Origin of the sequence: Bacteroides sp. AM10-21B, assembly GCF_003472565.1 — a bacterium.
Classification (GTDB): domain Bacteria; phylum Bacteroidota; class Bacteroidia; order Bacteroidales; family Bacteroidaceae; genus Bacteroides; species Bacteroides propionicigenes.
Genome location: NZ_QRME01000010.1, coordinates 7542 through 65212 on the forward strand (window position 1 = coordinate 7542; position 57671 = coordinate 65212).

Annotated in this window: 47 protein-coding genes, 1 tRNA gene, 2 pseudogenes and 1 riboswitch (1 of these 51 only partly in view); of the genes and pseudogenes, 31 read left to right on the top strand and 19 right to left on the bottom strand. The window is 40.1% G+C overall.

What is annotated here, in order from left to right; translation table 11 throughout:
- Positions 1 to 11: 11 nt before the first annotated feature.
- The 3 genes from DW121_RS13295 to DW121_RS13305 are packed head-to-tail and all read left to right on the top strand — an operon-like array spanning position 12 to position 5568.
- Positions 12 to 2978: a SusC/RagA family TonB-linked outer membrane protein gene (locus DW121_RS13295; RefSeq protein WP_255419900.1), complete on the top strand. Its 2967-nt coding sequence runs from the start codon at positions 12 to 14 to the stop codon at positions 2976 to 2978.
- Positions 2979 to 2989: 11 nt separating this feature from the next.
- A complete protein-coding gene (locus DW121_RS13300) occupies positions 2990 to 4666 on the top strand; it encodes a SusD/RagB family nutrient-binding outer membrane lipoprotein (protein ID WP_118324047.1) in 1677 nt (558 codons plus the stop codon).
- An 11-nt stretch (positions 4667 to 4677) separates the two neighbouring features.
- A complete protein-coding gene (locus DW121_RS13305; RefSeq protein ID WP_233514923.1) occupies positions 4678 to 5568 on the top strand; it encodes a hypothetical protein in 891 nt (296 codons plus the stop codon).
- A 93-nt stretch (positions 5569 to 5661) separates the two neighbouring features.
- On the opposite strand, the gene DW121_RS13310 is transcribed toward DW121_RS13305, so the two are convergent.
- On the bottom strand, positions 5662 to 6789 hold the full coding sequence (locus DW121_RS13310; protein WP_117712994.1) for an AAA family ATPase: 1128 nt from the start codon (positions 6787 to 6789) through the stop codon (positions 5662 to 5664).
- Between the two features lie 421 nt (positions 6790 to 7210).
- On the opposite strand from DW121_RS13310, the gene DW121_RS13315 reads away from it, so the two are divergent.
- The 3 genes from DW121_RS13315 to DW121_RS13325 are packed head-to-tail and all read left to right on the top strand — an operon-like array spanning position 7211 to position 12908.
- Positions 7211 to 10267, top strand: a complete 3057-nt coding sequence (locus DW121_RS13315; RefSeq protein WP_255420031.1) for a SusC/RagA family TonB-linked outer membrane protein — start codon at positions 7211 to 7213, stop codon at positions 10265 to 10267.
- A 25-nt stretch (positions 10268 to 10292) separates the two neighbouring features.
- Positions 10293 to 11891, top strand: a complete 1599-nt coding sequence (locus DW121_RS13320; RefSeq protein WP_118324049.1) for a RagB/SusD family nutrient uptake outer membrane protein — start codon at positions 10293 to 10295, stop codon at positions 11889 to 11891.
- Between the two features lie 27 nt (positions 11892 to 11918).
- On the top strand, positions 11919 to 12908 hold the full coding sequence (locus DW121_RS13325; protein WP_118324050.1) for a hypothetical protein: 990 nt from the start codon (positions 11919 to 11921) through the stop codon (positions 12906 to 12908).
- 92 nt (positions 12909 to 13000) lie between these two features.
- Here DW121_RS13325 and DW121_RS13330 read toward each other — a convergent pair whose 3' ends face one another.
- The 5 genes from DW121_RS13330 to DW121_RS13350 form a co-directional block, all read right to left on the bottom strand.
- Positions 13001 to 13657: a MarC family protein gene (locus DW121_RS13330; protein WP_117712990.1), complete on the bottom strand. Its 657-nt coding sequence runs from the start codon at positions 13655 to 13657 to the stop codon at positions 13001 to 13003.
- Positions 13658 to 13713: 56 nt separating this feature from the next.
- Positions 13714 to 14406, bottom strand: a complete 693-nt coding sequence (locus DW121_RS13335; RefSeq protein ID WP_118324051.1) for a YjjG family noncanonical pyrimidine nucleotidase — start codon at positions 14404 to 14406, stop codon at positions 13714 to 13716.
- An 83-nt stretch (positions 14407 to 14489) separates the two neighbouring features.
- The gene (locus DW121_RS13340; protein ID WP_117712988.1) at positions 14490 to 15368 is read right to left on the bottom strand and encodes a hypothetical protein; all 879 of its coding nucleotides are present in this window, start codon (positions 15366 to 15368) and stop codon (positions 14490 to 14492) included.
- A gap of 35 nt (positions 15369 to 15403) precedes the next feature.
- Positions 15404 to 16078: a 16S rRNA (cytidine(1402)-2'-O)-methyltransferase gene (gene rsmI, locus DW121_RS13345; RefSeq protein WP_117712987.1), complete on the bottom strand. Its 675-nt coding sequence runs from the start codon at positions 16076 to 16078 to the stop codon at positions 15404 to 15406.
- Between the two features lie 13 nt (positions 16079 to 16091).
- Positions 16092 to 16583, bottom strand: a complete 492-nt coding sequence (locus DW121_RS13350) for a hypothetical protein (RefSeq protein ID WP_117712986.1) — start codon at positions 16581 to 16583, stop codon at positions 16092 to 16094.
- Positions 16584 to 16691: 108 nt separating this feature from the next.
- Here DW121_RS13350 and DW121_RS13355 point away from each other — a divergent pair, with 108 nt between their 5' ends.
- The 4 genes from DW121_RS13355 to DW121_RS13370 all read left to right on the top strand — a co-directional run bounded on the left by DW121_RS13355 (position 16692) and on the right by DW121_RS13370 (position 20065).
- The gene (locus DW121_RS13355; protein WP_117712985.1) at positions 16692 to 17294 is read left to right on the top strand and encodes a thymidine kinase; all 603 of its coding nucleotides are present in this window, start codon (positions 16692 to 16694) and stop codon (positions 17292 to 17294) included.
- A 24-nt stretch (positions 17295 to 17318) separates the two neighbouring features.
- Positions 17319 to 18449, top strand: a complete 1131-nt coding sequence (locus DW121_RS13360) for an AI-2E family transporter (protein ID WP_117712984.1) — start codon at positions 17319 to 17321, stop codon at positions 18447 to 18449.
- Positions 18450 to 18529: 80 nt separating this feature from the next.
- Positions 18530 to 18602 (top strand) — tRNA-Lys (locus DW121_RS13365).
- A gap of 242 nt (positions 18603 to 18844) precedes the next feature.
- Complete coding sequence (locus DW121_RS13370; RefSeq protein WP_118324052.1) at positions 18845 to 20065, top strand: site-specific integrase; 1221 nt, start codon at positions 18845 to 18847, stop codon at positions 20063 to 20065.
- A gap of 94 nt (positions 20066 to 20159) precedes the next feature.
- Here the strand turns inward: DW121_RS13370 and DW121_RS13375 are convergent, their stop codons facing one another.
- Genes DW121_RS13375 through DW121_RS13385 form a run of 3 tightly spaced genes read right to left on the bottom strand, consistent with a single transcriptional unit; the run spans position 20160 to position 21101 of the window.
- Complete coding sequence (locus DW121_RS13375) at positions 20160 to 20453, bottom strand: helix-turn-helix domain-containing protein (protein ID WP_118324053.1); 294 nt, start codon at positions 20451 to 20453, stop codon at positions 20160 to 20162.
- Between the two features lie 53 nt (positions 20454 to 20506).
- Positions 20507 to 20800, bottom strand: a complete 294-nt coding sequence (locus DW121_RS13380; protein ID WP_118324054.1) for a DUF3876 domain-containing protein — start codon at positions 20798 to 20800, stop codon at positions 20507 to 20509.
- Positions 20787 to 21101, bottom strand: coding sequence for a helix-turn-helix domain-containing protein (locus tag DW121_RS13385; protein WP_118324055.1), 315 nt, complete (start codon positions 21099 to 21101; stop codon positions 20787 to 20789). The genes DW121_RS13380 and DW121_RS13385 overlap by 14 nt, the downstream gene beginning before the upstream one ends.
- Positions 21102 to 21324: 223 nt before the next feature.
- Between DW121_RS13385 and DW121_RS13390 the strand changes: the two genes are divergently transcribed.
- From DW121_RS13390 to DW121_RS13435, 9 genes and pseudogenes are all read left to right on the top strand, one after another.
- On the top strand, positions 21325 to 21891 hold the full coding sequence (locus tag DW121_RS13390; RefSeq protein ID WP_118324056.1) for a Crp/Fnr family transcriptional regulator: 567 nt from the start codon (positions 21325 to 21327) through the stop codon (positions 21889 to 21891).
- A gap of 75 nt (positions 21892 to 21966) precedes the next feature.
- Positions 21967 to 22848 (top strand): hypothetical protein, encoded by an 882-nt coding sequence (locus DW121_RS13395; protein ID WP_118324109.1) that lies wholly within the window; start codon positions 21967 to 21969, stop codon positions 22846 to 22848.
- Between the two features lie 11 nt (positions 22849 to 22859).
- Positions 22860 to 23099, top strand: coding sequence for a hypothetical protein (locus DW121_RS13400; protein ID WP_118324057.1), 240 nt, complete (start codon positions 22860 to 22862; stop codon positions 23097 to 23099).
- On the top strand, positions 23062 to 23472 hold the full coding sequence (locus DW121_RS13405) for an RteC domain-containing protein (RefSeq protein ID WP_233555816.1): 411 nt from the start codon (positions 23062 to 23064) through the stop codon (positions 23470 to 23472). The genes DW121_RS13400 and DW121_RS13405 overlap by 38 nt, the downstream gene beginning before the upstream one ends.
- Positions 23473 to 23602: 130 nt before the next feature.
- Positions 23603 to 23953, top strand: a complete 351-nt coding sequence (locus tag DW121_RS13410; RefSeq protein ID WP_118324059.1) for a helix-turn-helix domain-containing protein — start codon at positions 23603 to 23605, stop codon at positions 23951 to 23953.
- Between the two features lie 256 nt (positions 23954 to 24209).
- The gene (locus DW121_RS13420; protein ID WP_118324060.1) at positions 24210 to 24794 is read left to right on the top strand and encodes a BfmA/BtgA family mobilization protein; all 585 of its coding nucleotides are present in this window, start codon (positions 24210 to 24212) and stop codon (positions 24792 to 24794) included.
- 4 nt (positions 24795 to 24798) lie between these two features.
- Positions 24799 to 25713 (top strand): DUF5712 family protein, encoded by a 915-nt coding sequence (locus DW121_RS13425; RefSeq protein WP_118324061.1) that lies wholly within the window; start codon positions 24799 to 24801, stop codon positions 25711 to 25713.
- A 333-nt stretch (positions 25714 to 26046) separates the two neighbouring features.
- Positions 26047 to 29778 carry an ATP-binding protein gene (locus DW121_RS13430; RefSeq protein ID WP_118324062.1) on the top strand — a complete coding sequence of 1244 codons (3732 nt, stop codon included), beginning with the start codon at positions 26047 to 26049 and terminating at the stop codon, positions 29776 to 29778.
- Between the two features lie 461 nt (positions 29779 to 30239).
- Positions 30240 to 31447 (top strand): annotated as a pseudogene (locus DW121_RS13435) (site-specific integrase).
- Between the two features lie 57 nt (positions 31448 to 31504).
- Here the strand turns inward: DW121_RS13435 and DW121_RS13440 are convergent.
- From DW121_RS13440 to DW121_RS13455, 3 genes are all read right to left on the bottom strand, one after another.
- The gene (locus tag DW121_RS13440) at positions 31505 to 32602 is read right to left on the bottom strand and encodes a CfrBI family restriction endonuclease (protein WP_118324063.1); all 1098 of its coding nucleotides are present in this window, start codon (positions 32600 to 32602) and stop codon (positions 31505 to 31507) included.
- Positions 32603 to 32605: 3 nt separating this feature from the next.
- Positions 32606 to 33799, bottom strand: coding sequence for a DNA-methyltransferase (locus tag DW121_RS13445; protein WP_118324064.1), 1194 nt, complete (start codon positions 33797 to 33799; stop codon positions 32606 to 32608).
- 591 nt (positions 33800 to 34390) lie between these two features.
- Positions 34391 to 35242 (bottom strand): RteC domain-containing protein, encoded by an 852-nt coding sequence (locus DW121_RS13455; RefSeq protein WP_118324066.1) that lies wholly within the window; start codon positions 35240 to 35242, stop codon positions 34391 to 34393.
- A gap of 167 nt (positions 35243 to 35409) precedes the next feature.
- Between DW121_RS13455 and DW121_RS13460 the strand changes: the two are divergent.
- Positions 35410 to 36827 (top strand): annotated as a pseudogene (locus DW121_RS13460) (PLP-dependent aminotransferase family protein).
- Here DW121_RS13460 and DW121_RS13465 read toward each other — a convergent pair.
- Positions 36819 to 38015 carry a PLP-dependent aminotransferase family protein gene (locus tag DW121_RS13465; protein ID WP_118324111.1) on the bottom strand — a complete coding sequence of 399 codons (1197 nt, stop codon included), beginning with the start codon at positions 38013 to 38015 and terminating at the stop codon, positions 36819 to 36821. The pseudogene DW121_RS13460 and the gene DW121_RS13465 overlap by 9 nt on opposite strands.
- Positions 38016 to 38266: 251 nt before the next feature.
- Between DW121_RS13465 and DW121_RS13470 the strand changes: the two genes are divergently transcribed.
- Entirely contained in the window at positions 38267 to 39358 is a 1092-nt protein-coding gene (locus DW121_RS13470) for a YhcG family protein (protein ID WP_118324067.1), read from the top strand.
- Positions 39359 to 39497: 139 nt separating this feature from the next.
- Here the strand turns inward: DW121_RS13470 and DW121_RS13475 are convergent, their stop codons facing one another.
- From DW121_RS13475 to DW121_RS13485, 3 genes are all read right to left on the bottom strand, one after another.
- Entirely contained in the window at positions 39498 to 40346 is an 849-nt protein-coding gene (locus tag DW121_RS13475) for a hypothetical protein (RefSeq protein ID WP_147399677.1), read from the bottom strand.
- A 565-nt stretch (positions 40347 to 40911) separates the two neighbouring features.
- Positions 40912 to 41067, bottom strand: a complete 156-nt coding sequence (locus DW121_RS13480) for a hypothetical protein (RefSeq protein ID WP_187120041.1) — start codon at positions 41065 to 41067, stop codon at positions 40912 to 40914.
- A 142-nt stretch (positions 41068 to 41209) separates the two neighbouring features.
- The gene (locus DW121_RS13485; RefSeq protein WP_118324069.1) at positions 41210 to 42061 is read right to left on the bottom strand and encodes a mechanosensitive ion channel family protein; all 852 of its coding nucleotides are present in this window, start codon (positions 42059 to 42061) and stop codon (positions 41210 to 41212) included.
- A 137-nt stretch (positions 42062 to 42198) separates the two neighbouring features.
- Positions 42199 to 42295, top strand: a riboswitch (TPP riboswitch).
- 35 nt (positions 42296 to 42330) lie between these two features.
- Between DW121_RS13485 and DW121_RS13490 the strand changes: the two genes are divergently transcribed.
- The 5 genes from DW121_RS13490 (at position 42331) to DW121_RS13505 (ending at position 46392) form a co-directional block, all read left to right on the top strand.
- A complete protein-coding gene (locus DW121_RS13490) occupies positions 42331 to 44565 on the top strand; it encodes a TonB-dependent receptor (RefSeq protein ID WP_118324070.1) in 2235 nt (744 codons plus the stop codon).
- Positions 44566 to 44573: 8 nt separating this feature from the next.
- Complete coding sequence (gene pnuC, locus DW121_RS13495) at positions 44574 to 45191, top strand: nicotinamide riboside transporter PnuC (protein ID WP_118324071.1); 618 nt, start codon at positions 44574 to 44576, stop codon at positions 45189 to 45191.
- 31 nt (positions 45192 to 45222) lie between these two features.
- Positions 45223 to 45846 (top strand): thiamine diphosphokinase, encoded by a 624-nt coding sequence (locus DW121_RS13500; protein ID WP_118324072.1) that lies wholly within the window; start codon positions 45223 to 45225, stop codon positions 45844 to 45846.
- A 94-nt stretch (positions 45847 to 45940) separates the two neighbouring features.
- On the top strand, positions 45941 to 46108 hold the full coding sequence (locus tag DW121_RS15740) for a hypothetical protein (RefSeq protein ID WP_187120042.1): 168 nt from the start codon (positions 45941 to 45943) through the stop codon (positions 46106 to 46108).
- Positions 46093 to 46392 (top strand): type II toxin-antitoxin system RelE/ParE family toxin, encoded by a 300-nt coding sequence (locus tag DW121_RS13505; protein ID WP_118324073.1) that lies wholly within the window; start codon positions 46093 to 46095, stop codon positions 46390 to 46392. Before DW121_RS15740 ends, DW121_RS13505 begins: the two co-directional genes overlap by 16 nt.
- Here DW121_RS13505 and thrC read toward each other — a convergent pair whose 3' ends face one another.
- Genes thrC through thrA form a run of 3 tightly spaced genes read right to left on the bottom strand, consistent with a single transcriptional unit; the run spans position 46393 to position 51400 of the window.
- Positions 46393 to 47694, bottom strand: coding sequence for a threonine synthase (gene thrC, locus DW121_RS13510; protein ID WP_118324074.1), 1302 nt, complete (start codon positions 47692 to 47694; stop codon positions 46393 to 46395).
- Positions 47691 to 48944 (bottom strand): cofactor-independent phosphoglycerate mutase, encoded by a 1254-nt coding sequence (locus DW121_RS13515; RefSeq protein ID WP_118324075.1) that lies wholly within the window; start codon positions 48942 to 48944, stop codon positions 47691 to 47693. Before DW121_RS13515 ends, thrC begins: the two co-directional genes overlap by 4 nt.
- Before the next feature lie 23 nt (positions 48945 to 48967).
- Positions 48968 to 51400, bottom strand: a complete 2433-nt coding sequence (gene thrA / locus DW121_RS13520) for a bifunctional aspartate kinase/homoserine dehydrogenase I (protein WP_118324076.1) — start codon at positions 51398 to 51400, stop codon at positions 48968 to 48970.
- A 448-nt stretch (positions 51401 to 51848) separates the two neighbouring features.
- Between thrA and DW121_RS13530 the strand changes: the two genes are divergently transcribed.
- From DW121_RS13530 to DW121_RS13550, 5 genes are all read left to right on the top strand, one after another.
- Positions 51849 to 52886 (top strand): asparaginase, encoded by a 1038-nt coding sequence (locus DW121_RS13530; RefSeq protein WP_117712974.1) that lies wholly within the window; start codon positions 51849 to 51851, stop codon positions 52884 to 52886.
- A gap of 152 nt (positions 52887 to 53038) precedes the next feature.
- Positions 53039 to 54406, top strand: a complete 1368-nt coding sequence (gene radA, locus DW121_RS13535; RefSeq protein ID WP_118324077.1) for a DNA repair protein RadA — start codon at positions 53039 to 53041, stop codon at positions 54404 to 54406.
- Between the two features lie 245 nt (positions 54407 to 54651).
- Entirely contained in the window at positions 54652 to 56328 is a 1677-nt protein-coding gene (locus DW121_RS13540) for an NAD(P)/FAD-dependent oxidoreductase (RefSeq protein ID WP_118324078.1), read from the top strand.
- A gap of 174 nt (positions 56329 to 56502) precedes the next feature.
- The gene (locus DW121_RS13545) at positions 56503 to 57123 is read left to right on the top strand and encodes a response regulator transcription factor (RefSeq protein WP_118324079.1); all 621 of its coding nucleotides are present in this window, start codon (positions 56503 to 56505) and stop codon (positions 57121 to 57123) included.
- A gap of 97 nt (positions 57124 to 57220) precedes the next feature.
- A protein-coding gene (locus tag DW121_RS13550; RefSeq protein WP_118324080.1) for a TonB-dependent receptor crosses the window boundary here: on the top strand, positions 57221 to 57671 show its 5' portion. 2024 nt of this gene lie beyond the right edge of the window; the window shows 451 of its 2475 coding nt (coding positions 1–451); its start codon is at positions 57221 to 57223; its stop codon lies beyond the right edge, outside the window.

The following is a 57671-nucleotide window of genomic DNA, read 5'->3' on the forward strand; positions in this document are numbered from 1 at the left end:
CTGCGAAAACTTTGCAGGTTTCGTATATTGGTATGCAAACCCAAGAAGTTGCTATCAGGCCCAATATTAGAGTGATAATGAAGTCTGATTCTAAATTATTGGATGAAGTAGTGGTGACAGCTGTCGGTATTCAACGTGCAGAGCGTTCTTTAGGTTACTCTGTTTCAAAAGTTGATGCAGATGAGACCATTCAAAAAGCTGAACCAGATTTAATTCGTTCTTTAGATGGAAAGATTCCAGGAGTGACGATAAATTCGCCCTCAGGTGCAGCTGGATCTGCGACGCGTATGACAATTCGTGGTAATTCGTCATTTCTTGGAAATAATCAACCACTTTATGTTGTAGACGGTGTGCCTTACAGCAATCCGGAAGTGGCTTCGTCTAACCAGGCTACCGAAGCTGGGGGGGCCTATGGTAGTGGTATTTCAACTCTTGACCCGAATGACATTGAATCAATGAATGTATTAAAAGGAGCAGCTGCTGCAGCATTGTATGGTTCACGAGCTGCAAATGGTGTGGTTCTGATTACTACAAAAAGTGGTTCAAAAAATAGTAAAAAGGCCGGTAAGGGTACCGAAATAACACTTAATGCTTCATATACTATTGAGCAGATTGCAGGTTTGCCTGATTATCAAAACAAGTTTGGTACAGGTGATAATTTCATCGCCCAAGGTGTGAACGGTTCATGGGGGGCATCTTTTGATGACTTAACAGAGGTTCCCTTAAGTATGTTTTCTGCTAATATTTATGGGAATGCCTATCCTGATTTGCCAGAGATGATTCCTTATAAAGCTTATAAAAATAACGTAAAAGATCTCTTTGAACTTGGCGGAATTTATGATTTATCTTTGAATATCAACCGCTATACAGAAAGTGGGAATTTTACGGCAACGCTCTCACGTATGAACCAAGACAGTTATATACCTTACGCTGATTTTGGACGTTATTCGATGAGTGTTGGTGGAAATCAGACTTTAGCCAATGGTGTGCGTGTCGGTGGAAATGTTTCTTACTCAAGAACACAGCAAAATGGTCCAATGTTTGGTAATAATCAGTCTAGCAATATTGGTGCTTCTTCATTTGCTCGTGCTTTAATCTTAGGCCGTAACTGGGATATGTCACTTCCTTATGAAACACCGGATCACAAATCTCTATTCTTTGTTGGAGATCAAGCTGACAACCCTCTATGGTCTTGGAAATACAATAAAATTAAAACTACCATGGATAGAACTGTAGCCAATTTTAATGTTGGGTATGATTTCACTAAATGGTTCTCTGTAGATTATAGAGTAGGTATTAATGACTTCAAAATGGATCGTAAAGAAGTCTTAAATATCGGTTCTAGAGCTGTAGGAGGTAAAGGTCGTATTCGTGTGGAATCATACGATACACAAGAAATAGAATCAACTTTATTACTTCGTTTTGATGTTCCTATTCACAATGACTGGGGACTGAAAGCAACTGTAGGTCATAATGTGAATCAGTTTACATCTAACAACACACAAACTACCGGCCTTAACATCATGTCACCGGGTGTTTATAATATTGATAATACAGAATCACAGACCTCTGCAGAATATTATACGAGAACTCGTTTATGGGCGCTATTTGGAGATGTAACTCTTGATTATAAGAACTTTGCTTTCTTGAATATAACAGGACGTAACGACTTCTCTTCTACTTTGCCTAAAAACAACCGTAGTTTCTTCTATCCTTCTGTTGCAGGATCATTTGTGTTTACTGATGCTTTCCACATTGACGAAGATATTATTAAATTCGGTAAAATACGTTTGAGCTGGGCCAAAGTTGGTAATGATGCCAGTGCTTATTACAAAAACGGAACATTCTTATTAGGTCAACCATATAACGGTCAACCTATCCTATCGTTGCCTAGCTCTATGTTTGACCCTGAGTTGAAACCGGAATTTACTTCAGAGGTTGAATTCGGAGCAGAGTTACAGTTCCTTAAAAGTAGAGTTAATTTAGATTTTACTTGGTATAATCGTAATTCTACCAATCAAATTGCACCATTGAGTCTCCCTTACTCCACCGGATATGGTAGTTACTATACAAACTTTGGAAAGATGAACAATCGTGGTATTGAGATAGGCTTAAACTTGGTGCCTGTATTGAACAACAATTTCAAATGGGATATGTATTTTACATATACACAAAATGACAGTGAAGTAAAAGAATTGGCAGAGGGAGTTGAACGAGTATCTTTGAATACCGGTTTTACTACTCCGGGAGCTGTTTTAGAAGTAGGGAAACCGTATGGTACATTAGTTGGAACTGTGTTTGCACGTGATGAAGAGGGAAATTTACTGGTAGATCCAAATTCAGGTTTCTATTTAGTGGCAGATGAAGAAGGATACTTGGGTAATCCAGCTCCTGATTGCAAACTTAGTTTAAATAATACCTTTACTTATAAAGGATTTTCACTTTCTTTCTTATTGGACGCTCAAATTGGCGGATGTGTTTGGACATCATATATTACGGATTTGCTTGGACGTGGTGTAACAAAAGACACAGAAAACCGCTATGGTTCTCGTATTATGCCAGGTTACTTAGCAGATCCTTCGACAAAACAGCCGTTATTGGATAGCAATGGCAATAAAATTCCTAATAATGTTCAATTACGCGAGAATGACCTATGGTTTACTGGTAGTTCAAGCGTGTCTTCTTTCGCTATCAACGGGGTGAGTGAAGCTGCGGTATATGATGCAACAACTTTCCGTCTGCGTGAGTTGACCCTTGGTTATCAATTACCAAAATCTTGGTTGGCAAAAACATTCATTGGTTCAGCCAGTGTCTCTTTTGTAGCTCGTAACTTATGGTTCTGGGCGCCAAATGTACCTAAACATACTAATTATGATCCAACAGCAAGTAGTTATGGCGGAGGTAATGTTCAAGGTATTGACTACACCTCAGCACCAAACACCAGACGTTATGGATTCAATCTTAAACTTACATTCTAAAAACCAAACGTATGAAAATTAAAAGTTTTATAATTATATTGGTATCAGCGCTATTTGTCAACACTGGTTGTTCTGATTATCTTGATATCAATGATGATCCTAATAAACCAACTACCGCTGAACTCAGTAAAGTATTGACCGGAGCGGAATATGATATAGCAATGTCTTTTGCTTCGGGTAACTATATTGGCTCTTCGTTACCTTCATATGTATTTCATTTAACTTCTCGCGAGGTTGACAACTTTGGTATTACAGCCTCTACCGCATCTCTTGGGAATTCTTGGCTTCAAAGTTATACATATGGATTGAAAAATACAGATGCTGTAATAACCGCAGCAGAAGAAGGAGATAATTTAATATATGCAGGTATTGGCAAATTATTGAAGGCTTATGCTTTTGCCAGTATAGTAGACCTTTGGGGAGATGTTCCGTTTAGCGAATTTAATATTGAAGGTAATTATGCCCCTATTGCGGATAAGAGCCAGGATATTTATAACTCACTATTTGCTCTAATTGATGAAGCCATTGGAAACTTAAATAATGAAGAAGCAGCTAACCTGTTAAGACCGGCAGCTGATGACCTTATTTATAATGGCGATAAAGCTAAATGGATTAGAATGGGAAATACGTTAAAATTGAAATTACTGGTACAGTCTCGCAAAGCTAAAGGAGAAATTACCGGTTGGAATGAGAAATTAGCAGCATTACTTACAGAAAATAATTTCATGAAAGTTGGTGAAGATTTTGAGTTTAAGCATACAAAGAAGGATAACCCGGATGAAAGACATCCTGCATATGTGGATGAATATCTTGGAGGACAAAGTACATATTACATTAGTCCATGGATTTACGAAACTATGTCAGGACTTGACCTTAACGTAAAAAACAATCCTTTTGTAGGAATTACCGACCCTCGTATTCCTTATTATTGGGTAAATCAAATAAAAGCGGATGAAGATGCACAAAATACTACAGACTATCGTCATGGTGCATTTGTTTCTATATTCTTTGCATCCAATTCATCCTCAGCTGGAAATGACCAGCGCTCAACATCTTCTTTTATTGGTATTTATCCATGCGGTGGAAAATATGATAACGGACAAGGTGGAAAATGTGACAAAAATGTAGGTACTGGTGTTGCACCAGAAAAAATGCTACAAGCTTATTCAGTTCCTTTCTTATTGGCTGAACTTTATTTGACAGGTGAGGTCGCCGGAGATGCAAAAGCTGCTTTGGAAAATGGAATTAAGCGTTCTATAACACACGTAAATACTGTTTCTCAGAATGCAAAAGCTGAAGGTGTTACAGTTCCTACGATTACAGAAGATGCAACTACTGCATTCATTGGAAGAATTCTTGCAAAATATGATGCTGCAGCAAATAACGAAGAGAAACTTCGTATTGTGATGACTCAGAAATGGATTGCGAACTTCTTCAATCCTGTAGAAGCTTATAATGATATCCGTCGTACCGGGTATCCTACTTTATTAGATTCGAGCACTGATTATGCACAATCACCTTATAAGAATAGTAAGACGCCGGAGCTTGGTCCGATAGATATCCCATTAAAGGGTATCAATGCATATCCAAGAGCTATGTGGTATCCGACAAGTGAAGTTACTCGCAATCCTAATATCACTAATAGCGGAAGAAACTTAAGTACTCCTATTATTTTTTGGGATAAATAAATTGTTGAATTATGAAACTTAGCAGAAATATGAAATATATACAATTATTCATGGCAACTGTCCTTATGGCATTGCTGACCGTTAGCTGTGATCAGGATCTTCCTTATCCATTGGATGATGTAAAGAATGGTGTCGTTATCGATGTCGCACGAGTAGAAGGGACAGACGGGGTTCTTTCAGCAGGAATGGTAGAAGGGAATTATAAAATCAAATTGACAATTCCAAAACAACAAGGTGATTATTCTATGTTGGATTACGCACAATTGCTGTGCGTATTTACTGACGCTTCCGGCAAAACAACATCTAAAGTTGTAGTTGATAATATCAAGGAATTCCCCAAAGAAATCACAGTTGATTTTGCAGAAGTATATAAGCAATTTAATTTATCTGCACCTTCTTTAGGAGAAACTGTATATTTTACAGCTAATGCAGTACTAAAAGATGGCTATGTTGTATATGGCTGGAATGAATATTCCGGATTTAACAACAAAGTGTTTACAGGTTGGGAAGTTGATGGCAGAGCATATTCTTATAACGTAAGATATGCCGTTGTATGCCCATTGGCATTGGACGACTTTACGGGTAACTTAATGGTAACTGACAACACTGTATTTTATGAAGGCGCAAGTTATCAGGTACAAGGAACTAAAATATCTGATACGGAAATAGAACTTGATGGCTTCTTTGAAGATTCTAAATTACGGCTGACCATTGATCCTACTCTCCATACTGTAACTGTAGAAAAACAAATCTTATATCCGACGTTTGGAAGCTATACTAACTTCTATGTGGTTGGCTCAGGTACAGTGGATGCATGTAATGGAATAATTACATTTTCCGGAACTGTAGGGGTTGATCAAGGTACATACGATAGCAATGCTAATTGGGTAATTAAGAACTAAATAACTCGTAGAACCCTTTTTTCATAAAATAAAGCCAAATGATTTAAATTCATCGTTTGGCTTTATTTTTTATTTATAGGAATTATAAACATCTTAACTTACTTGTTTCTTTAACCAAATATCAAAGAATTTATCATATACGCTATATACCCCTAATTCATTAGTCACAAAATCTTTATCCAATAGACCTTTTATCGCTCCTTGTACAGAACTGGCGGTCAGCTTATAAGTTTTCAGAAACCTGGAAGAAGTGATTTCCCGAGCCTTTCCTTCTTTGCAAATCGCAATGAGAACCTCTTTTTGCTTGGGTGGGAGCTGAAATAGAAGGGAAGAATAGGTAAAATTCAATTGCGATAAAATATTCTCAATCGCGATATGCACTTTATCAATCGTACATTCTTCACCCTCAGTAGTCATTGCATAAAGTGAGTTTGCCATAAATTGAATATACCAAGTTATTCCTTCAAAACACTTATAAACCTCTTGGACTGTTTCTTCTGTAATTTCTTTTTTATTTTCCGTAAAATGCCTTTTAATAAATTTCGTATAAATATCTATGGCAATAGAAGACAACTCCATAATAGCCGTACTCTGATAAAACGGGCGTGACGGGCTCGTAAATATTTCCCCCATCATATGACGCTGCGAACCAGCATAAATGAATCTTGCATTAGAGCAGTGTTGGATATGTGTCCGTAGCGTAGCCTCAACATCACTCTCTGGATATTTTGCAATAACTTGGAATTCATCAATGGAGATTAAACAAGGTTTATCAGCTTGTTCCAAGTAATAAAATATTTCATCAAGAGTTATAGTAGGGCTCTTTATATCCCCCATTTCCAAGTTCCAGCTGGGATTACCGCTAAAGTCAAAAGAAATACTGGTACGAAGAGAAGACAGACATTTGAGAAATAACTCCCATGCCTTTCTTCCACGAGGTTTTAGTCCGTTCAGAATACCTTTCCCAAATTCGAACACAAATTCCTGCAAGTTCTTTGTTGCATATATATCGATTAGGAACGTGTGATATTCTTCCTTTATTTGTTTCTGATGAAAACAATGTTCTATCAGACCTGTTTTGCCTAAACGGCGAGGGGATATCAGAGCTACATTATTCCCATTGGTTATGTAGCGTGTCAAGGTAGCTGTTTCGGCTATACGATCACAAAAGTACTCTGCTGAAACATACCCACTCGTTATAAACGGATTACTTTTTGTCATAAATCATATCTTTTACACAAAGATAATTATAATTTTATCATAATTATCTTTGTGCATTGTTTTTTTATTGAGAACATTCATTAAAAAAGGCACTTCTTGTGAATATAAGTTTATATTGTTTCGGCATACATCATTGGAGTATATATTGGGGAGACAGCGTATTTATTCTTACATATAATATTAATTTCCCGATTTTCCTCATAGTATGCTTCTCTTTTCATTAGCAGCGACTATTCATATTACTTTTTATTTACAAAAGTAGTTCAATGGAAACTCAAGGTATATTTATCAGTTATATAGCGAGTTATGGATTTATGCGTAGCACATTGATAATTAGAATATTACTTGTGGCATAGGTAGCATATGGGTAACTTTACAAGATTGTTGATATGCGGTAAAGTACATTCTATCAAAATAATAGTTGGATACTAAAAAAACATCATTATTTGCAAGCGGCTTATTTAAAAGCACTTATACATCTTATAGTTCTGCGAAAACTTTGCAGGTTTCGTTCGTGGGTATGCAGACCCAAGAAGTAGCAATTAAGCCGGTTATAAAAGTAATAATGAAGCCTGATACTGAAGTACTTGAAGAGGTCGTTGTTACAGCTTATGGTACTTCTACCAAAGGTTCTTTTACAGGTTCTGCAGCCGTAATGAAAGCAGATAAAATAGAAAAAAGACAAGTAGCTAATGTATCTAATGCTTTAGCAGGTGCAGTAGCCGGTGTACAGATTTTGAGCGATAATGGCCAACCAGGTGTGTCAGCAAAAGTACGTATTCGTGGTGTCGGTTCTATCAATGCAGGTACAGACCCGTTGTATGTTGTAGATGGTGTACCATTTGACGGTGATTTATCTACTATCAACACATCAGATATCGAGTCTATGACTGTCTTAAAAGACGCTGCTTCAACAGCCCTGTATGGTGCCCGTGGTGCCAATGGTATCATTATGATTACAACGAAGAAAGGAACCGGCGGTAAGGCTCGTATAAACTTTGATGCAAAATGGGGTGTTAACTCTCGTGCTATTAAGAACTACGATGTGATGACCAGTCCTAAGAACTATATTGAAACAGCTTACCAAGCTATTTACAATTCTCAGATTTCTCAAGGACTTTCTCCCGAAGCAGCCAATATCAAAGCTAATTCTATTTTGCCAACCAAAGCTTCCGGCGGTTTAGGATACAATATTTATACTACACCGGCCGGTGAACTGTTAATCGGCTCAAATGGAAGGCTGAATCCAAACGCAACTTTAGGCTACAGTGACGGAAGTTATTACTATACTCCGGATAATTGGGCAGATGAAACATTCCAGAATAACTTACGCCAAGAATATAACATCAACGCTTCCGGCGGTAATGAAAAAGCAACGTATTATTTGGCTTTCGGCTATTTGGATGACCAAGGAGTAATCTCCGGTTCCGGTCTTACACGCTATAACGGACGTTTTAAAGGGGATTACAAACTGACACAATGGTTGAAGGTGGGCGCTAACTTCAGCTATATCAATTCACAGAGCCGCTACCCGGCAGAACAGGACGCGAATGCAACAGCTTCCTCTGGTAATGCGTTCTTCGTTGCAAATAACATTGCTCCGGTATACCCGATGTATGTTCGTGACACAGACAAGAATATAATGTTGAATAACGGTCGTAAAGTATACGATTATGGAGACGGACAGAGCACTAAAAACTCACGTTCTTTCATGTCAATTGCTAACCCGGCCGGTGACTTGACCTATAATAAAACAGAATATTTAATGGATGTAATCAATGTAAACTGGTTTGCAGAGATTAATCCGATAAAAGGTCTTAATGTATCAGCTCGTTTCGGTCTGAATGTAGACAATACCCGTTACAATGATTTGGGTAATGCCTATATGGGGCAGAGTGCCTCTTATGGCGGTACAGCTTATCAGGCTGCAATGCGTACATACGGTTTCGACCAACAGTATGTAGCTAACTACCAATTCGCACTTAAAGATATCCACCATTTTGATATTACTGCAGGTTACGACGGATATACTTATGAATATACCGAATTATACGGTAACGCACAAAATCTGTATAATCCGGAAAGTTTCTATCTGAGCAATGCAATTGATAATTTCTCTGCAGGCGGTAAAAAAGATACTTATTCTACCAAAGGCTTCTTCGGACGTGTAAACTATTCATATAATGATACCTACTTCGGTAATATTTCTTATCGTCGTGATGCTTCATCACGTTTCTCTCCCGACAACCGTTGGGGTAACTTCTGGGCTGCAAGTGCTGCATGGATGATTAGCCGGGAAGATTTTATGCAAGATATTGCATGGATTAATATGTTGAAGCTGAAAGCATCTTTCGGACAACAAGGTAATGATGACATATTATACCCCGGAGTTGATCTTGACAAGAACTATTATCCATGGATGGACCAATACAAAATGACGGGTGCCAATGGTATCTTTGCCGACGGAACTTTGTCTTATAAAGGTAATCCGGATCTGACTTGGGAGACTTCTACATCTTACAACATCGGCGTTGATTTTGCCCTGTTCGACAACACATTGAATGGTACTATTGAGTATTTCGGACGCAAATCGGATGATATGCTTTACAACAGACCGACAGCAGGTAGTTTAGGTTATACAGCAATTCCGATGAATGTAGGTTCTATGACGAACTCCGGTGTTGAAATCGATTTGAACTACCAGATTCTAAACAATTCCAAATTTAACTGGAATGTGAATATGAATGCAACTTTCGTTCAAAACAAAATCAACAAGTTGCATCCTGACTTGAATGGTAAGATGATTGACGATACTCGTATCTATGAAGAAGGAGAATCAATGTACCGCATGTATCTGGTTGATTATGCCGGTGTTGATCCTGAGACCGGTGAAGCACTATATTGGGCGGAGGATGGTGACGGCAACCGCATCAAGACTCCCAACTATACTACTGCCGAAGGTTATAAAGTAGCAACAGGCGATATGATGCCTACTGTATATGGTGGTTTGGGTACTACATTCGAGGCTTATGGATTCGATGCCTCCATCCAGTTATCTTATCAGTTAGGTGGTAAAATTTATGATTCCGGCTACAGACGTATGATGCATGGCGGTTCATCCAGCTTTGCCGGACAAAATTGGCATAAAGATATCTACAACGCATGGACACCGGAAAACACCAATACCAATATTCCGCGTTTAAATGCAAGCGATCAATATACAAACTCCACTTCTACACGCTGGTTGACAAACTCAAATTATCTCAGCATCAATAATATTACGGTAGGTTATACACTGCCTAAGACTTTAGTTCAAAAGATAATGCTCGAGAAAGTACGCGTATACTTTACAGCCGACAATGTGGGTTTGATTTCTGCACGTAAAGGCCTTGACCCTCGTCAGAGTTATATTTCTGCCACTACAGCACTTTATACTCCGATACGTACAATTTCCGGTGGTATCAGTCTTACATTTTAATTGATTAATAAATAGGAATTTGAATATGAAAACAAAATATATTTTCGCTTCCCTCTTGGTCGCATCTCTTACCTTTACCGGTTGCGAGGACATGGATACACTTCCGGAAGGCAGCACTGTAACCTCTTCGCAAAAAGAAGAAATTGGCCAACAGGACCCTACTAAGATTGCGGCTCGTGTAAATGCTATTTTTGCACAATTCAATCAATATATGCCCAATGCAGGCGCATTGAATGCAGAACGCCATAACGACATAGGTTATCCAAGTGTCATGTTGTTTACTGATACAAACGGTAATGACGTGGTGAGCGATAATAACGGTTATAACTGGACCGGAAATGATTTGGATTATATGGATCGTTCGCAAACTTCATTAGAGTGTCAGATGGTATGGAACGATATGTACTCTATCGTTTATGCCTCTAATAATGTTATCAGCGGTATCGACCCTAAAGTAGAAGATCCGACAGAACAATACTATCTTGCTCAAGGATTAGGAGCACGCGCTTTTGCATATTGGGTTATGGCCCAACTTTATCAGTTCAATTATAAAGGCAATGAAACAAAACCGTGCGTACCGCTAATTACAGAAAAGAACATGGAAGAAGCTGCCACAAAGGGATGCCCCCGTGCTACAGTTCAAGACATTTATACACAAATCACTACCGATTTGACCTCTGCCATTGACTTATTGGCCAAGTCTAAAGTAAAACGTACAGACAAACGTTATATCAGTTTAGCTGTTGCATATGGTTTAAGTGCCCGCGTTAATTTGACTATGCATGAATATGGAGCTGCAGCAACAGCTGCAGGCAATGCCATCAAGGCAGCTACAGCTGAAGGACTGATTCCCAGTAGTTATGCTGAAGCCAGCAAACCTAACTTTTGGAGTTCTGATGAACAAAACTGGATGTGGGGAATCATTGTTAGCGAAACAGACCGTGTTGTAACTTCAGGTATCGTAAACTGGCCTTCACATATGGGTTCCATGAATTATGGGTATGCCAATTATTCCGGTGGACGACAAATTAACAAAGAACTTTATGATGCAATTCCTAACAGCGATGCCAGAAAAGGCTGGTGGTTAGGTGCCGACTTGAAATCCAACAACCTTACAGAAGACCAACAGGCCATGATGACTAATTATGGATACGGAGCTTACACACAGGTTAAGTTTGCACCTTATAAGAATGAGCTGGAAACATCTGTAAACGCCAATGACATACCTTTGATGCGTATCGAAGAAATGTATCTGATAAAAGCAGAAGGGGAAGCGATGTCCGGACAAGACGGTAGAACGACATTAATCAACTTTGTTAAAAAGTATCGTGATCCGAGCTATAGCCCTGCTGGTACAGATATACAGGAAGAAGTATTCAAACAACGTCGTATCGAACTTTGGGGTGAAGGTTTAAACTGGTTTGACTTGATGCGTCTGAACAAAGGCGTTGACCGTCGTGGAGCCGGATATCCCAACAGTGAAATGATATTTAAAATCGAACCTACCGACAATGTACTGTTATGGCCTATCCCTGAAGTAGAGCTTCAATCCAACCAAGCTCTGAGTGAAGCAGACCAAAACACTCCGGGAAATACCCCCAAACCCGTTGCAGATAACAAATAATAGTATTATATCTAACAATCGAATCATATGAAACTAAATAAATACATATTAGGCTTATTGATAGCTCCCGCCTTTGCCCTTGCAGGTTGCAGCGATTATGAAGATACCGAAATCGCAAGCCCGCAAGCTGATGAAAATGCAATAGGCGCCAACTTTTCAGCGGCTTCAACTCCCGTTGTAATGCACCCGGATAAAACGTCTTTCACGCTTACTTTAAATCGTGTGAACACCAAAGGAGCAGTTTCCGTTCCGGTCACTGTTGCCTCATGCGACGAAGTATCCACCGGAACGAAATTCTGTGACCAACCAACTGCATTTTTATTTGCCGACGGTGAAGCGACAGCCAAAATAACACTTAATGTCAACGCAGCTTGTTTATTCCAGAAAACTTATAAGATGGCATTGACCATTGGTGAAAAGAAAGACCATCTCTATGCCCAAGGTACAACCTCTACCATCGTTTCATTTACCAAAGATTACACATGGAAAACACTTGGACAACCGGTGATTTTGGAAGATGAAAAAGGCTGGGTAGGCAAGGGTGCCGGTATTCTCGCTCCGGTGGAATGGGCTTCCGACTACAAGAATGACAACGGGAATATGTTATTCAGAATTAAAGCTCTGTATGCCTATGCCGGCAAAGGAAGTAATACTACTACCGGTCACCTGCAATTCTTCCTTGATGAAAATTATGCTCCGGTAACAGAACGGTTCTCAACAAATGGTTACGATCCTGCAAATATTGACACCGGCATCCAACAGAATAAACCAGCAGACCCTAAAGAAGAACAAGAAGAAGCAGATAAAATCTACTATAAGCTTGACTTCACAGGTGTAACCGGCGGAACATATACCGAGAAGACAGAAGACGGTGAAACAATTAAAGTTCTTACTACTCCTTATGAATTCTCTTACAGAGTATTCTACACCCCCGGAGAAGAGGTTACCTCTGTAAAGGCAACACTTGACTTTGATATTTTGAACACTACGGAAGCCATCAAAGCAAAGCTGAAGTAATAAGCCTCAAAGACCGGCTGTAAAAAAGGTTGCAAGAAAGAAGATAGTCTTCTACTTGCAACCTTTTTCAATATCCTAAATTCCCAAGTTTCTTATTTCATCATCCCCAAGTACCCTTCTTTAATTATATCCACCAATATCGGCTTCATTCCGCTGACAAAGCATTCCACAGCAATCACCATCAAGATAAGTCCCATCAGACGCATCATCACATTATTGCCTGTTTCCCCCAGCAGATTAACCAGACGGGTGGAAGCTCTCAATATCAAGAAAGTCAGAAAATAAATAAGGGCAATAGTACCTATAAGCACCCCTTTCATTTCAAAGGAATGTGCATCTTGCATCAGTACGATTGCATTAGCGATAGCACCCGGTCCACACAACATCGGAATACCCAAAGGGGTAATAGAAATATCATCAGCATAGGTCTTGATTTCTTCATCTTTTAACTTCATAGGCGTATAACGTGCCTGCAACATATCGAAACCTATCTTAAAAATAATAACACCACCGGCTATTCGGAAACCATTTGTTGATATACCAAAAAACTTGAAAAGAAACTGTCCTGCAAAAACAAAGACCATTAAAGTTATAAAGGATACTAACGTTGCGCGGCTAACGATAGAACGACGTTCCTTATCCGTCATTCCCTGCGTCATTGTCAAAAAGACAGGCATCGTACCCAAAGGATTAGTCAACGTAAAGAAAGAAGTGAAACACAACAATGCAAAAGGAATGAGAGTTTCCATAACGGTAGTTTTATACGTTTATCATTAAATACAAAAGTACAACTAATCTATCAATGTCACAATAAATCTAACAACTCTTTCAAATCAGAAATTTGGTAAGTAGGTGTAAAAGGCAAATCCACACGCCCGGACAGGTTATAAAACACCTGATGCATTCCTACTCCGGCAGCTCCGACTATATCATTTTCCCAGCTATCTCCAATCATCAACGATTCATTCAGTTGGGACTGGGTTGCAGAAAGAGCAAAATGAAAAATCTCCGGCCAAGGTTTTAATATTCCAATATCATCGGAAAGAACCACTTTCTTGAAATAATTATCAATGCCCGACGAACGCATTTTATGAACCTGAAGTTCTTTAAACCCATTTGAAAGGATATACAAATTATATTTTGGTGAAAGATATTCCAGCACTTCATGTACATGAGGCATTAATCTGCTCTTAGTAGGAATGACGGAGAGGGAATCTTTCTCATAGGCTTTTGCCAGAACGGAATCACCTGCTCCTACGGCTTCCAAAGGATAAAGATATCGCTGACGATTTAATTCATCTTTGGTCACTTTGCCATCGGCATACTCTGCCCACAGTTCCAAATTATGGTTTTGATAAAGCGAGTAATAATGTTCAAAAGAATCGAAAAAGCGGTCATACCTATACTTTTGGTACATCTCCTCATATGTATCACGGGCATTGAGAGAGAATGCCCAAAGCGTATCATCTAAATCAAAAAAAAGATTCTTATAAAGCATAAAGAGAATACTAAAAAGGCTGTTTCAAAAGCAAACTAACAAATACACTTTTGAAACAGCCCTATCAATTATCAATCAAGTAACTATTTCACTTGAATCACCAAGTATTTGGAAACACTCCAAAACTCTTTCGGGCTGGTAATCTTCAAAGTCAGCAGACCTTTATCATCTTTCTCCAAGGCATAAGACCCCGTAGGATGAGTAGTCAAGATATCAGCATCCTTGGAGTACAATTTGATTTCTTTGGTAGTACGAATATCAACTTGCGTAAAATAATCCTTGTTGATATCACTATCTTTCAATACAGAACCTTTTTTAAATAAACCGGAACCGCTCAATATTTTCTGATCTTTCAGTTCTTTCTTAGTTCCAAATACAAACCATGCAGTATTAAGCGCTTTGTCCTGCTCTGCCACAGTTTTAGCTTTTGCCTCATTTTCAGCGGTCAGTTCACTCTTGGCAGCATTCAAATCCGTTACTGCAGCGTCCAATTCCTGAATACGAATATTCTTAGAGGCCAGTTCTGCCTGCAATTCTTCGATACGCTGGGTCTTTGCATTCAACTCCTGCGTCAAAGATTCAACGGCTCTTTTCAATTGAGTAGAATTGTTTTTACTGCTTTTCAGCATAGACTGCAACTTAGCAATCTGTTCTTTGTTTTCTTCCATCTGCTTACGGATAAACTCAATATCAGAAGCTATCTGCTGTTTCGCATTTAGAGACCCCTCTGCCACTGCACCACGTTGCAGATCCACACGGCTCTCTGCCGCATTAATTTGGCGAAATCCCTCCGAAATATCATTGAAAGTACCCATCATCTCATCCAGTTCAGCATTACGCTGCGTCAGTTCCATCAAAAGAGAATCATTTTCAGCCTTCAGCTGGTCTTTACTACCACCGGAGAAGCTGTCACATGAAGCCATAACGGCTGCACATACAATTAAAACTGCTAACTTTTTCATACGCTTTTGTTTTACGTTTTTGTTAATGAAGTTATTTAGTCGTCTATTCCTGCTACTACAATTACTATTTCACCACGTGGCTCATTGGCAGTGAAATGCTCTATTAATTCTGTAAGAGTGCCCCGTACCGTTTCTTCATGTATCTTGGATATTTCACGAGAGACAGACGCCTGCCTTTCTACACCAAAATATTCTGCAAATTGAGTCAACGCTTTTACCAAACGGTGGGGAGATTCATAGAAAACCATTGTCCGGCTTTCTTCGGCCAACCCTTTCAGACGCGTCATTCTACCTTTCTTTTGAGGTAAAAAGCCCTCAAAGCAAAACTTCTCATTAGGCAATCCGGAAGCCACCAATGCCGGAACGAAAGCCGTAGCTCCCGGCAGGCATTGCACCTCTATACCGTTACGGACACATTCACGAACCACCAGAAAGCCCGGATCTGAAATACCCGGAGTACCGGCATCCGATATTAACGCAACAGTGTCTCCGCCTTTTATTCTATTTACAACACTTTCTACCGTTTTATGTTCATTAAATTTATGATGAGACTGCATCGCATTCTTTATCTCAAAATGCTTCAGTAGTATGCCGGAAGTACGTGTATCTTCAGCTAAAACTAAATCCGCCTCTTTCAGAATACGAATAGCACGAAAAGTCATATCTTCCAAATTCCCTACAGGCGTAGGCACTACATAAAGTTTTCCCATATCTGCTATTTTTTTAACTGAAATATTTCCTCAGAAGCTCTACAAAGTCAGCCGCCGCCTCATTCTCTTCATCCGGTTGTACTGTTGATATAAAAATGGACATAGCCTCGTCCAAAGAAGAAGCCTCCCCCAATTGACGTACTATCTCATTCATACACGCAGCGTCTCCATTGAATAATTCACGGGTAAAACGGAACGAATCATTCAAGCTGATAGCATGACGTAAATCCGTAGCCGGTTTTATGCGTTCAGCCAAAATCTGCGAAGCAGAAGCAACTTCCGACTCTAAATCCGTCTTAACGGCAACAGGAGCATTCTGTTCAGCCGGAATAGTCACAAAAGTTTCATCCAACAATTTAGTCAATGCATCCAACCGCTCCTGCATCTGACGAATGTTCCTTTTGGCAACTATCTTCAAAACAGGGTTGGCATCAGTGGATATTGACTGTATCAAACATTTCAATTCCTGAACATCCAGCTCTATATCATTCAATAATGCTTGCATATCCTTTCCCGTCTGTATTAATGGCACAAATGTAGAAATAAATAATGAAAAAACACCTGGAAGCAAACAAAATGATTATTTTTGCGACTGAATATAACACTTAAAAACATGGTATTATTCTCGGAAGATCACATACAAGAAACTAAACGCAGAGGAAGAATCGAAGTCATATGCGGCTCTATGTTCTCCGGCAAGACAGAGGAACTGATACGCCGCTTGAAACGTGCTAAATTTGCCAAGCAGCGTGTAGAGATATATAAACCGGCAATAGATACACGCTATTCGGAAGCAGATGTTGTTTCACATGACAGCCATACCATATCTTCCACTCCGATAGACTCTTCGGCAAGTATCCTGTTATTCACTTCCGAGATAGACGTGGTGGGCATTGATGAAGCCCAGTTCTTTGACGAAGGTCTGATTGATGTATGCAATCAACTTGCCAACAATGGCATACGTGTAATCGTGGCCGGACTGGACATGGACTTCCGCGGAAAGCCTTTTGGTCCCATGCCGGGACTATGCGCCATCGCAGACGAAGTGTCCAAAGTACACGCCATATGTGTAAAATGTGGCCAACTCGCTTCATTCTCGCACCGTACCGTGAAAAATGACAAACAAGTATTGTTAGGGGAAACAGCCGAATATGAACCTTTGTGTCGGGAGTGTTATTTACAAGCCATAAAGGAAGACCGACAGGCAAATAAGTAATTAGTAAATTAAAAACATGATTCTATGGAACGTAAAAAGATTACATTCGACAGCTTTATCCGCGGTGTCATTTTAGGAATCATCCTAATCGGTCTGTTGATGCTTTTAAAGCGTTTAAGCAGCGTTCTATTACCTTTTTTTATTGCTTGGCTTATTGCCTATTTGATATACCCGTTAGTCACTTTTTTCCAATACAAGCTAAAGCTGAAAAATAGAGTTGTTTCCATCTTTTGCGCCTTACTCACCTTGCTGATTATAGGTGCCGGAGCTTTCTACCTGTTAGTCCCCCCCATGATACAAGAGTGCGGTAGGGTGCAAACCTTACTAATCCAATACTTTTCTCATGGGACCTACAACAGTAATGTACCAACCTCTCTCTCCGAGTTCTTACGGGACAATATTGACGTAAAATTCCTAACCGAACTATTCAATAAAGAGAATTTATTGGATGCGCTAAAAGAAGCTGTTCCCCGGTTATGGTCTTTATTATCAGACTCTATCGATTTGCTATTCAGCGTATTTACCCTATTTCTTATCTTACTATATATTATTTTCATTTTACTGGATTATGAAAGCATTGCTGAAGGCTGGACGCACCTCGTACCCGTAAAATATCGTTCTTTTGCAGTAGGAATACTAAATGACATAAAAGTAGGCATGAACAGATATTTCCGCGGACAAGCATTTGTTGCATTGTGTGTCGGCATTTTATTCAGTATAGGTTTTCTCATCATAGATTTCCCGTTAGCCATAGGTCTCGGCTTATTCATCGGCGCTTTGAATATGGTTCCCTATCTTCAAATCATAGGCTTTGTCCCTACTATTATACTGGCAATTCTCAAAGCATCCGATACAGGCGGTAATTTTTGGCTAATCATAGCCTCAGCCATGGCAGTATTTATCATTGTACAAGCTATCCAAGACGGCTTTATCGTACCACGCGTCATGGGAAAAATTACCGGATTAAATCCTGCTATTATTCTTTTGTCACTCTCCATATGGGGTTCATTAATGGGAATGTTGGGAATGATTATCGCACTCCCGCTTACTACGCTAATGCTCTCTTATTATCAACGTTTCATTATAAACAGAGAAAATATTCATAAGTCAGAATGCATTGATAATCAAACAAAAGAAGAAAAATCGCAGGAATAACACAAACTTTTTTCATCACAATCCTTGCATATTCAATAAAAGTACCTATCTTTGCACCCGCTTAACAGCAATAAAGGATTGATTCGCTAGCTCAGCAGGTAGAGCACAACACTTTTAATGTTGGGGTCTTGGGTTCGAGCCCCAAGCGGATCACTGAAAACAAAAGAAAAATCAAGCAAATCCCTGATAATCAAATATTATCGGGGATTTATTTTTTCTGGCAGGTAGCAAAAAATAGCCGTTTCAAGTATATTATCGGTGGATAAATCGTGGGACTAAAGTTTAATTCAAAAAAGTCCCACGAATTTGCATCTTTCTCACTGATTCATAGCATTTTGCATAGTCGTACTTTGGAAGAGAATACATAGTTTTGTAACTCTAAAAACGATGTAAAAATGGCTAGAAAATCATTTTCTGTTTTGTTCTTTATCAAAAAAGCCAAATTATTAAAGAACGGAGAAGCACCTGTGTGCATGAGAATCACTGTAAACGGCTGTATGGTAGATATTTCTATCAAAAGAAGTTGTCCCGTAAACCTATGGAATCAGGCAAAAGAGAATTCAAAAGGAAAAGACCGTATGTCGGTGGAACTAAACCATTACATAGAAATCACACGCTCACGCATATACCAAATTTATAGGGAACTGGAAACTGCCGACAAGGTTATCACCGTTGATCTTGTGAGAAAACTGTATTATGGTGTAGATGAAGAAAGCAAAACCCTTTTGCAAGTATTCAGAGAACACAACGAACAAAGTCGTAAGCTGATCGGCAAAGACTTTGTTAATAAGACCGTTCAACGATATGAAACCACTACCCGATATTTGGAGGAATTCATTAAGAAAGAATATCAGTTATCGGATATTGCTCTGAACAACTTAGAAGCCAACTTCATTTCTAAATTCGATGCTTTCTTGAAGATTGAAAAAGGTGGTGCGCAGAACTCCGCTATCACCCGACTAAAGAATTTGAAGAAGATTATCCGCATTGCTCTGGAAAACGACTGGATAAAGAAAGATCCATTTGCTTACTACCGCTTCAAACTGGAAGAAACTGATCCCGAATTTCTGACGATGGACGAGATTAAAATCATTCTCGCTAAAGAGTTCACAATTAAACGAGTAGAACAGGTACGTGACATCTTTGTCTTTTGCATTTTTACTGGCTTGGCGTTCAGCGATGTGAAAGACTTATCACCTGAACACTTAGTAAAAGATAACAAAGGAGAACTTTGGATAAGGAAGAACCGCCAAAAGACAAAAATTATGTGCAACATTCCTGTGCTACCTGTGGCAGCTTCAATTCTTGATAAATATAAAGATGTGTCAGACTGTACTGGAAAACTTTTACCTGTATTGTGTAATCAACGCATGAACAGTTATTTGAAGGAGATTGCCGATGTGTGCGGAATTCATAAAAACCTTAGCACACATACCGCCAGACATAGCTACGCCACAAGCATTTGCCTTGCAAATGGCGTGAGTATGGAGAATGTTGCTAAGATGTTAGGTCATGCAGATACAAGCGTAACAAAACACTATGCAAGGGTATTAGATCAGAATATTTTCAAGGATATGCAAAAAGTAAATAGCTGTTTATCAGAATTAACTATATAATAAAGGTAATAGGCAATATAGAAAAAGGATTGGGAAGAATGAACTTCATTTTCTCAATCCTTTTCTTTTATTGTAAGTTTTCGGAGCTGACTGGCTATTCTTTCCAGCTTTCAAAGTAGTGCTTTTGGAGCAGTTTATCAATATCACTTTGGCGACAGATGATTTTACCTTTTATCTGGATAAAGGGAATTAGACCTGTATCTCGCCACTCTTGCAGGGTTCGCAAACTGACATTTAGTTTCTTGGAAACTTCATTGTTAGAAAGAAAGCGTTCCCCGTTCAGGTGGGGTTTGTAATGCTTGACAATAGATTCAATACCGTTCAGTATCGAATCTAGCGAAGAAATAAACTCTTTGACTTGCGGGGTATCTTTATTTATTAGTTCCATGATTGAAAGATTGTTTTATTGAAAGATGGATTTCAAGATTGCTATATGGCTAATTAGTTTCGTAGATAGTCACCAAGCGATGAAATGTTAAGTACATCTTTTGCCCTATCATAATCTATATAGATCCGTTTGGATGCAGTGGCAATAAAATACTGGCTCCCATCTTGCTGTATCTCATAAGTAGCGGGTGAAGCCTGTTTAGTAGTTTCCGATACATATATAATAGAAAAGAGATACTCTTTGTCGCTCCAATAAATGATAACCGTAGGATTCAAATTAATGCTTTCCCATGTACCGACAATAGAAAATAGATTGAAGGACGGGTAATTTTCTTTAATTCTTTTCATAAGGCACGATTTGTTTGGTTGAGTGATTCCGTATTTCACTGTTGGAGATAATCTTTTCAATATCAGCAGATTTATAATAAATCTTGCTGCCAATTTGGGAATAAGCCAATCTTCCGCTACTTCTGTAATATTGCAAAGTTCGCTTGCTAAAGCCTAACAACAGACATACTTCCTGACTATCCAGCCAGTTTTCAACTTTCTGCGTATGAGTGTTGCACAAACTCTCTATCCGTTTGGCGAACTCTGTGAACCGTTCGCAGACATACGAAAAGGTTCTTCTTTCGATGATTACTACTTCCATACTCTTTTAATTTTAAATGGTTATAAAACGTGTTGATTTCACTTTCATCAGCAAATGAAAGAAGAATCATGAGCCGTTTTCAAAACTGTCCGAAAGTGGTAGGAAAAGACTGCAACTGGTACAAAACGAAAAGAATGCAAATCAACAACAGTAGAGATTTTATTTACATATTATCGGGTATAGTCATCCTTCTTCGTATCTTTGCAATTATAAAGCATTTAACATGGATAAATTCAATGCGAATGAAAGTGTAGATGCCACGAGATTAGAGAAACTATTTCTTGAAAGTGGCACACCGAAAATACTTAGAAAAAATGAATATATGGTTCGTCAAAACGATAAGACGAATCATATAGGCTTTGTTACTTCAGGTGTATTTCGACTTACTCGCATAGATACAAACGGGAACGAATGGATTGTTGGTTATAGTTTTAAGAACGATTTCGTATGTGATTATCCCTCTTTAATTAATAGAACTGGTGCAACGGTTAGTATACAGGCAACAACTGATTGCGAGGCTTATTTACTCCCATTAAGTGAACTCAACCAATTTTGGGAAACCGATATGGAAACACAGCGTTTAGGTAGACGAATTGCCGAAACTATGTTTGCCGAGATATACCAACGCTTATTAGGGTTCTATTGCGATACGCCCGAACAACGTTATCAGGCATTAATGAAACGCTGTCCCGATTTACAAGAACGAATATCCTTAAAAGAAATAGCACTATTTCTCGGTGTAACTCCTGAAACACTAAGCAGAATCCGCAAAAAACAACAGCAAAAATAGAGGTCTTGACTTTCGTCAAGGCTTTTTTGTTTTCTACTGCTTAATATTGCCATCATAATGATAAACAGAATTATTATGGTAACTTACACTCACTTTGGCAAACAACCCGATGTTCTCAAACATCTTGTTCTCTGCGAGGTTCTTCAAATTGAGAAACCGCAGATATATGTAGAAACAAATTCAGCGTGTGCCATCTATACAATGACACATACCCCCGAACAGAAATATGGCATTTACCATTTCTTGAACGAGGCGAACGAAGATACTACATTTCAAAACTCCCTTTATTATCAATTGGAGAATGAAAGCATGGCAAGCGGAAAATATTTAGGTTCTCCAGCATTAGCCATGAAAGTATTGAATAATGACGTTAAGGGGTGTCTATTCTTTGATTTAGAAAAAAGGGCATTGGATAATATCGAATCATTTGCAAGACACCAAGCAGTTACGCCACCAATTAGAACATTCAATTGTGATTCGACTGATGGAGTATTAAAACTATTGCCGTCATTACCCAAATCCACGTTTCTACATATTGACCCTTACGAAATAGATAAACCCAATAGCAACGGGCATACTTATCTTGATGTATTAATCGGTGCTACCAAATTGGAGATGAAGTGTTTGTTGTGGTACGGATTTATGACCATTAACGATAAACAGGCACTCAATAAATCCGTGTCGGAGAAGTTAGACAAGGCAGGTATTAAAGATTATGCGTGTTCGGAGCTGATTATGAACGCCATTAAGAATGATACAATAGTCTGTAATCCGGGCATATTGGGAAGCGGAATTTTAGCGACCAACTTATCCAAAAAATCCAATTCGATGATTCAGGAATATAGCAAAAAACTGGTTGGAATCTACAAAGACGCTCGATATAAGGAGTTTGACGGGAGTTTATATCATGATACCATTAACAAAAAACAGAATATAAAAATTAAAAGACATCTTTAATTGTGTGAAGCATGAATGAACTATCTGAACAGAGATTTTTCCGACTATTGTCAGAATACTCACAGAAAGAATTTGTCGTAAATGACTTTACGACTGCATTGCAAGAACTTGCCAATCATTTGGCAAGCATTGCTATAAATGAACAGGACTATGCCGTATTGTTACGTTATTTGTCTTTTGGACTAAACAGGCTTAAATCGTATCGGGTGCAATTTGAGCAGGGGGAAAAATGCCTTGCTATTGCTTATTGATGAAGCGATAGGGCTTGTAAATACAGAAATCCGCATATTGAATATGCGAATCAAATATCCGGTTCAGTTTCAAAATCGAAAGAATAAATTTCCACTCTCACCGCTTTATCTTACAGATGAAACCTATCTTGTTGAAATCATGGAACTGGTGAGTGGACTGTTCCTATCCAAAAGAGTAATTACTCACAACGGAACAGAATCACCACTTACAGAAATTGGGCGAGCGTTTGAGTACCTTTTTAATATCAAACTTGGGGATATTCACAAGAAGCATGAAAGCGTTATTAGTCGTAAGCCATCCAAAGTAACCGAATTTTTAGATACGCTTCGTAAAGCCATTCAAGAAGAATGCAAGAATAAAGGCTATTTGTAAATCAATAACTTACCAACTATTTATAGGGGTGTATCAGTGGTACACCCCTAACTTATTTGCGCTCATTTGCCGAACTTTGCTTCATCAATCGATTGGTAATCTTAATGTTCAACTAAAACAATGAAGCAAAATGTATGTAGATAACGAAAACTTCGACAAGTGGATGGAACGGCTATCAAAAAAGCTCTCCGAAATTGGGCAAGACCTGAAATCCCTTATCAATACCAACAATATACTGGACGAGAATGATAAAATACTCGATAATCAGGATTTAGCTTTTCTGTTGAAAGTATCTTTCCGAACTCTGCAACGGTATCGGGCAAGTGGCAAACTTCCTTACTTTATGATAAGCCATAAGACCTACTATCGGGCTGCTGACATCCGGACATTTATTCAAGAAAATGCTGATTGTAAGACCTACGAACGGTTCAAAAAAGAAAATCAACTTGATAAGCAAAGCACTGCAAAACAGGGTGAGTAATGGCACACACCTGATGTAGCACCATCGCTCCCCCATTTAGCAGAAACCGCCTCGTCCTGTGGCTCGGCTCATTTCGCTAAATGAAGCAAGAGGGAACTGGACAAGTCCTGTTCTTCCCTCTTTCCCTGCGGGGCAAAGCCTTCGGCTTTAGCGTGTTACAAGAACACGCTGTAATGACACCTGTAATAAGCATTTTCTTTTCAATGCTTATTATCAGGTATTTATCTATTCACATTTCTATAAAAAAGTAATTACCATGCCAAACAACAGTCGGAAAACGATATTCACTACCATTTCCATAGACAAGGAAACGGCAGCTTTGGTAGAGAAGATATGCAAACGCTATTCACTGAAAAAGAGTGAAGTTGTAAAGTTGGTATTCAGATATATAGATAAGGCGCATATCAACCCATCCGAAGCACCTGAATCAGTAAAATCGGAATTGGCGAAAATAAATAAGAGACAGGATGATATTATCCGTTTCATTCGTCACTACGAGGAAGAACAACTGAATCCTATGATACGGGTAACAAATTCCATTGCTTTGCGATTCGAAGCTATCGGCAAAACTTTGGAAACTCTTATTCTCTCTCAATTAGAAGCCAATCAGGAGAGACAAACAGCCGTGCTGAAAAAGTTAAGCGAACAGTTCGGCAATCATGCCAATGTGATAAACAGTCAGTCCAAACAGATTAACGCACTCTACCAGATACACCAACGGGATTATAAAAAGTTGTTTCACCTGATACAACTCTATTCGGAACTTTCAGTTTGCGGTGTGATGGATAGCAAAAGGAAAGAGAACCTGAAAGCAGAAATCAACAATCTGATAAGTACATAAGATTATGCACATAGACTTTGCCCCGCCATCAAACGGAACATATAATAATGTTGGAAGTTGCCGTCAGTTAGCTAATTACCTCGAACATGAAGACTTAGAACGGATGGGAAAGGGTATTTATATCGAAGGCTTTTTCAATCTGACAGAGGATAACATCTATAAATCAAAGGTTATAAAAGATATAGATAGTAACATCGGACAACTCCTAAAAACGGATGCTAAGTTTTATGCTATTCATGTCAGTCCATCGGAAAAAGAACTCCGAGCAATGGGTAATACAGAGCAGGAGCAAGCCGAAGCGATGAAACGCTATATTCGTGAGGTATTTATCCCTGAATATGCCAAGAACTTCAACAAAGGACTATCAGCACCGGATATAAAGTTCTATGGCAAGATTCATTTTGACCGTAGTTGTTCTGATAATAAACTAAATATGCACTGTCATTTGATTGTGAGCAGAAAAGACCAAGTCAATAAAAAGAAACTATCACCGCTTACCAATCATAAAAATAGCAAGAACGGGATAATCAAAGGAGGTTTTGATCGGGTGAATCTAATTAAACAAGTGGAACAGAGATTTGATAAACTGTTCGGCTACGAAAGACAGTTAACCGAATCTTTTGAGTATAACAACACGATGAAGAACGGCAGCATTGCCGAGCAACTTAAAATGCAGCAAGGACAGATTGCAAATACGGAGATACAACCAATTAATCAGCAAAATGTTGGGACAGCGATACAGCCGGATATACAAACGCTACAACAGTCTGATAATATGCAGATTAATATTAATGTACCAGATTTAGTATTATCTTCTTTGTTGGGCTTGCCCACTCCTCAGCCAAACAACAGCAATGAAGAACAACAAATCCCGATGAAAAGAAAAAAGAAGAAGTCTAAGCGAGGATTCAGGCGGTAGCCCTGTTGTTACCGAAGTTATTTCTTGTACCTATGTCAGTTATTCCCCACTCATGCTTCCTGTCCGTTTGGAGGGCGAAAACTCATGGAAAAAATGCCTAATACCATGAGGTTACAGAACGGAGTAAAAGAAGGTAAATCTATAATTAGTGTTCATCAGCAGTTTTGCTAGACTATTAAAAAATATTTTAGATGTAATTATGGCTGTTTTTCAAATATTTACTAATTTTACAAGCAAGAAGGGAATCACTTTAGGACAAAATTTTCCTTTTTCTGCATTAAGTCAGTTTTCCTAATGTAATGTAATAATAATATAAAGTTAAAATGATAACAAATGAGTAGATTACAAACCATAGAAAATGCCCTTACAAGTATAAACGAAACTGTTTTTCAAGAATTATGCGATAGCTTTTTAATTCTTAAAAACGAGAATTATCGTGCTTTTTCGAGAGTTGGAAGTCAGAGCGGAAAACAAAAAACAATAAAAGGAACACCTGACACTTTTTTGTTGTTGCCTAATGGTAAATATGTATTTGTAGAATACTCAACCAATATTACAAAAGGTGTATCAAAATTGCGGGAAGATATAGAAAAATGTCTTGATACTACAAAAACAAAAATTCCGATAAATCAGATTGTAGAAATAATACTTTGCATAAACTTCAACTTAAATGTAGATGAAATTCAATCTTTGAAAAATTTACTGGGAAAGAATAAAATTGCATTAACAATTTATACACTTGATTCTCTATCACTAGAACTACATTTACAGCATAGAGATATAGTTCACAAATATCTAGGATTACCTTTGGATACAGGACAAATTGTTTCTATTAGAACTTTTGTTGATGAATACAATAAAGCATCTAAAGGTATAGCAACACCTTTGAATAATACGTTTCTGCACAGAGAGGAAGAATTGGAGAACATTAAACAAGTAATCAAACAAAAAGATTTTTTAATAATTACTGGTATTGCAGGAGTTGGAAAAACTAAAATAGCTATTGAAGCAATTAATAGCTTTTTAGCGGAAAACTTATCTTATAATGCTTTTTGTCTTTCGTATAAAAATTGTGAATTGTTAAGTGATTTATATCAACATTTTGATGACAAGAAAGATTATATCCTTTTCGTTGATGATGCTAACAGAATAGATGCTTTTAATCAAATTACCGGTTTTTACAAGTCGCAACGGCAGGGGAATTTGAAGATTGTTATTACTGCAAGAGACTATGCTTTGCCAATTGTTGAAAGTTATTGTTTTGGATTTGCACCTGTCAAATACACTTTAAAAAAGTTCTCAGACGAACAAATTACTGATATTATTAAGGCAGAGCCTTTTAATATCTCAAATTGGCAGTTTCATAAAGAAATTATTCGTATCGCAGATGGTAATCCTCGACTTGCAATTATGACAGCATTGCTTGCAAAACAGGAGCAAAATATTTATGCTTTAGCAGACGTATCCGATTTATTTGAAAAATATTTCTCAACATTTATAAATGATGATGGAGAGTTCTCCAATCAGTTTAATATCAAATGCTTGGGGATTATTGCTTTTTTCAATGCAGTGCCTTATAAAGACAAAAATACAATTGAACTAATTTTACTAAATTTCCATATTGATTATTCATCATTCATTGATGCAATAGAAAAATTAGACAGATTGGAACTAGTGGAAATTCGATATGATTATGTAAAAATTCCCGAACAAAATCTAGCAATTTTCTTTTTCTATAAAGCATTTATAAAAGATAATTTACTTTCATTTGAAACACTTTTAAAGAAGTATTTTGATGAAAATAAAAATCAGTTTAAAGATTGTGTTATTCCTGCAAACAATACATTCGGTTTTGAAAATGTAATGCAAAAACTTCAACCTATTCTTCGAAACTATTTAAAATCAATTGAAAATAAAGAAGAAAGAGCATTTGAATTTTTAGAAACATTTTGGTTTTATCTGCAAGAAGAAACATTGTTATACGTTTACAATGAAATAAACCAACTGCCTTTACCTCGTGGCATTAATTATGAAGTAAAATATGAAACAAACGATTTTGCTTATAGTCAAAATTCTGTTATTGAATTACTTGGTAACTTTTTTCGATTTCAAAATAAGCTCAAAGATGCTATTGAATTGACTTTTGAGTTTATCAGAAAGAAACCAGAACACCTGCCCGAACTAATACATAAAATAAGAGAAGTATTAACTTTTGACTGGACAGATGAACGCTTTGGTTTTGAAAGGCAAAACATACTTTTTCAAATTTTAATTGAAGGTTTAGCAAAAAAGGATGTTTTGTATTCAACAGCATTCTATGAATTGTCAAAAACATTTCTTGCTTTTAAATACCAACAAACAAAAAGCGAAAGACATTATACAATATCTTTTTATCAGTATCCCATTCCCAATAACCAATGGATTAGGTTATTTCGAAAGAATATTTGGAATAATGTAAATGACTACTTTAGCGTATTTCCTGAGGAATCTCTCGGATTACTACAGAGTTATGCAAATGTTAGCCCTGATGTTATAAAAGAGATAATGGAATATGACATTCAATTCTTAATACCTATTATTGAAAATTATTTAATCCCTGACTCATTTGTACATTGTCATTACGTTCAAGAACAAATTAGATGGTGCAAAAGAAACGGAATAGAACATTCTGAATTTGTTTCTTTATCTCAAAAATTCACAAACCCAACTTATGAAAAGTATCTTATTTTAGATTGGGATAGATTCAGAGACAAGGAAAGCTATGATTTTGAAAATCACCAAGAATATGAAAAATTGAAAGAAGAAGAGATTAGGAAATCTTTTATTTTCAATGACATTAAAGAAATTGAATTATTTTACAACACTTTTATTTACTTAAAAAGCATTGCAAAAAATGATTGGGGCTATAATAATTCATTTGATTTAATTGTTGATGAAAATTGTTCGAGAAATTTCGAATTAGGTTGTCAGTTTTTGACCGAAGTGATAAATGCAGATAATCAGACTGGTTATGTGCCAAGAACTATCTTCAGGAATCAACTAACAACACAAGAAAAATCTCAATATATTTGGAATATTATACAAGGAAACGATTTTAAGTATAGATATTCTTGGGAGTTATCTTTTTATGACAACTTAGCAGATAATTTAATTAATGAGAAATATATTGAACAAATTAAAGACACTGTAAAAAGATTGCCGGATAAAGCTTCAATATGGTTTGGAGGATTAAAGCGATACTTAAGTATTGAACCAAATTTATTTGTAGAATTATTACAAATAATTATTGAGAAAAACGAAAAACAAAACGAAACAATTTTTGTACAATTCAATATTATAGAAGACTACTTTGAGGAATTAGGAAATGACATTGATTTAATAAAGAAACTATACTTGCAACAAGATTCAATAGACAATCATTTTGATCTAACTAGAAAAGGATTTTCTAAGATTATACAACGAGATGAAAATTTTCTTATAGAGTATCTTGATAATTTGTATTTAAAAAATGAAAATCAACATTATTTGCATGAAGACATATATTTAAATGTCATTTGGGAATCCACTAAAATCGAGCCAATACTGAAAAATATTTTTGATTTTCACGATAAAAAAGAAGTATATTTAGGAATTGGCAAACATTTCTACAATTCTTTTTTTGGGAATTTGTCACAAGAAGCAAGTATACGTGCCAAAAACTTCCTGTTGAATTATTGTAAAGAGAATTATGACAGTTATAAAAAAATGAATCTTATTGTAGATATAGCAAGACATTCAATGAAAGAGTTATTCGAAGATGTGTTATTGCTGTTTATATCATTAACACAAGAAATTGATTTATTTTCTAAAATATGGTGGCGAGGAAATGGCGGAACAGTTGTTTGCGGTGATGTCAATCTCGGTGATTTAGAGGCTTCTGATTGGCGGAATATTCTTTCTATTGTGGAAAAATCAGATTTGGGAATAAAACTAATACCAATAAAAAAGTATCTTAATTCTCAAATTGAAAACGCATTAAGATATGCAGATTGGGAAAGAAAGAGAAAATTCATTGAAGATGATTAAGTTTAGAATTATAGATTTTGTAAATCAGAAGAAAAGGTTTATCTTTGTTTCTAGTATTCTCCATAAGTAAACTACCGCAAAAGCATGTAGCAAATTAGTGGGATAATTCATGGGATATGCTTGAAACTAAAAATATAAAGTTTTAAATATCAGCATGGTAACTTCGATAGGAGAATCCCAGGCGGATCACTGAAAGACAAGTCAAAACAAGACTTAAAGAAGACAACTCCTACAATATCAAGGTATTGCAGGAGTTTTTTCTTTATATAATGTCCGTGACCAAAGACACGAAAAGGTCACGAAAAGACACACTTCTATGACCAATTCGTGACCAATCCGAATTTCAGAAAAACAGGTCACGGAATGTCCAAAATTGGCTAACATCTGTCCACATTTGTCTGGGCTGCAAATATCTCATTTTCAATCAATCAAAGTAATTTTGCAATTTAAAAAATGAGATTATGAGAACAACTTTCAAACTATTATTTTTCGTAAAACGAAACGCAGCAAAGAAGAACGGCAATGCACCAATCATCGCACGCATAACCATCGACCAAATTGTGTCGCAGTTCAACACCCAAATGGAGATAAATCCCGCTAATTGGAGCGTCAGCGCAGGAAAGGCAGCAGGGAGAAGCGCCGAAGCAATAAGTATCAACACCATGTTAGATAGCATCCGCAGCACCGTACACCAACATTATCATGCTTTGTTGGAACAAGACGGTTATGTGACCTCTGAACGGGTAAAAAACGCCTTTTTAGGTAAGATTGAACGGGGTAAAACCTTAATAGAGTTCTTTGAAATGAACAATACTTGCAGAAGGTAAAGATGAATACGGCAGATAAAACTTATTCCCGTTACGAATTAACAAAGAAACGTCTTATCGAGTTTATGAAGTTCAAGTATTCAGTTTCGGATATGCTTATCAAAGAAATAAACGTGGTGTTCATTGATAACTTCCTGCTGTATATTAAGAACCATCACGAATGTACCCACAACACAGCGATGAAGTTTGTACAACGCTTTAGAACCGTTGTGAACTTCACAAAGAACACAGGGTTGGTTACTGCTGATCCTTTCGGGAATTATAAGGTAAGGTTTGAGCAGACAGACAGGGATTATCTTACAATGGAAGAGATAACCACCATTTACAATAAGAAGTTTACTTCTAAAAGGCTGGAACAGGTAGGGGATCTATTCATTTTCAGTTGTTATACGGCACTTTCATACATTGATGTATGTGAGCTTACCAAAGATAATATTCGTATCTCATTCGATGGCAATTTGTGGATAATGACCCAACGACACAAAACGAATGTAACTTCCAATATTCGGCTACTCGAAATTCCGAAAGCTATCCTTGAAAAGTACAAAGACAAGTTGCCAAACGGGATGATTTTACCGCTTATAAGCAATCAAAAAGTAAACGATTATTTGAAAGAAATTGCTTCCATTTGCGGTATAAATAAGAACCTGACCTTTCATGTCGCACGTCATTCTTGTGCGACTTCGGTGCTGATAAGCAATGGTGTACCTATCGAAACTGTTTCCAAAATCTTAGGTCATACCAATATCAGAACCACTCAAATATATGCGAGGATTACCGATGTAAAGGTTAGCAATGATATGGAAATGTTAGTGCAGAAGCTTAATAAAATAAACAAATAGCATATACATACAGAAGCCATCATTAAACCTGAGAAAAGTTTAATGATGGCTTTATTATCATTCATCAATATCCATTGAGCCAACAAATGAGGATAGGTCTATTCCATGAATGTTCTTCTTCATATATTCTAAAGATCCTTCTTTTGTTTTTGACAAAATTGGACTTCTATAAAAAGGAAATTTTTCTTTTAACAAATGTGCTAATTCATACACCCAATAGGTACCACTCATTTGAATGATATGTCCACCTATATTTTGAGCCATTGCCTCAATTCTACTTCCACCACCTATTTTATCTACTAAAATAATTGTAGTAGTGAAATAAGTTTGATCTCCTCTTTCCATAACCCTCTCGAAACGAGAAACTTTATCCAAACTGATCTCTGTATTTCCAACACCAATAAATCCAATATCAAAACGAACACCAGCTCCTGGCCTCAATATTACAGTAGCGTCACTTTCTCTTTTGTCTTTACGTTCTGATAACCAGAAAACCATTCTATCTTTTTGGGAGTTACCCTGATTAATATACTCAAATCCTAAGATAGAAAGCACTGCACCTAATGTAAACTTCTCAAACAATTTTCCATACATTGATTTCTCGGACCCTCTAATTGTTAATGTTTGGGCTCCAATTGCTAATAAACATCTTAAAAGGGAGGGCCAATTCATTAAGTAAGTCGCACTTTCATCTTTTATTGCGATATTTAATTTGCCATAGCGTTCCTCTACATCGCGAGAAATTTCGGCTAAATTATGGTCTAATGCAGATAAATAAGTAGCAAATCCTTCATTATCACGCACTACATTCTGAATACTCTTTCCTGTTAATCCTAAGAACCAATATAAATATCTTTTTTCATTAGCCTTTAGCCCTTTCGTTTTGAGCTCTCCAGCAACTATTGATGTCAAATTACCTGCAAAATTTTCAAATGAGGCTAATGACTTTAAGAAAGTAACAACTAACGATGCATTCATTAACAGTATACGTCGTTGGGTTAAACCTTCCGTCAGATCTCTAATATTACTCCCATTCAATATGGAAAGAACAACATTTTCAATAATTTCTTCTCCTAGCCGATTAATTAAATCCTTGCCAGAATAATTTGCAAGCTGAATACCTTCTTTGGGTATCAAATTCCGAACATTGGTCATATACTATAGTCTGCTAAATGTATTATTAAATTCATTTTTATTCACATCCACATTTATCCAATTTATATCAAAATCATCACCAATGAACCAATCTCTCACATCTTTTTTGATTCTTTGTATATATTGAGATTCCTTTTCAAAAAGCACAAATCTTCGCCCCATTTTTTTAGCAGCTTTACCTGTTGTTCCAATTCCACCAAAAGGATCCAAGATTACGTCATGCTCAAAAGAGTAATATTTTATTACTTTCTCTGCTAATTCTATGGGAAATATTGCTGGATGTTCCTTACAGTGAGCAGGATGAATTTTCCAAATATTTGTTGTTTCATATCCATCTTCAATTTTTGAGTTCCGGACAGCTGTTTGATCCGGATGTTTTCGAATAAGCCAATCTATCAATTTATCAGTTTTTTTTCTGTAGACTAAAACATATTCTGTAACAGGAACAGGTTTATATTGTAGAGGGTTGCGATCTGCTGCAAATCTTCGTCCACGGCCTGTTGCCCAACCAGCACCTTCTGGTTTTACCCAAATAATATCATCAACAAACTCAAATCCTTCTTCAATAAAGAGTCGATGAAAATCAAACGGAACTGCTATTCTTTTTGAAGCTTCACTTCGACTTGCTCGCCTAAGTAAAACAGGAGAAACATTCAATACAAAAAAGCGTCCTTCGTTCAAGACACGTGCACATTCATGAATTATTTTTTGCATTTTAAGCAAATAATCCTCATATGAAAGATATTCTGCATATTCAGGTTTAGCATTGTAGTAAGGAGGAGAAGTGAATACTAAATCGACACACTCTTTCGGCAACTCTCTTAGCAGCTCCTCTGAATCACCCATACCTATAGTATTTCTAAGCATTGAAATTTTAGGAATATTTTTATCACTCACTTTTGCTTTCTTCTTATTATTTCTTCCTAAAAGACGATTTTCCAGTAATTCTTTATCTGTAGTTTTAGTACGATCAACAAAAGTCGTAATCGCATCTATAACTATTTCTCCAATTCTATCATCATTTCCAGACTTTAATGGAATTCTCCAAATATCAAACCGATCATCAATTTCTGGCAAACCAAAATTAATGACTTTATCTAATTCTATCTCTTTTAGAAAGTTCATACCAATTTTTTTTGCATCTTCTGTTGTATTAACTCGATATAAGCTTCTTGGCCCATTTTTTGTCCGTACCATATATTGTTTTTAATTTCACATTTGAAAACTTATTCAAAGATACTACATTTTATTGAATCTCATTATTGTTATCTTGTAAAAGCTATGATATGATGTGATTTAATGAAATACCCGCTCTCAACCTCAAATCAAACATAATCATTGAAATTGGTTATCGTCAGATAACGGCAAGGTGTGTTCAAAGCTGCTGAGAATTATCTCCGCAGCTCTGAACCTTTTAGGAAAATCACTCCGAAGTCGTGTTCCCAACGAAAGAAAAGTTACTCAATTAAATCATTCTTCGCTCGTCGGGACGGGTGGTCCTGCCCCTTGCCGCTAGGCGTTCCCCGACCGATGAGTTTTGAAGTGAAGTATTGCAATATTGTTTTCTTGAAATATTGATAGCTTGATTTCTTGATAACAGGTTTTCTTGTTTCCTTGATTTCAAGATTACAAGATAACATGAAAGCACTATTGCAAAATAGCTGGATTGGCAGACTGCATTATATCTTTTGCATACAGATAAAAAATACTTTCTCTTTTCAAAAGTCCATGTAGTTTATGAGGGACTTGCGAAAAGAGAAAATAATTTAGTAAAACCTTATAGGCAAGTTAATTGTCGTTTTCGTCCATTTTCCGAAGGAGCTTTTCGATGAGACTATTAAGAAAGGCTGTCCTATCTCTTTTACGCTCCCTGATTGTAAGATAAGTACGATAGTAATCACCTAAGTCTACTTTGAATGATGCCTCTATATAGGTCATTATTTCCTTTATATCAGCATTTCCATTGTTTAGAACTCCGGCAGCATATATAGCATATCCCAATTCAATAGCAGCAACTTTAGTTCCTGTCCATCGAAATGGATTATCAGGCAAAGAAGCTCGGCTGGTTTCTATCACTTCTGTTCTCTCTACATCTTGTAATCTCTGATGCAAATAGATCTCCAACATATCATAAGCCAACATCTTGGCTACCCTATGATCACAACAGGTCGAGAACAAAGGATCTCTATCCAATAAGCCACAATTATGGCACAACTTGTAGTTCTCATGCCCTCTGAGAAAGTAATATTTATCCAAATGTATTGCTTTGGAACGATAATATTGATAGAAGTCAAGATTATTATTACAGAAGTCTACGATTGCCGATTGCTTTTTCTTGTAATGCTCCTTGACTACCTCTTTATTGCCATTTGGCTTTCTTAATTCAAGCGTATAAATATCATTGTAGTATATTAGTTTGCTTAGAATTAACGGTTTGCTATTTTTAAAGAAGTCTATCTCTTCCTCGTTATCCCGAAAGTTATATTTGTGTATATACTCTCTTAGTCCTTCAAACAATGGTCTGATGAAATCAATCATATACAGAGCCTTACTTGAAGATATATCACTATCTATACAAGATGTTTCTATCTCTGCATTGATTTTCAATATCAGTTCATTGGAAACCTGTTTTGCTGTCATTTTATCTATTATATAGGTTTATATTATACGGCTAAATACAATACTCTATTTCCTTTTATTTAGAATACAAAGAAGAGTATTAAAATCAGTTTGCAAAAGTAACTCTAAATCAAAAGCAGATACAGATATAGTTTTTGTATATTTGCAGGGTACAGATTAGGTGAGTTATGAAAAAGGAAGTCTTATATCAGAAATAGCGAGAAATATTGCTTGGCAGATTAAAAAGGGTGTATGGAAAATTGGTGAAAAGCTGCCCTCTTTACGCACTATAAGTAATGAAAATGGAGTAAGTTTAAATACGGCAATTCAAGCATACTATGAATTGGAAAAGGACGGCTACATAATATCACGCCCTAAATCGGGATATATTGTCAATTATAAGCCAATACGCTTATCTGCTCCAGCCACCACACAACCATCTGTGAAAAATGAAAGTAAAGAAGTCGTGGAATTAATTGCTGAAGTATATCGTTTATTAGAAATTGGAGATAAGTCTATTACCCGATTCTCTTTAGGAATGCCCGAAGATGTTTTATTACCAATAGCAAAACTCAATAAGGAACTAATAAGAGCAATGCAAACACTTCCGGGTAATGGTACTCGTTATGATGAAACACAGGGAAACATCCACTTGCGTAAGGCTGTAGCTCGCTTCACTTATAGCTGGAATGGAAATTTGACAGAAGAAGATATAGTAACTACAGCAGGAGTCACTAATGCTGTTGCTTTAGCTTTATCTGTGATTGCCAAGGCAGGAGATACGATTGCCGTCGAAAGTCCAGTTTATTTTGGAATGTTACAGCTTGCCAATAGTTTGGGATTACGTGTTTTAGAGCTACCAACAAATCCCGAAACAGGCATTGATCCCGATGCTCTAAAAAGAGTTTTGCCACAAATTAATGCTTGCCTGCTTATAAGTAATTTCAATAATCCATTAGGAAGTTGTATGCCTGATGAACACAAAAAAGAGGTTGTCAATATGTTGGCTGAACATAATATACCATTAATAGAAGATGATTTGTATGGCGACATATTCTTCGGAAATTCAAGGCCTAAACCTTGTAAAGCATTTGATAAAGAAAGAATTGTATTGTGGTGTGGGGCTGTATCTAAAACGTTAGCACCGGGGTATCGAGTAGGTTGGATTGCTCCCGGAAGATTTAAAGAGGCTATTATTCGTCGGAAAAATATACATCTAATTTCTACACCTACTCTTAATCAGGAAGCCGTCGCTAACTTTATGGAGAATGACAGATACGAAAATCATTTGCGTAAACTTCGTCGAGAGCTTTGTGCAAATAGTATTCATTTTGCTCATTCTATTATGGATCATTTCCCTGAAAACACAAAGGTTGTAACTCCACAAGGGGGATTTATGCTTTGGGTGGAGTTAGACAAGCGAATTGATACAACAGAGCTTTATTACAGGGCTATGCAGCGGAAAATAAGCATAGCCCCCGGACGTATGTTTACCTTACAAGAACAATACACGAACTGTATGCGCTTAAGTTATGGGCAACGATGGACTCCACTCCTTGAAGAACGTTTAAAACGATTAGGAGATATAATCAAAGAATCACTCTGATGGGCTGATGTGTGCCTGTAGAACTTCTCCTATGATTTGAAGCCCCTTTATTATTCGTTCTTCTGGCATATTGGAGTAATTCAGTCTAAGTGTATTTTCTTTGTGTTCGACAGGATAGAATGAGCCACCAGGAACAAAAGCTATTTTTCGTTCTATACACTTTTTCAGAATCTCACGTGCTGAAATTTCTTCGGGTAATTCAATCCAAGTGAATAATCCGCCTTGTGGATAGGTATATCTGATGTTGTCAGGAAAATAGTGTTCTATACACTCCATAGTTATATCTCTACGTTTACTGTAAACTTCTACGATTTTGCCAATATGTTTATCAATATCATATCGTTTCAGATATTCGGCAATAGTCATTTGAGCTATCGTGTTACACTGTAAATCTGTACCCTGTTTAACTAGAACATACTTGCGGATAATATCTTTATCGCCAGCAATCCAACCAATCCGGAAACCGGGACAGAATATCTTAGAAAAACTACCAGCACACAAGATATTACCAACCTTATCAAATGATTTTATAGAGGGCAAAGATTCTCCCTCGAATCTTAATTCTCCGTAGGGATTATCTTCAATAACAGGAATATCATATCGGGCAGATAGTTCCGCAAGTTTTTTGCGTCTTTCCAAGCTCCATGTTTTTCCGGTGGGGTTCTGGAAAGTGGGTATTACATATATTAATTTCACTTTTGGGGTATTACTCAGTACATCTTCCAATACAGTCATATTCATGCCCTCTTCATCCGTAGGTATCTCCACAAAGTTACATCCGTATGACTTAAATGCGCTAATTGCAGCTAAATAAGTAGGGCTTTCACATAATACAATGTCACCATCATCCAAGAAAACTTTACCTGACAAATCCAATCCTTGCTGTGATCCATGTGTGATAAGAATATTATCTTTATCAAACGATGTTCCTAAACGTTCATTCATTCGCTTGGCAATCCATTCACGTAAAGGGGAATACCCCTCAGTAGTAGTATATTGGAGAGCTTTTGTTCCTGCTTCCTTTAATACTATTTGAGTCATTTGATTAATTTCATCTATTGGAAATAATTCAGGGGCAGGTAGTCCACCAGCAAATGAAATAACATCTTCTTGCTCTGTCACTTTGAGTATTTCTCGTATTTCTGAAGCCTTTATATAAGACATTCTATTTGCAAATTTCAACTTCATAATCATTAAATGTATTTGAGAACTAAAATATTGCAAAGTAAAGCATAAAAGACAAATGGAAACAGATACAATTTGCGCAATATTAGCAGGTACAGATTTTCGGAACCAAATATTAGCATAACGCTATTCAATTCAAAAGAATACTTTAGGAGTGTTCTATGAACTTTCACCACTACTAAGCTAAAAGAATGTATTTCAAAAACATACTATCATTATATTTAATTGTTTACCTTTGCAAAAAACAAAGGTACATGAAAGATAATCCTATTAGTACAATAGATAGTGAATATATAGAGTGGCTGAAAGCCATCAAACAGCAAATTCGTTCTACTAAAACACGAATGATAAAAACAGCTAATACAGAGTTGATACACTTTTATTGGCGGTTAGGACAAATGATCTCTCTAAAACTGAAAGAGCAAAATTGGGGTGATAAGGTAATAAACAAGCTTTCAGTAGACTTGCGCAATGAGTTTCCTGATATGCAGGGCTTTTCCCGTCAGAACCTATACTACAGTAAGAATTTCTATGAGTTTTATGCAGGACAGATGCATATTTCACCCAATAATTCAATTGTCCCCCAAGTTGAGGGACAATTACAATTGGCTGATAATTATAAGATTATCTTTGATATTCCTTGGGGACATCAAAAGGTGATAATCAGTAAAGCCCAAAATATAGAAGAAGCATTATTCTATGCACATCAAACTCTATCTAACAGTTGGAGCAGAAGTATTTTAGAAAATCAGTTCAAGCAACAATTCTACGAACATTACGGACAAGGACAAACAAACTTCTCGCAGACCTTACCAGCCCTAACAGCGGATATGGCACAGGAAGTAGTAAAAGACCCGTATTGGTTTGATTTTGTGTCTGTATCTCAAAAAGCACGAGAACGAGATATAGAAAAACAGCTTGTAACTCACATTACTCAATTTCTTCTTGAATTAGGTAAAGGGTTTGCATTTGTAGGGGAGCAATATTGTTTGAACTTGAACAACAAGGAGTATTTCTGCGACCTCTTGTTCTATCATATACCTTTGAGAGCTTACGTAGTTATAGAACTTAAAAATGGAAACTTTAAACCTGAACACTTGGGACAGCTAAACTTCTATCAAAACCTTATCAACAACACGCTAAGAGGAGAATATGATAATCCGACCATAGGGATGCTACTCTGTCGAGATAAGGATAGAATTGAAGTAGAATATGCATTGCAAAATATATCCTCTCCAATTGGAGTTAGCGAGTTTAATGTAAAGGAGCTACTTCCTGATAATCTAAAAAGCCAATTGCCAACAATTGAGGAAGTTGAAGAAGAACTTAACAAATTTGTAGAATAACAAGATAAAACTTAGTATCAAGGTGCAAGCATATATATGTATATATAGCTAACACCTTGACACTAAGTTTAAATACTAATAATCAGCAATTTGCGCAACATAAAAAGAATGCATCTTTTTGAACCCAAGATATTGACATTCACACTTTCACAAACCTCCAAGTTCTTCCTGTTGAATCTGGGTAAATGTATTGATAATACCATTTGCCATTGTTATCTGGTATCATTATTGGTATACCGCCTGAAGTTGTTTCTTTTGCCATTTGCAAAAATATAGTTGTTGTCATCTGAAGCAATATTCCAAATACAATTCTAAAAATCAACCAAGCATAAATAACTATTTTCTCCCACTCTCCAAATGACAAACCTCTCACCGTAGCATATTTATTTCTTCCGAAATTGTCGAACCATATTCCTCCCTGCACAATATGATATTGTGAATGACCTATAGCATTACGAAGATTACTATTATAGCCTATTTTCACTACATCTTGTAGATATGGATATCTAATAAGCCTTCCAATTATTTCTTCCCTAATAAATTTCCCTTTACCAGTTTCCTTGAGTGTGCTTAAATCTAGGCTCCAGTCATAATGCTCACCATTGGCAACCCGAAGAAGCTCTGTAAAGGTTCGAAGGAACCATTCATTTTCCCAAATGTCAAGGTACATATTACAAACTCTGATGATACCGTTTTCAAAATCAGTCGTTCCATTTAGGAAACTATTGCCATTTTTCTCGAAATGATTATCATTAGAAGTACATATTGAAGCACCCATATTATTGATTATATTTACTTTCTGTAGATTGTTTAATCCAACCTCTCCTAATCCGATAGAAGGATGTCCTCCCCAATCATAAAAGCCCCCTTGCTGGCAGACCAAAAAATCAGAAAAATCCAGAGCCTTAGCCTTCGACTCGTTAAAAAAACGTTGGAACTTCATTCGGAGCTCCTCTTCATATTTATCAAAAGATATAATTCTAATCATTTTATAAATAGTATTTAATGTGAGTTTGAATTTGTCATGTAGGTATATTGCAAAAATAATAAAAAAACACTCCAATAAATACAATATAATCACTTTTATTTCAAGTGAGATTTCAGTGCAAGGTACAAGTGTATATGTATATATACAGCTTGTACCTTGCACTTGAATTTATGTATTCACTATCAATGATTTGCGTAATTCAAAAAGAATGTGTGCTTTTGAACCCAAGATATAAGCAGACAGGCACTGGACAGAAGTGGACAGTTTTTTAGGACTAAAACGTGACAGGTACAAAGCTTATAGCTCCAATGATATTGATTTATAGGAGAATATACCGCAAGGTTCATGGACCCAGGCGGATCACCCAAAAACTGGAAAAACCAGATGAAGAAAAAACTCCTACAATACCTTGATATTGTAGGAGTTTTTTTCTTTATCTAAAATCCGTAACCGGAGATTTACTAAAACGTGACCAACGATTTACTAAATCGTTGGTCACGTTTTAGTAAATCTCCGGTAGTGCGTTAGCAAGTCGTTTCCGAAGCATATCCGAATACCATCTTTGTTATGTGCAGAATAAGAAAGGAAGTCCAAGTCCACCCTGAGCCAAAGACAGAACCTTCGTCCTGTCTTTTCGCGCTTTCTGATAATACTCGTAGCGCATACCGTCGGACACATAACGATGTTTGCCTACTTTATGCTGTTTTTCATGCTGTTCCATACATCTGTCGAGTACAGTGACGGTTACATCATACACGGAATTATCATCCGCAGACAAATAGTTGCCCGCAAGGAACAAAAGAAATCAACCGCCTGCTCAATCTGGAGCAAAGTATCTGCGAAGAAGTGGTTCAAACACCTTATCAGTCCTTTGCTTGATGCACTGTCAACTGCGGGAACGGGAAACCGATTCCCTCGTTGTTGAATACAGAGTAAATGGTCTTGTTCATATCAAAATAAACTCCCCAATAATCGCTGCTCTTCACCCAAACACGGATAACAATATTCACACTGCTGGCATCCAAAGCATGAAGGGCCACGAAAGGTTCCGGAGTATTCAGGACACGGCTGTCGGCAGCAAGTATACGGCGTACGGTAGTTTCTACCTTATCATAATTCTCGCCATACTCCACACCGATAACCCAATCCACACGACGGGTATCTTCACGGCTGTAGTTAGTTACCGTGCCACTGCTCAAAGCACCGTTAGGAATATAAATCACCTTATTATCGGCCGTAGTGAGGATGGTATGGAATATCTGAATCTCACGTACCGTACCGGATACACCCTGACTCTCAATCCAGTCGCCCACCTTGAACGGACGGAATAGCAAGACGATGAGCCCTCCGGCAAAGTTCTGCAGGTTTCCGGACAGCGCCATACCTATTGCCACACCGGCAGATGCCAGTAAAGCCGCAAACGAAGTGGTTTCAACCCCTAACTTACCGATAACGGCAATAATCAGCAGGATTGTCAGCAAGATATTCACCAGACTCTTGACGAAACTCTGGATGCTTGCGTCAATATGCCGCTTTACAAGAAGTTTGGATACAAGCTTCTTAATGAAAGAGATTAGAAAGCGTCCTACTACAAAAATGATAATTGCACCTATGACACGACCTCCGGCTCCCACTCCCCAGTCTATCAATTGCTGCATAAAAATCTGAAGTTTGCTGAAACCTTCCTCAGAAGCTTGGACGGCAAACACCGCCATTAATAAAGATGATAACATGATTAATTGTAAATTATAAATGATTAATTATGAATTATAAAGGACAAATTTAACAAAAAAAATCATTTCCCGGCCACTTTATTTGTACCTTTCAGTCAAAAGAGATACTTTTGCAGCCGATTTCAACTAAGGGGTGCCCTAATATGACGGGCTGAGACCATACCCATTGACCTGATTCGGGTAGTGCCGACGTAGGGAAAAGAAGAAAAGTTCCCCTTTTCTGTATTAATTTTTAATCATTAAAATTGCAAATGAAGAAGTATGCAATGGCAGCATGCCTGTTTATGGCAGCGCTGAATGTCTGTGCGCAGACAAAGGAGAAGGACAGCTTGCGGGTAATAGACCTGCAAGAAGTAGAGATTATTTCCACACGTGCCACAGGAACTACTCCGGTGGCATTTACCAACATCAACAAAGAACAGCTTAAAAAGCAGAACTTCGGCCAAGACTTGCCGTATCTGTTGAGCATGACTCCCTCTGCCATTACCACCAGTGATGCAGGAGCGGGTATCGGCTATACTACATTGAGAGTACGAGGCACGGACGGAACGCGCATCAACGTCACCGCCAACGGTATTCCTATCAACGACGCCGAAAGCCACACCGTATTCTGGGTGAATCTGCCCGACTTTGCATCTTCTGTCAAAGATATGCAGATACAACGCGGTGCAGGAACTTCTACCAATGGTGCAGGAGCATTCGGAGCCAGTATTAATATGCAGACCGGAGATTTCTCCCTGAAGCCTTATGCCGAGTTGAACGCTTCGTACGGCTCATTCAACACGCACAAGGAGACTGTCAAAGCAGGTACGGGGCTCATCAACGAGCATTGGTCTTTCGATGCCCGCCTGTCCAATATCAGTTCGGACGGTTACATCGACCGTGCATCGGTAGGGCTGAACTCTTACTACTTGCAAGGTGGATATTATGATGACAACACTTCCGTCAAACTGATAACTTTCGGAGGAAAAGAGCGCACCTACCATGCCTGGAACTATGCCAGCAAAGAAGAATTGGAAAAGTACGGCCGACGCTACAACTCCTGCGGATATATGTACACCGACGACAACGGTGCAGACCACTTCTATGAAGACCAGACGGACAACTATGTACAAAAGAACTATCAGCTGCTTTTCAACCATAACTTTACCTCTGCTTGGAATGTAAACGTAGGCCTGCACTATACCAAAGGAGACGGCTACTATCAAGAGTACAAAAACGGACGCAAGTTGGTGGAATACGGTCTGCTCCCGTACGAACACGACGGTGAAACCGTCAAAAAGAGCGATCTTATCCGCAAAAAAGCAATGGACAACTGGTTTGGCGGCGGCATCTTCTCCGTCAATTATAAAGGCAACCGCCTTCACGCATCCCTCGGCGGCGGACTGAACCGCTATGACGGCGACCACTTCGGCAAAGTGCTGTGGGTAAAGAACTACGTCGGCAACCTTGACCCCGACAAAGACTACTACCGCAACAATGCCACAAAAAATGACGGAAACCTCTACTTGAAAGCCGACTATGAGCTGTGCGACGGGCTCAATGCCTATGCCGATTTGCAATACCGCCACATTTCCTATAAGATGTACGGGCAGAATGACAAATGGAACAGCGTCACCGACGACGGCCTGCAGCAACTTGCCATTCACGAGAAATTCGACTTCTTCAATCCCAAAGCCGGATTGTCATGGCAAATCAACCGCAACAACCGGGTGTACGGTTCGTTCAGCGTGGCTCACAAAGAACCGACACGCAACAACTATACGGACGGGAAGTTTACCGAACATCCCAAAGCGGAACGTTTGTTTGACTACGAACTGGGTTACACCTTTGCCAACTCATGGCTGACACTCGGCGCCAACCTCTATTATATGGACTACAAAGACCAGTTGGTGCTGACCGGCGAACTGAACGAAATCGGTGAAGCCGTAGCTGCCAACGTGCCCGACAGCTATCGTACGGGCATTGAGCTAATGGCCGGTCTGAAACTGGCTTGCGGTTTCCAATGGGACATCAATGCCACGTTGAGCCGTAACCGTGTAGAGAATTTCACCGAAACCCTTTACGAGAACGAAGACCCGGCAGGCGAAAAGTGGAACACTTATCTGGGTGACACTCACATCGCTTTCTCTCCCGACTTCCTGCTGAACAACCGTTTCGGCTATACTTACAAAGGATTTGAAGCATCTTTGCAATCGCAATACGTCAGCAAGCAATACATGAGTAATCTGGATTGCAAAGACCATATTCTGGATGCCTACTTCGTCAGCAACCTGAACTTGTCGTACACATTTGCGTTACCCAAAATAAAGTCGGTAACCGTAGGCTGTACCATCTATAACCTCTTCAACGAAGAGTACGAGAACAATGGCTATGCAGGCAGCGGTTTCTATTATGAAGACGGGCAGAAAGTACGCTACAATTATGCCGGATATGCCGCACAGGCCGGTACCAATGTATTAGGACATATTTCTTTACGTTTCTGAAACTGATTATGGAGCATACACTCGAAATTATCGGAACACTTGTCGGACTTCTCTACCTTTGGTTGGAATACCGGGCAAGCATCTATCTTTGGATAGCGGGCATCATTATGCCTGCTATCTATATCTTCGTCTACTACAACGCAGGTTTGTATGCAGATTTCGGTATCAACATCTATTACCTCGGAGCCGCCATATACGGATGGACAATGTGGAAGTACGGCGCATTCCTGCGGCGGACAATCCTGAAAAGAAAAACTCCGGATGCAGAAAACCGGCAACAGGAGTTACCGATAACCGGTATGCCGCTGCGGTATCTGCTGCCGCTCATTGCGGTATTTGCCGTTACGCTTGTGGGCATTGCCTGGATACTTATCAACTTTACAGACAGCAACGTGCCGTGGCTGGACTCCTTCACCACAGCACTCAGCATTGTCGGCATGTGGATGTTGGCACGTAAATACGTGGAGCAATGGTGGGCATGGATAGGTGTAGATGCTGTGAGTACGGGACTTTACATCTATAAAGGGCTCGATTTTACCGCCGCACTATACGGCCTTTACACAATAATCGCTATCTTTGGCTACTTCAAATGGAAGAAGATGATGAAGCAAGAGACCGATTTATGATTTTAATCCCTGATTTATCAATTATCAAACTATGAAAGCGGAAGCAGTTGTTTTAGCGAACGGAGAATATCCTACCGCTCCTCTACCCTTGGAGATATTAGCGGGTGCGCCTTATGTAGTCTGTTGTGACGGCGGTGCGGACGAATATATCCGACAGGGGCATATACCTAACCTCATTATAGGTGACGGTGACTCCATCAGCGAGGAGAACCGCAAGAAGTACGGGCATCTGCTTCACCGCATTTCCGAACAAGAAACAAACGACCAGACGAAAGCCGTCAACTACCTGTTGTCGCAAGGCAAACGCCGGATAGCCATTGTCGGCGCCACCGGCAAACGCGAAGACCATACTTTAGGAAACATCAGCTTACTCATGGACTATATGCGCGCCGGAGCTGATGTGCGTACCTACACGGATTATGGCATTTTTATCCCTTGCCGAGATATATGTACTTTCACCTGCCGGCCGGGACAACAAGTCTCCATCATCAACTTTAATGCCCGCAAACTGCATGGGCTCGGACTGGTATACCCTCTCAGCGACTTTACCAACTGGTGGCAGGGCACTCTCAACGAATGTACCGGAACCGAATTTACGATTGAAGCGGAAGGGGAATACTTGGTCTTTTTGAATTACCCTCAGCCACTGCCGTAAACACGTATCGTATGGTAACAGCGGCTAAAGTTCCCGGACTATCCCTAAACAATTCATAACTTTACAACGTTTTAAGGGAAAAGGAGACTGAAATATGAAAGATACCGAACCGGAACAAACATCACACCCCACCAAGCAAGTACTCATATTCTCCAACCGCTTACGCCAAGACATTCAAACTGCCTGCCGGCAACTGGAAAACGGAGAAGGACAAGAGGATATAACAATCAACAAGGAGGCAGAGTCATGGTTAAACAAATAATCTGGTCGCCACTTGCCAAAGAAGGACTGAGGAGTATTCTACTGTCTTCACAGCAAAAACACGGAGACAAGAATCAAAGCAAGATTCTATACTCACTCCTCCAGAATGCGCTCCACCGCATTACTCTAAATCCCTTCATCGGACAAGCCACGGAAGTGGATAATATACGATATATCACCCCTCATCCCGACTATACGCTATTCTACCGCCACAGCCTCCTGAAGATAGAAGTGCTTGTGCTGTGGAACAACAGCCATAAGGCCGGAAAGATAAAGAATGAGTAATCAGATACTCATCAAATAATGCTTGAAGTCCGCAAAGTCTTTCGACATGGGCAGGCTCTTCTTTTCGCCACGCATAAAAGCCTGTAACTTTTCCGGTATCTGCACCGCTTCACCGATAATGCTCTCTACCGTATCTTTGAACTTGGCAGGGTGAGCCGTCTCCAAGAAGACTCCTGTTTCGCCCGGCTGCAAGCCCTCCTGCAATGCACGGAAACCGCATGCGCCATGAGGGTCAAGCAAGTAATGCTCATCTTTCCAAACATTCTTCATGGTTTCGGCAATCTGCCCATCCGTATAAGTAGATCCGCTTATCTCGGCAGAGATAGCTGCATGGTTACCGCCATAAAGGTCGAGAACACGTGCAAAGTTACTCGGGTCGCCCACATCCATGGCATTGGCAATCGTGGCGATACTCGGACGCGGTGTATAAACACCCGTCTGCAGATATTGATAGAATATGTCGTTACGGTTATTGGACGCTATAAAACGCTTTACCGGCAGTCCCATACGCTTGCCGAACAAGCCTGCCGTTATATTACCGAAGTTACCGCTTGGCACACAGATTACGGCATCAGCGGCTTTTCCCGCCCGCTTCAACTGTGCATAGGCATAGAAATAATAGAAAGCCTGCGGCAGGAAACGCGCCACATTAATGGAGTTGGCGCTGGTTAGCTGCAAATGGCTGTTAAGTTCCTTGTCCATAAAAGCCGCTTTCACCAATGCCTGACAGTCGTCGAACGTACCGTCCACTTCAAGGGCCGTGATATTCTGCCCCAGTGTAGTGAACTGCTTTTCCTGAATCTCACTGACCTTGCCTTTCGGATAAAGCACATAGACATGAATACCTTCCACACCGAGGAAACCATTGGCTACGGCGCTGCCCGTATCGCCCGAGGTGGCAACCAGTACATTTACCTGCTTCTTGCCCTCTTTCCTGATGAAATAGCCCAGCAGACGCGCCATAAAACGACCGCCTACATCCTTAAAGGCAAGTGTGGGGCCATGGAACAATTCGAGGGAATAAATGTCTTCCGTCACCTTCACCAGAGGAACATCGAAACTCAATGTATCATATACAATCTGCTTCAATGTATCTGCCGGAACATCTTCGCCAAAGAAAGCATCCGCTACCCGATAGGCTATCTCCTGAAAACCGAGCGTATCGATGCTGTCGTAGAACTCCTGCGGCAACGGTTTGATGGTAAAGGGCATAAAAAGTCCTTTGTCTGCGGCAAGCCCTTTCACTACGGCTTCTTCGAGGGTAACGTCAGGGGTTTGTTTGTTGGTACTGTAGTATTTCATAATTCTTTCATAAATTCGTTTATAAACTCATCTTCTTTCATCAGGCCGTAGCTGCCGCTACACGCGGCAACCTCATCGAAAGTCTGCACTTCGTCCGGCTCGATGCCCGGATACCAAATAAAGAAAGGTATCGGTTCGTCGGTGTGCGTGCGCAGCTCGCAAGGAGTGGGATGGTCGGGTAAAACGGCAATAGCGACAGGCTCTTCCCAATCTTTCACAGCTTCATAAACAGGACCTACGGCACGGCTGTCCAAGTTCTCAATGGTCAGCATCTTCAAAGGGACATCGCCTTCGTGCCCTGCCTCATCGCTGGCTTCGATATGCAGATAGACGAAATCATCCGTTTTCAAGGCATCAAGGGCGGCAGCTACTTTATTCTCGTAATTGGTATCGTACAGTCCGGTAGCACCTTCTACCGTCAGACGGCGCAGTCCGGCATAGTAGCCGATACCGTTAATCAAGTCTACGGCCGAGATAACAGCGCCTTTCTTCACTTGAGGAAACTTATCCGAGAGTTTCTCCATCTGCGGACGATAACCCGGACTCCACGGCCAAATGCTGTTAGCCGGGTCTTTGCCTTCGGCTGCACGTTTCTTGTTAACGGGATGTTCTTTCAATAATTCCTGCGAACGCATGATTAAGTCGTTAATCAGGTCGGCGGTTTGTTGAGGGGTCAGTTCGGCTTGTCCTTCGGGAGCTGTGATATCCTCCGTACCGGGCATGGGCTTCACCAGCAAGGGTCGATAGGGTTTTAAAGGAACATCATGCGGGGGAGTGCAGTCTATGCGCTTGTCTCCGCCTTTTATTACCAGCAAATGCCGGTATTGCACCCCTGTATGGAAGCGTACGCGCTCATTGCCCAAATGTTCCTGCAGATATTTCACCAGTACATCGGCTTCTTCAGTCGTGATGTGTCCCGCCGAATGGTTCTTTATATTATCTCCTTCAATGCAGATAATATTACAGCGCATCGCCATTTCGCCCGGCTTCAGGTCTACACCGATACTTGCCGCTTCCAACGGACCGCGTCCCTCATATACCTTCGGAAGGTCGTAGCCCAAAACGGACATATTGGCAACCTCGCTACCCGGATGAAAACCGTCGGCAACAGTCTTCAACCTGCCTACACGTCCCATCCGTGCGAGCCTATCCATATAGGGCGTTTTGGCAGCCTGCAACAAGGTCTTGTCTCCCAAAGACTTTACAGGCCAGTCGGCCATACCGTCACCCAATATAATAATGTGTTTCATCTTTGTAAATGAAGAATGAAGAATTAAACGTTCGCAATACTCATAATATCCGCAAATACTCCCGCAGCCGTTACACCCGCACCGGCTCCGTAGCCTTGTATCATCATAGGATATTCCTTATAACGCTCTGTGGTCAGCAAGATAATGTTGTTGCTGCCTTCCAGACCGTAGAACGGATGGTTGACGCCTACCTCCTGCAATCCTACGGACGCCTTTCCGTTCTCCAGCTTGGCAACGAAACGCCAATGCTTGTTTTCCGCTTCCAATACCTTGCGGCGTGCTTCAAAGTCGGCGTCAAGGCTCGGCACTTTCTTCCAGAAGTTATCCAAAGAGCCTTCGAAGAAGTCATCGGGAACAAAGAGGTTCTTTTCCACATCGCTTTGCTCGAGGCGATAACCGGCTTCACGCGCAAGGATTACCAGTTTGCGAATTACATCCTTGCCGCTAAGGTCGATACGCGGGTCCGGTTCGGAATAACGTTCCTCCTGAGCCATCTTAATGGTCTTGCTGAAAGGAATATCCGCGCTTATCTTGTTGAAGATATAATTCAGCGTGCCGCTCAGCACGGCTTCAATCTTCAGTATCTTGTCACCGCTATGGATAAGGTCGTTAATGGTATTGATGATGGGCAGACCTGCACCGACGTTTGTCTCAAACAAATATTTCACACCGCGCTGGCGGGCTATCTGCTTCAGTTCACGATAGTTTTCGTATTCCGAAGAAGCGGCAATCTTATTGGCGGCAACTACCGATACGTTGTGCATCAGAAGGTCTTTATACAGGGAAGCCACTCCCGCACTCGCCGTACAATCCACGAATACGGAGTTAAAGATGTTCATGCCGATAATCTCGTCACGGAGCGTATCCAAAGAGCTGTCCTTGCCTTTCTCCGCCAACTCTTCGCGGAAACGTCCCAAGTCAAAGCCTTCACGACTGAACATGGCTTTGGAGGCATCGGCAATACCTACCACATTCAGTTGCAAACCGTTCTCCTGCATCAACCTCTGGCGCTGGCTGTGAATCTGTTCTATCAAACTGCCGCCCACCGTGCCTACACCGCATATAAAGAGGTTCAACACCTGATATTCCGACAGGAAGAAAGAATCATGGATAACATTCAGGGACTTGCGCAGCGACTTGCTGTCCACCACAAACGAAATATTCGTTTCCGAAGCGCCCTGTGCACAAGCTATCACATTGATGCCGTTACGTCCCAGCGTACCGAACAGTTTACCGGCAATGCCCGGTGTGTGCTTCATGTTCTCGCCAACGATAGCCACCGTAGCCAAATCCTTTTCCGCCTGTATGGGCGAAATCTCTCCCATTTCAATCTCTTTGGCAAACTCCTCGTTCAGCACTTCGCAAGCCAGGTCGGCGTCCGCATTACGCACACCGATGGAAGTAGAGTTCTCCGAAGATGCCTGTGATACGAGGAACACGCTGATGCCATTCTTAGCCAAAGCCTTAAAGATGCGGTAGTTCACACCAATCACACCCACCATACCGAGTCCCTGAACCGTTATCAGGCTTGTATCGTTGATGGACGAAATACCCTTTATGGCTTTGCTCTGCGGATTGGAAACCTCTTGTTTGATAACGGTTCCCGCTCCTTCGGGATTGAAAGTATTCTTTATTATAATAGGTATGTTCTTATGGCACACCGGATAAATGGTAGGCGGGTACACCACTTTGGCTCCGAAGTTGCAAAGCTCCGTGGCCTCTACATAGCTCAGTTCATTAATGGTATAGGCAGTGGAAATCACACGCGGGTCGGCAGTCATGAAGCCGTCCACATCCGTCCAGATTTCCAGCGCATCGGCATCCAATGCCGCAGCTATAATGGCAGCCGTATAGTCGGAGCCGCCGCGACCGAGGTTAGTGACCTCGCCCGTAATCTTGTCCGTAGAGATAAATCCCGGAATCAATACGCGTTTAGGCATATCCCTGAATGTCTCACGTACCAAAGAGGTAGTGAGTTCCGCATCCAGCACATGCTTGGAATGCTTCTTCTCCGTTTTGATGAACCGGCGCGAATCAAACCATTCAGCACCCGTCAGTTGCGCGGCAATAATGGATGAAAGGCGTTCGCCGTAACTCACAATCGTGTCGGATGTCTTTTGCGAAAGGTCTTTTATCAGATAAATTCCCTGGAAGATGTCCTTCAGTTCGTTAAGCAACTCTCCCACCTGGCGTTGCAGTGATACTTGCGCTTCGCCTGCCGGAATTACTTCCTTTATCATTTCCACATGACGATAGACAATCTCACGAAACTCGTTTTCATAAGAGGAGTCACCGGCCGCCGCCATTTTCGAAGTATTAATCAGCTTATCCGTAATACCACCCAAAGCGGATACTACCACTATTAAAGGTTCGTTTATGGCTTCTACAATTCTCTTAACGCTTAAAATACTGTTCGCAGAACCTACGGATGTTCCGCCGAATTTTATTACTTTCATTTCTTTTACTGGATTGAAATGGTTGATACAATGTGTCAAAAACAAGCTGCCATAGCCCGTATAGACTTTAACTAAATAAGAAAAACTGCTAAAAATTGGTGTAACACGTAGAAACACAAAATACTATCCCCAACCCCTAAGGGTCATGGTACACATGGATGTGACTGTATGTTGATAGTACTTGTTCATTGTCTCTTATTGCTATCGTTCATGATAAGTGTTGCAAAAGTAACAATAAAAATATTCAAACTATCACGTTTTACGACTTTTTTGCGATAAAAACACATTTTCATCTCATAAAGGACAGAAATATGTATATATCGTTACTAACATATTCACACTTTTCACAGTGAAAAGAGGTGAGCGCAGCCATAGTTTTATATCATTTTGACATTATTATGAAGATATATTACTATCTTTGCATAGTAATCATGTAAGAATTGAGCGTATGCACCCAGATAATACTTCCGTTTTGTTAATTTACACCGGTGGAACTATCGGAATGATAGAGAATATGGAAACCGGAGCTTTGGAGAACTTCAACTTCGAGCATTTACAGAAACATGTGCCCGAACTTCAAAATTTTACGTTCAGCATCGATACCTATCAGTTCGATCCGCCTATGGACTCTTCAGATATGGACCCGGATGCCTGGCGTAAACTCGTACGCATCATCAGCGATAACTACAATCAATACACAGGCTTTGTCATCCTTCATGGTACGGACACTATGGCTTACACAGCGTCCGCCCTCAGCTTCATGCTCGAAGGTCTCAACAAGCCCGTCATTCTCACCGGTTCACAACTTCCCATCGGCGTACTTCGCACCGACGGCAAAGAAAACCTGCTGACAAGTATCGAAATAGCCACCGCCCGACATTCCGGCGGACGGCCTATCGTACCCGAAGTGTGCATCTTCTTTGAAAACCACCTGATGCGCGGCAACCGCACTACCAAGATAAATGCTGAGAACTTCAACGCTTTCCGCTCGTACAATTATCCTGTGCTTGCTTCTGCCGGCATACATATTAAATATAATAATGTACAGATACATACGGAAAACACACAAGAACAGTTACAGCCGCATTATCTGCTTGATACCAATATTGCCATACTGAAACTTTTTCCCGGCATTCAAGAAAGTGTGGTAGATGCCATTCTTGCCATAAAAGGTCTGAAAGCCGTAGTTCTGGAAACATACGGCTCAGGAAACGCCCCCCGGAAGGAATGGTTCCTTCATCGCCTTCACGATGCTTGCAAACAGGGTATTGTCATTGTAAACGTTACTCAATGCAGTGCCGGTACAGTAGAAATGGAACGTTATGAGACAGGCTACCAGCTAATGCAGGCAGGCGTAGTATGTGGATACGACAGCACAACAGAATCTGCTGTGACCAAACTGATGTTTTTGTTAGGACACAACTACTCTCCCGCAGAGGTACGCGAACTGATGAACCGCCCCATTGCAGGTGAAATCACCACTTAACAAGCAACTGCCTGTCCCACACAACAAGCAGCTTTTACCAAAAAGCATACGAACCGAAAAGTTGATTCCAGCCCAAAAACTCTACATGACACTATTATTTCTGCTGCAAAATATCGTACCTTTGGGCAATTATTCTAAAGGAAGTTCTTTTTATGGCAAAAGAAAAAACGGTATATGTATGTAGCAACTGCGGACAGGAATCGCCCAAATGGGTGGGTAAATGTCCGTCGTGCGGAGAGTGGAACACCTATGTAGAAGAGATTGTACGCAAGGAAGTAGTAAACAAGCGTCCGGTATCGGGCATAGAAACAGCTAAAGCAAAACCCGTAACATTAAATGAGATTGCCGCTGACGACGAACCCCGCATCGACTTGCATGACGCGGAACTGAACCGTGTACTGGGCGGCGGGCTGGTGCAAGGCTCGCTCGTACTGATAGGCGGCGAACCGGGCATCGGAAAATCCACCCTGGTACTGCAAACCGTACTCCGCATACCGGAAAAACGTATTCTTTACATATCCGGCGAAGAAAGCGCCCGGCAGTTAAAGCTGCGTGCCGACCGACTGTCAAGTACTTCCTGCGATTGTTTGATTGTCTGTGAAACCTCGTTGGAACAAATTTATGTACATATCAAGAATACACATCCCGATTTAGTCATAATAGACTCTATACAGACTATTTCCACAGAGACGCTTGAATCCTCTCCGGGCAGCATAGCCCAAGTCAGAGAGTGCTCCGCCTCTATTCTGCGCTTTGCCAAGGAGACGCATACAGCAGTTATCCTCATCGGACATATCAACAAAGAAGGAAGCATTGCCGGACCTAAAGTACTGGAACATATCGTAGACACCGTACTTCAATTTGAAGGTGACCAGCACTACATGTACCGCATCTTGCGCAGCATCAAAAACCGCTTCGGGAGCACTGCCGAGCTGGGCATCTATGAAATGCGGCAGGACGGGCTGCGGCAGGTAAGCAATCCATCGGAACTGCTTCTCAGCCAAGACCATGAAGGGATGAGCGGCATAGCCATCGCCTCAGCCATAGAAGGCATACGACCGTTTCTGATAGAAACTCAAGCATTAGTCAGTAGCGCCGTATACGGAAATCCGCAACGCTCCGCCACCGGTTTCGATATACGGAGAATGAATATGTTACTGGCTGTATTGGAGAAACGTGTCGGCTTCAAACTTGCCCAAAAAGACGTTTTTCTCAATATTGCCGGCGGACTGAAAGTTAATGACCCCGCTATCGACCTGGCCGTTATCAGCGCCATTCTGTCCAGCAACATGGATACCGCCATCGAACCCGAAATCTGTATGGCGGGAGAAATAGGGCTGTCCGGTGAAATCCGCCCTGTAAACCGAATTGAGCAACGCATCGGCGAAGCGGAAAAACTCGGCTTCAAACGGTTTATACTGCCAAAATACAATTTGCAGGGACTGAATACCTCAAAACTAAAGATAGAACTGATTCCGGTAAGAAAGGTGGAAGAAGCATTCCGGGCATTGTTCGGCTAAATCTGCCAAAGGATGATTTTGCCACAGAACATACCGGATATACGGATTAATACATACTATATAAATGATATACATACTATATAAGTGAATACACATAATTAGCTTATACTATCTGTCATTCAGAGCGTAGCGAAGAATCTACTCTCTTGATGTATACACAGGGAAGAGATTCTTCGCTACGCTCTGAATGACAGATACTCTTGATATAAATTAAATTTCAATACTTACTTATAGAAAGAAACCAAATGATACAAGAATACCAATTACGCGTATTGCCTGAAATTGCAGCCAACGAACAACGCCTAAAAGAATACCTCATACAAGAGAAAGGACTGAACGCACACGATATTACGGCTACGCGAATTCTGAAACGCAGTATTGACGCACGCCAACGGACCATCTTCGTAAACCTGACTGTACGCACCTATCTCAATGAGATGCCGAAAGAGAAGGAGTATCAGGAAACCATCTATAATAATGTATCGGACAAGCCGCAAGTTATTGTTGTAGGAGCCGGTCCCGGCGGGTTGTTCGCCGCCTTGCGCCTGATAGAGCTTGGATTGCGCCCCGTCATAGTGGAACGCGGAAAGAATGTGCGCGACCGCAAGAAAGACCTTGCCCTGATAGGAAGGGAACAAACCGTCGACCCGGAATCCAACTATAGTTTCGGAGAAGGCGGCGCGGGAGCCTATTCGGACGGTAAGCTCTATACCCGCAGTAAAAAGCGGGGAAACGTAGATAAAATACTGAACGTATTCTGCCAGCATGGCGCTTCATCCTCCATACTCGTAGACGCCCACCCCCATATCGGAACAGACAAACTGCCGCGGGTCATAGAAAATATGCGGAATACAATCATCGATTGTGGCGGTGAAGTACACTTTGAGACACGCATGGACGCCCTTATTATTGAAAACGATGAAGTAAAAGGCATCGAAACCAATACCGGACAAACTCTCCTCGGTCCTGTAATACTTGCCACCGGACACTCTGCACGGGATGTATACCGCTGGCTTGCAGCCAACCGGGTAGAAATAGAAGCCAAAGGCATCGCCGTAGGAGTCCGTCTGGAGCATCCCGCTTCTCTGATAGACCAAATACAATACCACAACCGCAACGGACGCGGCAAATATCTGCCCACCGCCGAGTACAGTTTTGTTTCCCAAGTGGACGGAAGAGGTGTGTACAGCTTCTGCATGTGCCCCGGCGGCTTTGTCGTTCCGGCAGCCAGCGGCCCCCGGCAAATAGTAGTCAACGGCATGAGTCCCAGTAACCGGGGGTCCCGATGGAGCAACTCGGGGATGGTGGTGGAACTGCGACCGGAAGACTTGGAGAATGAAGAATTAAGAATGATGAATGAAGAATTGGCTGCGCAACAAGACGATGCAGTTAATGCTCAACTTTCAACTGTGAATGCTCAAACTTCAACTGTGAATGCTCAGTATTCAACGCTCAACGCCCAACACTCAACACTCAAGATGATGTACTTTCAGGAAGCTTTGGAACGCCTTTGCTGGCAGCAGGGCAACATGAAGCAAACAGCACCGGCACAACGCATGGCGGACTTTACAAAGAAAAAGCTCAGCTACGACCTGCCGGAAAGTTCATATGCTCCCGGATTGGTGTCATCGCCTCTACACTTCTGGATACCGCCGTTCATTGCAAACCGTCTGAGCAAAGGTTTCCAGCAATTCGGGAAGTACAGCCACGGTTTCCTTACCAACGAAGCTACCATGATTGGAGTGGAAACCCGTACATCGGCTCCGGTGCGCATCATCAGAGACAAAGATACGCTGCAACACGTTCGTCTGAAAGGGTTGTTTCCCTGCGGGGAAGGAGCCGGATATGCAGGCGGCATCGTTTCAGCCGGGATTGACGGGGAACGGTGCGCGGAAGCTGTAGGGCGGCTCTTGAATCCTTAGCGAGTGAGCATTGACAAACAATTCAGCATCTGTCATTCAGAGCGTAGCGAAGAATCTCTTCTCTATGTATACATCAAGAGAGTAGATTCTTCGCTACGCTCTGAATGACAAATAGCATAAACCTATTAACCGGTAGTATTTATTAGTACAACCCTAACTTATCAAACATACCCTATGACAGCCCCCGAAATAGCAATCGTCGCTCCCAACACACTGACCGCATTGGGATTGCAGAACCTTTTGGAAGAGATTATCCCGATGGCCACCATCCGCGTATTCCGTTCTTTTGCCGAACTCATGGACGACACGCCCGATATGTATGCCCATTATTTCATCTCTTCCCGGATATACTTCGAGCATACCTCTTTTTTCCTGCTCCGCAAACCAAAAACCATTGTACTGGCAGGCGGCGACAACCATCCCCAGCTGTCGGGAGTACCGACCTTGAACATCTATCAGGACGAGAAAAGCCTCATCAAAGATATTCTCCAACTGCACCGGCACGGACATCACCACGGGCATCCCGGTAAGCAACCGGACGGTTCCCGCTCTTCCATGCCGCCCCATGCCGCCAACAGTGCCGACGGCCACGACCTGTCCGCCCGCGAAATAGAAGTACTGGTACTCATCACCAAAGGACTCATCAACAAAGAGATTGCCGACAAACTGAACATCAGCCTCACCACCGTCATCACCCACCGCAAGAACATCGTAGAGAAATTGGGCATCAAGTCCGTATCAGGACTGACAATCTACGCTGTAATGCACGGCTACGTTGACGCCGACAGGATATAAACAAGCCAATAAGGTACTTCCCCCTCATAATCCTCATAAATTAGGATTGCACGGACTGGAGATTTCGCGTTACTTTGCAACCGAAATAAAACCAGTTATGAAACAATATAAGATTATCACCCTGATTCTGATGCTCCTCACTGCCGGCAATGCGCTTGCAGAAGATTTGGACACCTTGAAAGTAGTAGACGTCGAAGAAATCCTCGTCATTGCAGCACCCAAAGAAAACCGTAAGTTGCGCGAGCAGCCCACAGCCGTCACCTTGCTTTCACAGCAAGATATGCAGGCCGCCCAAGTGAACTCCATCAAGAACCTGACAGGACTTGTTCCCAATATGTTCATCCCCGACTACGGTTCACGCCTGACTTCCGCCGTTTATATCCGCGGTATCGGCTCGCGTATCAACACGCCGTCCATCGGACTATATGTAGATAATATCCCCTACATTGACAAATCCGCTTTCGACTTCGACTACTCCGACATCGAACGCATCGACGTATTGCGCGGCCCGCAAGGAACACTGTACGGACGCAATGCAATGGGCGGAC

Coding starts and splice junctions, on each gene's coding strand:
- DW121_RS13300 (WP_118324047.1), top strand. CDS start 2,990: ATGAAAATTAAAAGTTTTATAATTATATTGGTATCAGCGCTATTTGTC.
- DW121_RS13395 (WP_118324109.1), top strand. CDS start 21,967: ATGGTAACTTACACTCACTTTGGCAAACAACCCGATGTTCTCAAACAT.
- DW121_RS13305 (WP_233514923.1), top strand. CDS start 4,678: ATGAAACTTAGCAGAAATATGAAATATATACAATTATTCATGGCAACT.
- DW121_RS13385 (WP_118324055.1), bottom strand. CDS start 21,101: ATGGAAGTAGTAATCATCGAAAGAAGAACCTTTTCGTATGTCTGCGAA.
- pnuC (WP_118324071.1), top strand. CDS start 44,574: ATGGAGCATACACTCGAAATTATCGGAACACTTGTCGGACTTCTCTAC.
- DW121_RS13425 (WP_118324061.1), top strand. CDS start 24,799: ATGCACATAGACTTTGCCCCGCCATCAAACGGAACATATAATAATGTT.
- DW121_RS13490 (WP_118324070.1), top strand. CDS start 42,331: ATGAAGAAGTATGCAATGGCAGCATGCCTGTTTATGGCAGCGCTGAAT.
- DW121_RS13325 (WP_118324050.1), top strand. CDS start 11,919: ATGAAACTAAATAAATACATATTAGGCTTATTGATAGCTCCCGCCTTT.
- DW121_RS13470 (WP_118324067.1), top strand. CDS start 38,267: ATGAAAGATAATCCTATTAGTACAATAGATAGTGAATATATAGAGTGG.
- DW121_RS13530 (WP_117712974.1), top strand. CDS start 51,849: ATGCACCCAGATAATACTTCCGTTTTGTTAATTTACACCGGTGGAACT.
- DW121_RS13445 (WP_118324064.1), bottom strand. CDS start 33,799: ATGGTACGGACAAAAAATGGGCCAAGAAGCTTATATCGAGTTAATACA.
- DW121_RS13515 (WP_118324075.1), bottom strand. CDS start 48,944: ATGAAACACATTATTATATTGGGTGACGGTATGGCCGACTGGCCTGTA.
- thrA (WP_118324076.1), bottom strand. CDS start 51,400: ATGAAAGTAATAAAATTCGGCGGAACATCCGTAGGTTCTGCGAACAGT.
- DW121_RS13400 (WP_118324057.1), top strand. CDS start 22,860: ATGAATGAACTATCTGAACAGAGATTTTTCCGACTATTGTCAGAATAC.
- DW121_RS13480 (WP_187120041.1), bottom strand. CDS start 41,067: ATGGAACAGCATGAAAAACAGCATAAAGTAGGCAAACATCGTTATGTG.
- DW121_RS13440 (WP_118324063.1), bottom strand. CDS start 32,602: ATGACCAATGTTCGGAATTTGATACCCAAAGAAGGTATTCAGCTTGCA.
- DW121_RS13430 (WP_118324062.1), top strand. CDS start 26,047: ATGAGTAGATTACAAACCATAGAAAATGCCCTTACAAGTATAAACGAA.
- DW121_RS13355 (WP_117712985.1), top strand. CDS start 16,692: ATGGTATTATTCTCGGAAGATCACATACAAGAAACTAAACGCAGAGGA.
- DW121_RS13330 (WP_117712990.1), bottom strand. CDS start 13,657: ATGGAAACTCTCATTCCTTTTGCATTGTTGTGTTTCACTTCTTTCTTT.
- DW121_RS13465 (WP_118324111.1), bottom strand. CDS start 38,015: ATGAAGTTGAAATTTGCAAATAGAATGTCTTATATAAAGGCTTCAGAA.
- DW121_RS13540 (WP_118324078.1), top strand. CDS start 54,652: ATGATACAAGAATACCAATTACGCGTATTGCCTGAAATTGCAGCCAAC.
- thrC (WP_118324074.1), bottom strand. CDS start 47,694: ATGAAATACTACAGTACCAACAAACAAACCCCTGACGTTACCCTCGAA.
- DW121_RS13350 (WP_117712986.1), bottom strand. CDS start 16,583: ATGCAAGCATTATTGAATGATATAGAGCTGGATGTTCAGGAATTGAAA.
- DW121_RS13390 (WP_118324056.1), top strand. CDS start 21,325: ATGGATAAATTCAATGCGAATGAAAGTGTAGATGCCACGAGATTAGAG.
- DW121_RS13310 (WP_117712994.1), bottom strand. CDS start 6,789: ATGACAAAAAGTAATCCGTTTATAACGAGTGGGTATGTTTCAGCAGAG.
- DW121_RS13360 (WP_117712984.1), top strand. CDS start 17,319: ATGGAACGTAAAAAGATTACATTCGACAGCTTTATCCGCGGTGTCATT.
- DW121_RS13375 (WP_118324053.1), bottom strand. CDS start 20,453: ATGGAACTAATAAATAAAGATACCCCGCAAGTCAAAGAGTTTATTTCT.
- DW121_RS13370 (WP_118324052.1), top strand. CDS start 18,845: ATGGCTAGAAAATCATTTTCTGTTTTGTTCTTTATCAAAAAAGCCAAA.
- DW121_RS13340 (WP_117712988.1), bottom strand. CDS start 15,368: ATGAAAAAGTTAGCAGTTTTAATTGTATGTGCAGCCGTTATGGCTTCA.
- DW121_RS13500 (WP_118324072.1), top strand. CDS start 45,223: ATGAAAGCGGAAGCAGTTGTTTTAGCGAACGGAGAATATCCTACCGCT.
- DW121_RS13320 (WP_118324049.1), top strand. CDS start 10,293: ATGAAAACAAAATATATTTTCGCTTCCCTCTTGGTCGCATCTCTTACC.
- DW121_RS13420 (WP_118324060.1), top strand. CDS start 24,210: ATGCCAAACAACAGTCGGAAAACGATATTCACTACCATTTCCATAGAC.
- DW121_RS13335 (WP_118324051.1), bottom strand. CDS start 14,406: ATGCTTTATAAGAATCTTTTTTTTGATTTAGATGATACGCTTTGGGCA.
- DW121_RS13545 (WP_118324079.1), top strand. CDS start 56,503: ATGACAGCCCCCGAAATAGCAATCGTCGCTCCCAACACACTGACCGCA.
- radA (WP_118324077.1), top strand. CDS start 53,039: ATGGCAAAAGAAAAAACGGTATATGTATGTAGCAACTGCGGACAGGAA.
- rsmI (WP_117712987.1), bottom strand. CDS start 16,078: ATGGGAAAACTTTATGTAGTGCCTACGCCTGTAGGGAATTTGGAAGAT.
- DW121_RS13505 (WP_118324073.1), top strand. CDS start 46,093: ATGGTTAAACAAATAATCTGGTCGCCACTTGCCAAAGAAGGACTGAGG.
- DW121_RS13475 (WP_147399677.1), bottom strand. CDS start 40,346: ATGATTAGAATTATATCTTTTGATAAATATGAAGAGGAGCTCCGAATG.
- DW121_RS13410 (WP_118324059.1), top strand. CDS start 23,603: ATGTATGTAGATAACGAAAACTTCGACAAGTGGATGGAACGGCTATCA.
- DW121_RS15740 (WP_187120042.1), top strand. CDS start 45,941: ATGAAAGATACCGAACCGGAACAAACATCACACCCCACCAAGCAAGTA.
- DW121_RS13485 (WP_118324069.1), bottom strand. CDS start 42,061: ATGGCGGTGTTTGCCGTCCAAGCTTCTGAGGAAGGTTTCAGCAAACTT.
- DW121_RS13455 (WP_118324066.1), bottom strand. CDS start 35,242: ATGACAGCAAAACAGGTTTCCAATGAACTGATATTGAAAATCAATGCA.
- DW121_RS13380 (WP_118324054.1), bottom strand. CDS start 20,800: ATGAAAAGAATTAAAGAAAATTACCCGTCCTTCAATCTATTTTCTATT.